At 57.8% G+C, this 53,751-nt stretch carries 63 protein-coding genes and 2 tRNA genes (2 of these 65 running past the window's edge); 32 read left to right on the forward strand and 33 right to left on the reverse strand.

What is annotated here, in order from left to right:
• On the reverse strand, nucleotides 1-262 hold the 5' portion of the coding sequence (locus ACIQUH_RS15770) for a Fic/DOC family protein (protein ID WP_400816686.1). The gene continues 314 nt to the left of window position 1, outside the view; the window shows 262 of its 576 coding nt (coding positions 1-262); its start codon is at nucleotides 260-262; its stop codon lies beyond the left edge, outside the window.
• A 5-nt stretch (nucleotides 263-267) separates the two neighbouring features.
• Nucleotides 268-477 carry a hypothetical protein gene (locus ACIQUH_RS15775; protein ID WP_400816688.1) on the reverse strand — a complete coding sequence of 70 codons (210 nt, stop codon included), beginning with the start codon at nucleotides 475-477 and terminating at the stop codon, nucleotides 268-270.
• Nucleotides 478-672: 195 nt separating this feature from the next.
• Here ACIQUH_RS15775 and ACIQUH_RS15780 point away from each other — a divergent pair, with 195 nt between their 5' ends.
• The 6 genes from ACIQUH_RS15780 (at nucleotide 673) to ACIQUH_RS15805 (ending at nucleotide 3,827) form a co-directional block, all read left to right on the forward strand.
• The gene (locus ACIQUH_RS15780) at nucleotides 673-837 is read left to right on the forward strand and encodes a hypothetical protein (RefSeq protein ID WP_400816690.1); all 165 of its coding nucleotides are present in this window, start codon (nucleotides 673-675) and stop codon (nucleotides 835-837) included.
• A 160-nt stretch (nucleotides 838-997) separates the two neighbouring features.
• The gene (locus ACIQUH_RS15785; protein WP_400816692.1) at nucleotides 998-1,369 is read left to right on the forward strand and encodes a TIR domain-containing protein; all 372 of its coding nucleotides are present in this window, start codon (nucleotides 998-1,000) and stop codon (nucleotides 1,367-1,369) included.
• Nucleotides 1,370-1,376: 7 nt separating this feature from the next.
• Complete coding sequence (locus ACIQUH_RS15790; protein ID WP_400816694.1) at nucleotides 1,377-2,324, forward strand: caspase domain-containing protein; 948 nt, start codon at nucleotides 1,377-1,379, stop codon at nucleotides 2,322-2,324.
• Complete coding sequence (locus ACIQUH_RS15795) at nucleotides 2,321-2,797, forward strand: toll/interleukin-1 receptor domain-containing protein (protein ID WP_400816696.1); 477 nt, start codon at nucleotides 2,321-2,323, stop codon at nucleotides 2,795-2,797. The genes ACIQUH_RS15790 and ACIQUH_RS15795 overlap by 4 nt, the downstream gene beginning before the upstream one ends.
• On the forward strand, nucleotides 2,798-3,283 hold the full coding sequence (locus ACIQUH_RS15800) for a hypothetical protein (RefSeq protein WP_400816698.1): 486 nt from the start codon (nucleotides 2,798-2,800) through the stop codon (nucleotides 3,281-3,283).
• A gap of 127 nt (nucleotides 3,284-3,410) precedes the next feature.
• Complete coding sequence (locus ACIQUH_RS15805) at nucleotides 3,411-3,827, forward strand: helix-turn-helix domain-containing protein (RefSeq protein ID WP_400816700.1); 417 nt, start codon at nucleotides 3,411-3,413, stop codon at nucleotides 3,825-3,827.
• Here the strand turns inward: ACIQUH_RS15805 and ACIQUH_RS15810 are convergent.
• A complete protein-coding gene (locus ACIQUH_RS15810) occupies nucleotides 3,824-4,393 on the reverse strand; it encodes a recombinase family protein (protein ID WP_400816702.1) in 570 nt (189 codons plus the stop codon). The two genes, ACIQUH_RS15805 and ACIQUH_RS15810, sit on opposite strands and share 4 nt — an antisense overlap.
• Nucleotides 4,394-4,892: 499 nt before the next feature.
• On the opposite strand from ACIQUH_RS15810, the gene ACIQUH_RS15815 reads away from it, so the two are divergent.
• The 4 genes from ACIQUH_RS15815 (at nucleotide 4,893) to ACIQUH_RS15830 (ending at nucleotide 6,618) form a co-directional block, all read left to right on the forward strand.
• Nucleotides 4,893-5,264 carry a hypothetical protein gene (locus ACIQUH_RS15815; protein WP_400816704.1) on the forward strand — a complete coding sequence of 124 codons (372 nt, stop codon included), beginning with the start codon at nucleotides 4,893-4,895 and terminating at the stop codon, nucleotides 5,262-5,264.
• A gap of 44 nt (nucleotides 5,265-5,308) precedes the next feature.
• A complete protein-coding gene (locus tag ACIQUH_RS15820; protein WP_400816706.1) occupies nucleotides 5,309-5,569 on the forward strand; it encodes a hypothetical protein in 261 nt (86 codons plus the stop codon).
• Between the two features lie 39 nt (nucleotides 5,570-5,608).
• Nucleotides 5,609-5,968 carry a hypothetical protein gene (locus tag ACIQUH_RS15825; protein ID WP_400816708.1) on the forward strand — a complete coding sequence of 120 codons (360 nt, stop codon included), beginning with the start codon at nucleotides 5,609-5,611 and terminating at the stop codon, nucleotides 5,966-5,968.
• Nucleotides 5,969-6,348: 380 nt separating this feature from the next.
• The gene (locus ACIQUH_RS15830) at nucleotides 6,349-6,618 is read left to right on the forward strand and encodes an acyl carrier protein (RefSeq protein WP_400816710.1); all 270 of its coding nucleotides are present in this window, start codon (nucleotides 6,349-6,351) and stop codon (nucleotides 6,616-6,618) included.
• Nucleotides 6,619-6,765: 147 nt separating this feature from the next.
• On the opposite strand, the gene ACIQUH_RS15835 is transcribed toward ACIQUH_RS15830, so the two are convergent.
• From ACIQUH_RS15835 to ACIQUH_RS15855, 5 genes are all read right to left on the reverse strand, one after another.
• Nucleotides 6,766-7,017, reverse strand: coding sequence for a hypothetical protein (locus ACIQUH_RS15835; protein WP_400816712.1), 252 nt, complete (start codon nucleotides 7,015-7,017; stop codon nucleotides 6,766-6,768).
• A 129-nt stretch (nucleotides 7,018-7,146) separates the two neighbouring features.
• Nucleotides 7,147-8,067 (reverse strand): LD-carboxypeptidase, encoded by a 921-nt coding sequence (locus ACIQUH_RS15840; RefSeq protein ID WP_400816714.1) that lies wholly within the window; start codon nucleotides 8,065-8,067, stop codon nucleotides 7,147-7,149.
• A complete protein-coding gene (locus ACIQUH_RS15845) occupies nucleotides 8,060-8,875 on the reverse strand; it encodes a carbon-nitrogen hydrolase family protein (protein ID WP_400816716.1) in 816 nt (271 codons plus the stop codon). The genes ACIQUH_RS15840 and ACIQUH_RS15845 overlap by 8 nt, the downstream gene beginning before the upstream one ends.
• A gap of 62 nt (nucleotides 8,876-8,937) precedes the next feature.
• Nucleotides 8,938-9,333 (reverse strand): hypothetical protein, encoded by a 396-nt coding sequence (locus tag ACIQUH_RS15850; protein WP_400816718.1) that lies wholly within the window; start codon nucleotides 9,331-9,333, stop codon nucleotides 8,938-8,940.
• Nucleotides 9,334-9,410: 77 nt separating this feature from the next.
• Nucleotides 9,411-10,784, reverse strand: coding sequence for an integrase (locus tag ACIQUH_RS15855; RefSeq protein WP_400816720.1), 1,374 nt, complete (start codon nucleotides 10,782-10,784; stop codon nucleotides 9,411-9,413).
• A gap of 392 nt (nucleotides 10,785-11,176) precedes the next feature.
• Between ACIQUH_RS15855 and ACIQUH_RS15860 the strand changes: the two genes are divergently transcribed.
• The 3 genes from ACIQUH_RS15860 to ACIQUH_RS15870 all read left to right on the forward strand — a co-directional run bounded on the left by ACIQUH_RS15860 (nucleotide 11,177) and on the right by ACIQUH_RS15870 (nucleotide 13,127).
• The gene (locus tag ACIQUH_RS15860; protein WP_400816722.1) at nucleotides 11,177-11,938 is read left to right on the forward strand and encodes a hypothetical protein; all 762 of its coding nucleotides are present in this window, start codon (nucleotides 11,177-11,179) and stop codon (nucleotides 11,936-11,938) included.
• A 36-nt stretch (nucleotides 11,939-11,974) separates the two neighbouring features.
• The gene (locus ACIQUH_RS15865; protein WP_400816724.1) at nucleotides 11,975-12,466 is read left to right on the forward strand and encodes a hypothetical protein; all 492 of its coding nucleotides are present in this window, start codon (nucleotides 11,975-11,977) and stop codon (nucleotides 12,464-12,466) included.
• Between the two features lie 328 nt (nucleotides 12,467-12,794).
• Nucleotides 12,795-13,127 (forward strand): DUF3768 domain-containing protein, encoded by a 333-nt coding sequence (locus ACIQUH_RS15870; protein WP_400816726.1) that lies wholly within the window; start codon nucleotides 12,795-12,797, stop codon nucleotides 13,125-13,127.
• Nucleotides 13,128-13,322: 195 nt separating this feature from the next.
• Here the strand turns inward: ACIQUH_RS15870 and ACIQUH_RS15875 are convergent, their stop codons facing one another.
• The gene (locus ACIQUH_RS15875; protein ID WP_400816728.1) at nucleotides 13,323-13,901 is read right to left on the reverse strand and encodes a thermonuclease family protein; all 579 of its coding nucleotides are present in this window, start codon (nucleotides 13,899-13,901) and stop codon (nucleotides 13,323-13,325) included.
• A 337-nt stretch (nucleotides 13,902-14,238) separates the two neighbouring features.
• On the reverse strand, nucleotides 14,239-14,862 hold the full coding sequence (locus ACIQUH_RS15880) for a histidine phosphatase family protein (protein ID WP_400816730.1): 624 nt from the start codon (nucleotides 14,860-14,862) through the stop codon (nucleotides 14,239-14,241).
• A 497-nt stretch (nucleotides 14,863-15,359) separates the two neighbouring features.
• Here ACIQUH_RS15880 and ACIQUH_RS15885 point away from each other — a divergent pair, with 497 nt between their 5' ends.
• Nucleotides 15,360-17,312: a ParB/RepB/Spo0J family partition protein gene (locus ACIQUH_RS15885; RefSeq protein ID WP_400816732.1), complete on the forward strand. Its 1,953-nt coding sequence runs from the start codon at nucleotides 15,360-15,362 to the stop codon at nucleotides 17,310-17,312.
• Nucleotides 17,313-17,834: 522 nt separating this feature from the next.
• Here the strand turns inward: ACIQUH_RS15885 and ACIQUH_RS15890 are convergent.
• From ACIQUH_RS15890 to ACIQUH_RS15910, 5 genes are all read right to left on the reverse strand, one after another.
• Nucleotides 17,835-18,620 (reverse strand): sugar phosphate isomerase/epimerase family protein, encoded by a 786-nt coding sequence (locus tag ACIQUH_RS15890; RefSeq protein WP_400816734.1) that lies wholly within the window; start codon nucleotides 18,618-18,620, stop codon nucleotides 17,835-17,837.
• 44 nt (nucleotides 18,621-18,664) lie between these two features.
• On the reverse strand, nucleotides 18,665-19,741 hold the full coding sequence (locus tag ACIQUH_RS15895) for a Gfo/Idh/MocA family protein (protein ID WP_400816736.1): 1,077 nt from the start codon (nucleotides 19,739-19,741) through the stop codon (nucleotides 18,665-18,667).
• A 135-nt stretch (nucleotides 19,742-19,876) separates the two neighbouring features.
• Nucleotides 19,877-20,671 (reverse strand): carbohydrate ABC transporter permease, encoded by a 795-nt coding sequence (locus ACIQUH_RS15900; RefSeq protein WP_400816738.1) that lies wholly within the window; start codon nucleotides 20,669-20,671, stop codon nucleotides 19,877-19,879.
• Nucleotides 20,672-20,753: 82 nt separating this feature from the next.
• The gene (locus ACIQUH_RS15905; RefSeq protein ID WP_400816740.1) at nucleotides 20,754-21,677 is read right to left on the reverse strand and encodes a carbohydrate ABC transporter permease; all 924 of its coding nucleotides are present in this window, start codon (nucleotides 21,675-21,677) and stop codon (nucleotides 20,754-20,756) included.
• 83 nt (nucleotides 21,678-21,760) lie between these two features.
• Nucleotides 21,761-22,993 carry an ABC transporter substrate-binding protein gene (locus ACIQUH_RS15910; RefSeq protein ID WP_400816742.1) on the reverse strand — a complete coding sequence of 411 codons (1,233 nt, stop codon included), beginning with the start codon at nucleotides 22,991-22,993 and terminating at the stop codon, nucleotides 21,761-21,763.
• A gap of 410 nt (nucleotides 22,994-23,403) precedes the next feature.
• Here ACIQUH_RS15910 and ACIQUH_RS15915 point away from each other — a divergent pair, with 410 nt between their 5' ends.
• On the forward strand, nucleotides 23,404-24,150 hold the full coding sequence (locus ACIQUH_RS15915) for an SDR family NAD(P)-dependent oxidoreductase (protein WP_400816744.1): 747 nt from the start codon (nucleotides 23,404-23,406) through the stop codon (nucleotides 24,148-24,150).
• 96 nt (nucleotides 24,151-24,246) lie between these two features.
• On the forward strand, nucleotides 24,247-24,576 hold the full coding sequence (locus tag ACIQUH_RS15920; protein WP_400816943.1) for an L-rhamnose mutarotase: 330 nt from the start codon (nucleotides 24,247-24,249) through the stop codon (nucleotides 24,574-24,576).
• Nucleotides 24,577-24,610: 34 nt separating this feature from the next.
• Here the strand turns inward: ACIQUH_RS15920 and ACIQUH_RS15925 are convergent, their stop codons facing one another.
• From ACIQUH_RS15925 to ACIQUH_RS15935, 3 genes are all read right to left on the reverse strand, one after another.
• Complete coding sequence (locus ACIQUH_RS15925; protein WP_400816746.1) at nucleotides 24,611-25,360, reverse strand: GntR family transcriptional regulator; 750 nt, start codon at nucleotides 25,358-25,360, stop codon at nucleotides 24,611-24,613.
• 80 nt (nucleotides 25,361-25,440) lie between these two features.
• Complete coding sequence (locus ACIQUH_RS15930) at nucleotides 25,441-26,490, reverse strand: ABC transporter ATP-binding protein (protein ID WP_400816748.1); 1,050 nt, start codon at nucleotides 26,488-26,490, stop codon at nucleotides 25,441-25,443.
• A gap of 40 nt (nucleotides 26,491-26,530) precedes the next feature.
• Nucleotides 26,531-27,580 (reverse strand): aldo/keto reductase, encoded by a 1,050-nt coding sequence (locus ACIQUH_RS15935; RefSeq protein WP_400816945.1) that lies wholly within the window; start codon nucleotides 27,578-27,580, stop codon nucleotides 26,531-26,533.
• A gap of 67 nt (nucleotides 27,581-27,647) precedes the next feature.
• Here ACIQUH_RS15935 and ACIQUH_RS15940 point away from each other — a divergent pair, with 67 nt between their 5' ends.
• From ACIQUH_RS15940 to ACIQUH_RS15965, 6 genes are all read left to right on the forward strand, one after another.
• Entirely contained in the window at nucleotides 27,648-28,790 is a 1,143-nt protein-coding gene (locus ACIQUH_RS15940) for a Gfo/Idh/MocA family protein (RefSeq protein WP_400816750.1), read from the forward strand.
• Nucleotides 28,791-29,060: 270 nt separating this feature from the next.
• Nucleotides 29,061-30,572, forward strand: coding sequence for a UxaA family hydrolase (locus ACIQUH_RS15945; protein ID WP_400816752.1), 1,512 nt, complete (start codon nucleotides 29,061-29,063; stop codon nucleotides 30,570-30,572).
• A gap of 131 nt (nucleotides 30,573-30,703) precedes the next feature.
• A complete protein-coding gene (locus tag ACIQUH_RS15950) occupies nucleotides 30,704-32,203 on the forward strand; it encodes a sugar ABC transporter ATP-binding protein (protein ID WP_400816754.1) in 1,500 nt (499 codons plus the stop codon).
• 5 nt (nucleotides 32,204-32,208) lie between these two features.
• Entirely contained in the window at nucleotides 32,209-33,198 is a 990-nt protein-coding gene (locus tag ACIQUH_RS15955; RefSeq protein WP_400816947.1) for an ABC transporter permease, read from the forward strand.
• A complete protein-coding gene (locus tag ACIQUH_RS15960; RefSeq protein ID WP_400816756.1) occupies nucleotides 33,195-34,160 on the forward strand; it encodes an ABC transporter permease in 966 nt (321 codons plus the stop codon). Before ACIQUH_RS15955 ends, ACIQUH_RS15960 begins: the two co-directional genes overlap by 4 nt.
• Before the next feature lie 33 nt (nucleotides 34,161-34,193).
• Nucleotides 34,194-35,123 carry a sugar ABC transporter substrate-binding protein gene (locus ACIQUH_RS15965; RefSeq protein ID WP_400816758.1) on the forward strand — a complete coding sequence of 310 codons (930 nt, stop codon included), beginning with the start codon at nucleotides 34,194-34,196 and terminating at the stop codon, nucleotides 35,121-35,123.
• A 233-nt stretch (nucleotides 35,124-35,356) separates the two neighbouring features.
• On the opposite strand, the gene ACIQUH_RS15970 is transcribed toward ACIQUH_RS15965, so the two are convergent.
• Entirely contained in the window at nucleotides 35,357-36,619 is a 1,263-nt protein-coding gene (locus ACIQUH_RS15970) for a D-Ala-D-Ala carboxypeptidase family metallohydrolase (RefSeq protein ID WP_400816760.1), read from the reverse strand.
• Nucleotides 36,620-36,775: 156 nt separating this feature from the next.
• On the reverse strand, nucleotides 36,776-37,216 hold the full coding sequence (locus ACIQUH_RS15975; protein WP_400816762.1) for a VOC family protein: 441 nt from the start codon (nucleotides 37,214-37,216) through the stop codon (nucleotides 36,776-36,778).
• A gap of 192 nt (nucleotides 37,217-37,408) precedes the next feature.
• Here ACIQUH_RS15975 and ACIQUH_RS15980 point away from each other — a divergent pair, with 192 nt between their 5' ends.
• Both ACIQUH_RS15980 and ACIQUH_RS15985 read left to right on the forward strand, forming a co-directional pair.
• Nucleotides 37,409-37,987: a cold-shock protein gene (locus tag ACIQUH_RS15980; RefSeq protein WP_059760312.1), complete on the forward strand. Its 579-nt coding sequence runs from the start codon at nucleotides 37,409-37,411 to the stop codon at nucleotides 37,985-37,987.
• The gene (locus ACIQUH_RS15985) at nucleotides 37,987-38,469 is read left to right on the forward strand and encodes a DUF192 domain-containing protein (RefSeq protein ID WP_400816765.1); all 483 of its coding nucleotides are present in this window, start codon (nucleotides 37,987-37,989) and stop codon (nucleotides 38,467-38,469) included. Before ACIQUH_RS15980 ends, ACIQUH_RS15985 begins: the two co-directional genes overlap by 1 nt.
• Before the next feature lie 60 nt (nucleotides 38,470-38,529).
• Here the strand turns inward: ACIQUH_RS15985 and ACIQUH_RS15990 are convergent, their stop codons facing one another.
• Nucleotides 38,530-38,778, reverse strand: a complete 249-nt coding sequence (locus ACIQUH_RS15990; protein WP_003522642.1) for a BON domain-containing protein — start codon at nucleotides 38,776-38,778, stop codon at nucleotides 38,530-38,532.
• A gap of 213 nt (nucleotides 38,779-38,991) precedes the next feature.
• On the opposite strand from ACIQUH_RS15990, the gene ACIQUH_RS15995 reads away from it, so the two are divergent.
• Complete coding sequence (locus ACIQUH_RS15995) at nucleotides 38,992-39,261, forward strand: DUF982 domain-containing protein (RefSeq protein WP_003522644.1); 270 nt, start codon at nucleotides 38,992-38,994, stop codon at nucleotides 39,259-39,261.
• A 212-nt stretch (nucleotides 39,262-39,473) separates the two neighbouring features.
• Nucleotides 39,474-40,616 (forward strand): ceramide glucosyltransferase, encoded by a 1,143-nt coding sequence (locus tag ACIQUH_RS16000; protein ID WP_400816949.1) that lies wholly within the window; start codon nucleotides 39,474-39,476, stop codon nucleotides 40,614-40,616.
• 52 nt (nucleotides 40,617-40,668) lie between these two features.
• Here the strand turns inward: ACIQUH_RS16000 and ACIQUH_RS16005 are convergent.
• Nucleotides 40,669-40,745: transfer RNA gene (locus ACIQUH_RS16005), tRNA-Pro, on the reverse strand.
• A 266-nt stretch (nucleotides 40,746-41,011) separates the two neighbouring features.
• Between ACIQUH_RS16005 and ACIQUH_RS16010 the strand changes: the two genes are divergently transcribed.
• Together ACIQUH_RS16010 and ACIQUH_RS16015 are read left to right on the forward strand one after the other, a co-directional pair.
• Nucleotides 41,012-41,317 (forward strand): ETC complex I subunit, encoded by a 306-nt coding sequence (locus ACIQUH_RS16010; protein WP_400816768.1) that lies wholly within the window; start codon nucleotides 41,012-41,014, stop codon nucleotides 41,315-41,317.
• A 48-nt stretch (nucleotides 41,318-41,365) separates the two neighbouring features.
• Nucleotides 41,366-41,442: transfer RNA gene (locus ACIQUH_RS16015), tRNA-Arg, on the forward strand.
• A gap of 41 nt (nucleotides 41,443-41,483) precedes the next feature.
• On the opposite strand, the gene ACIQUH_RS16020 is transcribed toward ACIQUH_RS16015, so the two are convergent.
• The 3 genes from ACIQUH_RS16020 to ACIQUH_RS16030 all read right to left on the reverse strand — a co-directional run bounded on the left by ACIQUH_RS16020 (nucleotide 41,484) and on the right by ACIQUH_RS16030 (nucleotide 43,342).
• Nucleotides 41,484-42,458, reverse strand: a complete 975-nt coding sequence (locus ACIQUH_RS16020) for an adenylate/guanylate cyclase domain-containing protein (RefSeq protein ID WP_400816770.1) — start codon at nucleotides 42,456-42,458, stop codon at nucleotides 41,484-41,486.
• Complete coding sequence (locus ACIQUH_RS16025; protein WP_400816772.1) at nucleotides 42,459-43,025, reverse strand: Pycsar system effector family protein; 567 nt, start codon at nucleotides 43,023-43,025, stop codon at nucleotides 42,459-42,461. It lies immediately after the preceding gene.
• A gap of 161 nt (nucleotides 43,026-43,186) precedes the next feature.
• On the reverse strand, nucleotides 43,187-43,342 hold the full coding sequence (locus ACIQUH_RS16030; protein ID WP_400816774.1) for a hypothetical protein: 156 nt from the start codon (nucleotides 43,340-43,342) through the stop codon (nucleotides 43,187-43,189).
• Between the two features lie 237 nt (nucleotides 43,343-43,579).
• On the opposite strand from ACIQUH_RS16030, the gene ACIQUH_RS16035 reads away from it, so the two are divergent.
• The 3 genes from ACIQUH_RS16035 to ACIQUH_RS16045 are packed head-to-tail and all read left to right on the forward strand — an operon-like array spanning nucleotide 43,580 to nucleotide 46,810.
• Entirely contained in the window at nucleotides 43,580-44,878 is a 1,299-nt protein-coding gene (locus ACIQUH_RS16035; RefSeq protein WP_400816776.1) for an efflux RND transporter periplasmic adaptor subunit, read from the forward strand.
• A 14-nt stretch (nucleotides 44,879-44,892) separates the two neighbouring features.
• Nucleotides 44,893-45,612: an ABC transporter ATP-binding protein gene (locus ACIQUH_RS16040; protein WP_400816778.1), complete on the forward strand. Its 720-nt coding sequence runs from the start codon at nucleotides 44,893-44,895 to the stop codon at nucleotides 45,610-45,612.
• Nucleotides 45,602-46,810, forward strand: a complete 1,209-nt coding sequence (locus tag ACIQUH_RS16045) for an ABC transporter permease (RefSeq protein ID WP_400816780.1) — start codon at nucleotides 45,602-45,604, stop codon at nucleotides 46,808-46,810. The genes ACIQUH_RS16040 and ACIQUH_RS16045 overlap by 11 nt, the downstream gene beginning before the upstream one ends.
• Before the next feature lie 94 nt (nucleotides 46,811-46,904).
• Here the strand turns inward: ACIQUH_RS16045 and ACIQUH_RS16050 are convergent, their stop codons facing one another.
• Together ACIQUH_RS16050 and ACIQUH_RS16055 are read right to left on the reverse strand one after the other, a co-directional pair.
• Entirely contained in the window at nucleotides 46,905-47,354 is a 450-nt protein-coding gene (locus ACIQUH_RS16050) for a DUF6714 family protein (RefSeq protein WP_400816782.1), read from the reverse strand.
• Between the two features lie 34 nt (nucleotides 47,355-47,388).
• Nucleotides 47,389-47,622 carry a hypothetical protein gene (locus tag ACIQUH_RS16055; protein ID WP_400816784.1) on the reverse strand — a complete coding sequence of 78 codons (234 nt, stop codon included), beginning with the start codon at nucleotides 47,620-47,622 and terminating at the stop codon, nucleotides 47,389-47,391.
• A 176-nt stretch (nucleotides 47,623-47,798) separates the two neighbouring features.
• On the opposite strand from ACIQUH_RS16055, the gene ACIQUH_RS16060 reads away from it, so the two are divergent.
• Nucleotides 47,799-48,089 carry a hypothetical protein gene (locus ACIQUH_RS16060; protein WP_400816786.1) on the forward strand — a complete coding sequence of 97 codons (291 nt, stop codon included), beginning with the start codon at nucleotides 47,799-47,801 and terminating at the stop codon, nucleotides 48,087-48,089.
• Nucleotides 48,090-48,242: 153 nt separating this feature from the next.
• On the opposite strand, the gene sufA is transcribed toward ACIQUH_RS16060, so the two are convergent.
• The 6 genes from sufA to sufB all read right to left on the reverse strand — a co-directional run.
• Complete coding sequence (sufA, locus tag ACIQUH_RS16065) at nucleotides 48,243-48,632, reverse strand: Fe-S cluster assembly scaffold SufA (protein WP_400816788.1); 390 nt, start codon at nucleotides 48,630-48,632, stop codon at nucleotides 48,243-48,245.
• A 106-nt stretch (nucleotides 48,633-48,738) separates the two neighbouring features.
• On the reverse strand, nucleotides 48,739-49,122 hold the full coding sequence (locus ACIQUH_RS16070) for an SUF system Fe-S cluster assembly protein (RefSeq protein WP_003507963.1): 384 nt from the start codon (nucleotides 49,120-49,122) through the stop codon (nucleotides 48,739-48,741).
• 38 nt (nucleotides 49,123-49,160) lie between these two features.
• Nucleotides 49,161-50,402 carry a cysteine desulfurase gene (locus ACIQUH_RS16075; RefSeq protein WP_400816791.1) on the reverse strand — a complete coding sequence of 414 codons (1,242 nt, stop codon included), beginning with the start codon at nucleotides 50,400-50,402 and terminating at the stop codon, nucleotides 49,161-49,163.
• Nucleotides 50,403-50,568: 166 nt separating this feature from the next.
• The gene (gene sufD, locus ACIQUH_RS16080; RefSeq protein WP_400816793.1) at nucleotides 50,569-51,840 is read right to left on the reverse strand and encodes a Fe-S cluster assembly protein SufD; all 1,272 of its coding nucleotides are present in this window, start codon (nucleotides 51,838-51,840) and stop codon (nucleotides 50,569-50,571) included.
• 22 nt (nucleotides 51,841-51,862) lie between these two features.
• Nucleotides 51,863-52,618, reverse strand: coding sequence for a Fe-S cluster assembly ATPase SufC (gene sufC / locus ACIQUH_RS16085; RefSeq protein ID WP_003522658.1), 756 nt, complete (start codon nucleotides 52,616-52,618; stop codon nucleotides 51,863-51,865).
• A gap of 238 nt (nucleotides 52,619-52,856) precedes the next feature.
• Nucleotides 52,857-53,751 carry the 3' portion of a Fe-S cluster assembly protein SufB gene (gene sufB / locus ACIQUH_RS16090; protein WP_046798251.1) on the reverse strand. 575 nt of this gene lie beyond the right edge of the window, so 895 of the gene's 1,470 nt are visible here — the last part of the coding sequence; its start codon lies off the right edge, out of view; its stop codon occupies nucleotides 52,857-52,859.

The raw sequence follows: 53,751 nt of genomic DNA on the forward strand, positions 1-53,751 counted from the left end.
AACAGAACCAGTTCTCGCCCTTGCCCGTACGGATGGCCCTGGGCTCGCCGGCCCATTCATAAACATCCTGAAAGAAATGACGGTGAAGCGAACAATAGTGTGCGAAATCGAGGTTTCCGCCGGGAAGCTCTTCTTCCGCGCGGGAATCGAACATCAGTTGCTCGAATTCATCAAGTTCAGCTTGGTCTTCGATATCCGCTTTGTTACGCAACACGTGGGTGCCGGGATAGCACAGTGGATCATCAACGGCATTATATCGCATCGCCGTCAGGCCTTTTTAAAGGCTTTCGCGATTTCCTTGCGGTACGCATCACCCTTCAACCCGCTGGAGACCGCGCGTTGAGATAACGCGCTCGCAGCAAGGCTCTTTTTCATGCCTTCGACTTCGGCAAACTTCGTCGCCTTTTTGACGCCAATAGGCTGCGTCAACATCTGCCCTGAGGACCCGCTGCGGATTATCTTTATATCTTTTGCCATACGTTACCTTATCACTGCTGACGGACCTCACCTACACCCTTATAGCACGTCGCCCAAACGTTCGTCACGAGCGCAATCAGGATGCGACCAAAGTATAACAAATAACCCGTGTATTTTCATAAAATCCAATTGAAAGTAGAAATCGCGATTTCTAAATTAGCGGCACCCAATCACGGGTAGCACGAGGAGGTGCGAATGGCGAGTAAGCATTGGTCGGGGCAAATTTGCCCTGAAACGGGTAACTACGGTCAGTATCGCGATACGGACAACAGCTATGCCGGAGCATCCTATGACAAGAGGGTGGACAAGGGTGAGCGTTTTCCACCTTCGCTAAACAATCATCACTTCGAGAAAAAGTAAGTCTAGAAAAGGCCGCAGGCTACTGCGGCCTTTTCCACCCTATGGAGCATTTCAACAGGGTTATGGCGAGAATACGAGCAACGTATTTGCACTATTTTCGAGATTTGTTGCCCATAAACTCTCGCAGCCTTATAATGCGAATATAAAATTGGAGAATATTTTGGCAGATAGAAAGGTTATTTTCGTAGCGTTCGCCATAGAGGATGAGCGATGCCGCGACTTCTTGAAAGGGCAATCTCTTTCTACAAGATCACCGTTTGAATACATAGATATGTCGGTGAAAGAGGCTTATGAAAGCGATTGGAAGGAGAAGGTCAGGACACGCATCCGTCGTTCTCACGGCCTGATTGTGCTAGTGAGTAAAAACTCCCTTCAGTCGTCCGGACAAAAATGGGAAATCCAGTGCGCCAAAGAAGAAGAAAAACCCATTCTGGCTATATGGGCGTACAGCGATGACCGAACTGCGCTGACCACGGTCAATACAGTGACATGGACGTGGGACAACATCAAAAATTTCATCGACAGGCTGTGAGGTTTTTATGCGTAAGGCACTTGTTGTTGGAATTGATGCTTACGATCACATTTCTGGATTGCACGGATGCGTTAACGATGCCCATGCCATCAAGGCTATGCTTGACCGAAACGCCGATGGGTCGGTGAATTTCGGCGTCAAACTGTTGACCAGCGCCAGTGACCAGGTCAACCGTTCGACGCTTCGGGACGCCTTCCGAGAGCTTTTTGAGGGGGATGATCAAGTCGCCCTTCTCTACTTCGCTGGCCACGGCTACATCGAGTCAACCGGTGGCTATTTATGCGCTACTGACACGAAGACCGGCGACGACGGTATCGCACTGTCGGATATTATGACGTTCGCCAATAAATCCAAAGTCCGAAACAAGATCATCATCTTGGACAGTTGCCACGGCGGGGGTATCGCTCAGGATCCTGGGCAGACAGCCCTATCCGAACTGTCCGACGGAATGACCATCCTAACTGCGTCAACCGCGGACCAGTATGCTTCGGAAGAGAACGGCTCAGGCGTTTTCACGAGCCTCCTGGTTGATGCCTTGGGCGGTGCGGCGGCTAATCTGGTCGGGGAAGTCACTCCCGGCGGCGTGTATGCGCATGTGGACCAATCGCTGGGTCCTTGGGCGCAACGACCTGTTTTCAAAACCAACGTGAAAACGTTTGTCTCGCTGCGATCGGTGAAACCTCCGCTGGAATTGAGTGATTTGCGCCAGATCAGCGAGTTCTTTCCGACAGCAGGATATGAATTCCCCCTTAGCCCCGACTATGAACCTGAAAGCGAGACACCAGACTCCGAGAAAACTGCTGTCTTCGCAATCCTGCAAAAGTTTAACCGCGTCAATCTCCTCGTTCCGGTTGGAGCACCGCACATGTATCACGCTGCAATGGAAAGTCGCTCCGTACGATTGACCGCGCTTGGTGAACACTATCGTCAACTCGTACATCGGGGCCTCATTTGATTAAAGTTTTTCTATCCCACCAGTCGGCCGACTCCTCTTTGGCCCTCCAGATATCTCAACGCCTGAAAATCCACCACGGCATCGATAGCTATCTGGATATTATCGACCCCAGCGTTCGTAGAGGCGAAGATTTAGCAAAGCACATTCAAACCGAGTTGGGGAAATGTACCCAGCTACTTGCGGTCGTTTCGGAGCGAACTCAATTGTCGTGGTGGGTGCCGTGGGAAATCGGCGTGGCAACCGAGAAAGACTATCCCCTTGCTACATATTCCGGTGGAAACACCTCGCCACCGGAATATCTCAAAAAATGGCCTTACTTGCGCAGCCTCACTGACGTCGATCACTACGCTCATGCATCAAAGACCGGTGTACGCTCTTTTGGGGAAAAGCGCGCGACGCTCAACGAAAGCACGGCACGGATGGCATCCAACCAAGACTTTTACTCAACCCTTCGCAAGAGCCTGGGCCAGTAAATGAAGATCGGAGTCAGCGGCCACCAGAAACGCGCCGGCATCGACTGGGGTTGGGTCCGAACCTCCATTCGACACATTCTCATCGAAAAGAACGCGTCAACCGCGTTCTCATCGTTAGCGGTTGGCTCCGATCAAGTTTTCGCAACAGAAGCAATTGCGCTCGATGTTCCGTTAGTGGCTGTTCTTCCCTTTTCCGACTACGAGCGGTGCTTTTCAGCATCCGACTTGCAAGACTACAGGGAACTGCTCGCAAAGGCTTCCCATCGCACTCACATTAATAAACAAGGCGATGATGAGACCCTATTCTTTGAGGCCGGAAAGAAGATTTGCGAGCTCAGTGAATTGATGGTTTTTATTTGGGATGGAAAACCTTCTGTCGGGAAAGGGGGGACTGCCGACATTGTCGATGTGGCTGACAATCTCGATAAAGATATTATATGGTTGAATCCTATCCTTCGCGAACGCCGTGACAGCTTTCCCTCTTAAGGTCACCACAAAATTCTCTATACTGATCGTTGCTGATACGATCATGCGGAAAGCCGCTGTCTTGCAGATCGCCAAGGCTTGATCCATACCCGTACAAATTTGACTTGCACAGAAAGGAACGGGACTGATGTCAACGACCGATAGAAACCGTCCCAATCCTATTGATATCCATGTCGGGAGTCGCATCAGGTTACGCCGGACCCTCATCGGGATGAGCCAGGAGCGACTCGGTAAGAATCTCGGCATCACCTTCCAGCAAATCCAAAAATACGAACGTGGCACCAATCGTGTTGGTGCCAGTCGTCTCCAGAACATTGCCGCTATTTTGGATGTGCACGTTTCGTTTTTCTTTGAAGGTGCGCCAGACAACGATACCAGCCGCACTTCATCACCCAACGACTTTCAAACCTTTTTGTCGTCTCCTGAAGGATTTCAGCTTAACCGTGAATTCGTAAAAATTGCCGATCCGAAAGTACGCCAGCGCATCATCCAAATGGTGAAGGCCGCAGCTACCGATGGTGATGAGCGCCAACATGACTCCTAAACAGCCCGGTGTATGGTGCTCTCACTCACACCAAAAGCTCGCGCAATACGTCCAAACGTCTCGCCATTAGCCCGCCGCTCTGCAATAATTTTGCGCTCCAGTGGCCCCAGCTTGCACGGCCTGCCGAACTTCACGCCGCGTTGCCGTGCCGCCTCCCTGCCCTGCGTGGTATTTTCCAGTATCCGCCGCCGCTGCCAGCGGGCGGCCCATCCTACCAAAAACGCGATTAAATCCGCCATTTCAGACGTGGTGTCGATAAATGGCTCATCCAGCAGCCGCAGCCCCGCGCCCGCGTCCTTCACCGTTTTGAGGATGGTGACGAGATCAAGCGGATCACGCGCCACCCTGTCGGTTGCGGTCGCCAGCATCACGTCACCCGGCTGAAGGCTGGCGAGCAACCGCGCCAGTTCCGGCCTGTTGTCCCGGTTCTTTCCGCTCCGCTTTTCATGGAAAATCTCGGTGCACCCCGCCTTCGTCAGTCGGTCGATCTGGTAAGCAAGGTCTTGGGCTTCAGTGCTGACACGAGCGTAGCCAATAAAACGCAAGGGCGGATGAATCTGGGTCATAGTGAGGTCTCCGGATTAAATCCCTTGAAGACCATGGACATTCAAAAGGTTGCTTAAGGGATGCTTGATATTTACTACCCGTCAAAAGTCACGACTTTTGCAAGTAGGCGTTATTCACAATTTGTGGCGCAATTTAAACTTAATCAATACTGAATATATTTCGATTTTCGTTGTCACTCCACGCAGTTAATACTGGGGCATTTAAGGGGCGAGCCTCCGTCTAAAATCGTGATTTTTGATACACAGATTCGGTAGTGCCCAATCTGGTAGGGCATAGGGGATCCTCGTATGAAACCAGTTTTTCCAGTGCTTGCTCCCGCCATCATTGGCGGCAACCTCCTGCGCGTTATCACCAGCTCCGCCCCCTACACGCATGAGGTCTACCCATCCTCATCACGCGCGGCTTGGGGCTGATCGTCGGGTGCCTTGTGGTACTCGCCATCACCGTTCTTCGCAAATCCCGCAAATCTGTCTGACCCACCCTCTCTTGGAGACTGCTATGCCGATTCTGTTTCGCCGCCCTGCTGTGGCGGCCGCCGCAATGGCGATCGTTTCCCTGACCTCTGCCACCGCCGCTGAATTGCCCGAAGGCTTTGACGCCTTCATGGATGATCTGGATTTTGCGGCGGCAAATTGCACCCTGCGTACCACGCCAGGCATGTATCGCTTCCAATTCAATGAGGAAGCGTTGTGGAACGTCACTCGCCGCCTTCACCAGTTGAGAACGCAGGCCAACGGCGGCTTTCCTCCGCTGATACGGATACCCAATCCGGTTGAAAAGGGAAGCATTTCGGAACGCTGCAACTCCGTGCGGGACACCCTCGGACGCTACGCCGAGAACGTTTTGGGTGTGCCGGGACTTATCCGCTGACCTTGCCCCCCCGTTACCTCTCCAACATTTAAAGAAGATCTTCGATGAGAACCAACCTCTACACCATTGGGCTTGCCCTTATGGCGAGCGCCACCCTTGCCCACGCTGCCGATGAACGACCGATGCGGGCGGATGTGGAATCCGCTGCGGGCCTACGCAACATCTACTCGCTGGATTGCTCGCAAACGCGGGACGGCAAGCCGGGCTACCTGTGCTGGTATCGTGACGACAACACCAACGCGCTCGGCGCGTTCGTGCGTGTTGAAAAGGGTTGGTTCGGCTGGAAGAAGATCGGCACGGACTAATCGACCGTTTCAAACCACGTTTTTTGAGGGGACCTCGTAATGAAGTTTTATTTTGCAATGGCGCTGGCCACGCTCGCACTGACTGGCTGCTCCGAGAAGGGCAGTGAACTCGCCGGATCATGGAAAGCCAAGCCCCCTGCCACCAACACGGAAATAAGCGTGACTTTCGAATCCGGGGGCAAGCTGACGTTCACAGGAGCGAACCGTCCGCCTTTGGTGGGAAAGTGGCGGATTATGCCTGATGCGCCGCCAGAAGGGTTTAAAGGCATTGTGGAATTTGGACCGGCTGACGGGGATACCCAGCATGGAACAGCGTGGAGTTGCGGCTACAAGGTTTCCGGCGACGTGCTGACCTTTAAGGATTGCGATTTCGCAGACGTCAGCTTCAAGAAAGTGTGACGCACGGCCCCTCTATATCTAGGGGAATTATGGGAGATCCCCTCGCGCTGTTCGGGTTCATCGGCATGGTCGTGACCCTATAAGGCAGTACACCGCACGCGGGTAAATCTCTCTGAACTGCAAGCCGCTGTCGAGCTGCACAAGTCCGGCGACCTGTCGGCCGCGAAACTGGCAGAGGTCAAAACCAAGGACATACATCACGCGTCCCCTGAAACACGATGCGTGATGGAGAGTGCCGGGGCGAAATTACGCGCTCCGGCGCTCTCGTTTTTAGCGTTTCGCAAAGCAGCGGTGATATTTGAGCACGCAGACGCTGGCACAGTATTGACGCTCAAGCTGTAAGGGTGTTTCTAGCGGCATAACTTTATTGCGGGGGCAATATGACACTTTTAGACGATCATGACGGTGCAGTTGCGCCGATCGTTCACGCATATCTCGTGCAACGATTTCCAGCGGCAGGTCCGATCACCGACGAAACGCCTCTGCTTGAAGGCGGCATCATCGACTCGCTTGGCTTCCTTGAACTGATGACCTTCCTGAGCGAGCGGTTCGACATCGCGCTGGATGATACGCACTTCGAACCGGACAACATTAGCACCCCGGCGGCGCTGGTGCGTTTTGTCGAAGCCCATGCTGCTGATGTGAGGTAACGGACACCCGGTGTGCCGCCACACGACCGGATGTCCGGATCGCCCGACCATGCAGGAAACGGGTGATCTAAGCCCCTTTTAACAAGCATGACCGCCGCCCACAATGAGTGGTGTGATTGTCGGGGGCCTCGACTACATTCAGGTTGCTTAATGCACCGTGCTGACTTCACATTCCACGTAGCGTCCGAGAGAACGCAAATAGGTTGCGATCTCCCGTCGCAAATGGTCACGCTCACCGTAGGCCGTGCAGATTTCGTGAACCTCAGCCGACACGCGGTCGATATCTTCAGGCGGAAGGTCAATTTCCGCGAACACATAAAGCTCGTGTCCCACGGCACATATCGGGCACCCTGTTGCAATAACGGCATCCACGAATTCCGCCACCTGATCTTCGGTCATGGCTGTTTCCTTCTTCCAACAAGCAGAAGAATATAAATTTGACACAGACAGGTAACCGTCAAATTTGACAGTGTCAGTACGCCACCTCAACCGCATCTTTTTATCGGTATCGAGAGAACCGCGACTATCTCAAACGGCGCTAATGGTAAGAGTCTGGTTGTCTGCGTCCAAGAACGCCTCTGTCCCCACAGGTATGGCAACCGGATTTCGACCATGCCCGATCGGCAAGCCGCCCAGTATCGGTACACCTAGAGGAGCTAATCGATCTCGTAGTACATCAACAACAGTCACCCCTTTTGACGGCGTGAAACCTGTAAATTGGCCGACAGCAATACCTTTAATGCCGTTCAGGCACCCTGACTTAACGAGACGCGTGAGATTACGGTCTATATGGCCGAGGCCTTTTTCAACGTCCTCAATCAGCACAATCGCTCCATCCAAGGAGGGTAGCGTCCAGCCAGCAGCGGTCGCAATCATGTCGAGGTTGCCGCCAAGCAAGGTTCCTCTGCATTGTTCGGTTGTCGTCAAGGCGGATGTCAGCTCACTCTCGTTCGAATGAAGCACAACCGGCTCGCTGCCGAAAAGTACGTTTTGAAAAGACTGGGAGGATGCCGGATTGGCTGGATCGGGGAGCCAGGCCGCGCCATGCACCCCCGGAATTGCGCATTGTTGCCATATGGCGAGATGGAGAATCGTAATCTCGCTAAATCCAATCAGGAGCTTCGGATCGTCTCGCAGACTGGCGAAATCCAGTTGATCAGCAATCCGATATGCGCCCTTTCCACCCCGCGTTGCTATGATGGCGCGAATTTCAGGATTACGAATAGCCTCGTTGATATCGGCAAGACGATCTTCATCCCGCCCCGCCAGATAACCGTATTTGTCGAGGGCATTGCGACCCACGACGACCTGCAATCCCAAGCTCTCAAGGAAGCCTTTGCACGCTTCCACACTGGTTTTCTCCGGCGTGCTTGCAGGCGATACGAGGCAAACCGTGTCGCCCGCCTTGAGCTTTTGCAACGTCTGTTTTACGCGTGCGGTATCATCCATGGCGAGTCAATCGAGCTTGGTGGACAGGCATATCGTAAATCAAAAGACCCAGTTGTTCGAGCGGAAGCTGTGCAACGACTTGCCCGGCCGGATTAAGAACAGCCGTTGGTCCCCAGCCAACGCAATCATCTCGTTCCCCTGTTACGTCAGAAGACATGAGCCAGAGGCCGCTTTCCCTGCATCGTTCCCCTCTGGCAGAGTTATGGACATCTTTGTACTCCATGGCTCTTGATCTCGGCAGCATATTGTTGGCAGGGCACACAATGAGCGAACCGCCAAGGTCCGCAATTTTTTGGGCTGCGGTAGGGTAGCGGGTGTCACAACAGATGTTCACACCAAATCGGAAACAGTTGACTGACACAACGGTCGCCTCCGTTCCCGCTTCAAAGAAGCTCTCTTTTCGGAGAAGGTGTGCTTTGCGGTATCGGCCAATGACCGACCTGTTTTGAACAACGATTGCGGAGTTATACAGTGCCCCGGCGTGACGCTCGATCATGCCCATGACGATAATCGTGTCTGATTGAGGAAATTGATTCAAAACGGCTGCGAAATCTGCGGATGACAGATCGAGCGCCACAGTACGTGCCATCTCTTCATCCAATAAATATCCTTGCAAATAGCATTCGGGGAAGCACAGGAGCTGTACGCCGGCTTGCACAGCTTGGGCCAAAACGTCCGCAGCATAAGACATGGCAGCTTCGATATTACCCAGGAATTCCGGGGACTGTACTGCGGCAATACGGACGGTTCTTTCCATCCGCGAAAGGTCGTGTCTCGCCACGTTTTTGTCAATTGAAAGCAGGTGCATTGCACAACTCCCGCCGTTTATGGACAGCAAGGGTAAATCCTGCGGCTTGGAGAAGATGGTGATCAACGTCGGTGGTAGTAAGAATCCCACGCCAGCCGGATATCCGCGAACGACCATTCACGGCGGCGGCCATAGGCAGGGCTGGGGCGAGTGTAGCAGCCGGCAAGGCCTGTTTGCCGCTGGAATGTCATGAACCATGCGGACGACTTCGGCTTGCCGCGTGGCGTCAGTTCGATCTGACGAATAATCCCGCTGTGCGCCCAGCAATTGTCGGGGTTCGGGATCGATGACGGATCGTGGAGGAAGGTTCGCAGTCGCTGCAAGGTGACATCGTCCGGCGACTGATGAATCTCCTTGCGCAGGTCCGCGACGGCGAGGGCTGCGCCCTGACGTGCGGCTTCTCTCAGCATATCGTCCAGTTGTGTGGCGGTCAGCACCAGCGCCTGCATCGGTTCCATGGGCACACTCCTTTCCTTTGCTCGCACAGTGGTGCCGATTGTCAGCGCAGTCGAGTACAGCGCGCGTGAAAATGACCCTAGATGCCGGCCAGTTCACCCAGCCGTTGGGTGACCGGCCGCAGCGGATCGACCAGCCCGAGATCGTAGATCATGGTGGTCTCAAGGTTGCCTTTATGATCGACGTAGTGGGACACCGCTTCGCGGGACACTCCCTGCCCTGTCAGCATCAGCGAGATCGCGATGCGCTTGAGATCGTAGAGCTGGAAATGGTCCGGCACACCCGGCAGCGTTTTGAACCGCGCCAGTCCCTTGCGGAAGTTGTCGCGGGGTTGCGACGGATCGGTATGGGAAGGAAACACGAGGCGGCTGTCGGGCCAGCGATCCCGCTGGGCTTGTACCATGGCCGCCACCTTGCTGTGGATCGGTACGGTACGGTAGGCGTACTCGTAGAGCGAACGCGACAGCTTGATGCCCTTGGTGTTGTGCTTGTTCCAGACCAGCGTCTCCAGATTAAAATGGCTGAACTCGGCGTGGGCAAGATCGCTGGGCCGCGCCATCGTCAGAAACAGAATGCCCATGTAGTTGCACAGTTCGGCCAATTGATCGTTGGCGGTCAACGTGTGAGCCTTCGCCAGCGCGGCGTTGCGTTTGGCGAAGCCGTCCAGATTCTCGATCTCCGGTACCGCCTCGAAAACCGGATAGAAGATATGCGCGGCAATCTGGCTGATTTGCTCCATGGAATAATCGCGACGACGACGGATGATCTTTTTCTTGCGGATCGGATCGCAAGGATTGCGCATATCCACCAACTGCATGCGGATCGCCCAGTTGAATAAGGCTAGAACGCAAGCAAGCCCACCATTATAGCTGTGTGCAGTCAGGAATTGACGCTGATACCGTTCAATATCCAAAGGCCGGATGGAGGAAAGAGGACGATCACTGAACATCTTTCCGAAATCCGAATAAGGCGCGGTCTTATTACGACCACGGTGTGTCGGAGCCTTTGGTTTTTTCTGTAGCCATCGCGCTAAGAACCGAACGTAAGGATATTGGGACGCAGGCGATAGGCTCGCAACATGGCTTTCCCAATACCGGTCAATGGCCTCGCGAACAGTCATAAGGTGTATCCGACGCGGATCATTTTCATCTAGGTCAGGGTTTTCGCCTGCATCAACTTGGCGTTGACGATTACCGACAGCCAATCGTGCAGACTTGACGTTCAAAACGACGGTTGAACCGAGCGCTTTGCGATACCGCTTATGATTAAACACGTACGCGTGAACGAACGTCTTGTTTCCAAGGGCAGTTACCCGTAAACCTAAACCCGTCACGGATCCGTTATGGATGGAGCCATCCTCTGCAACGGGGTAATCCCAGTAAATTTCCTGATCTTTTCCGGGAGGGCACCGCGCTTCGAAAACAAAGGAATCGGTAAGATAAATTTTTGGCATTTCATGTAACTTCCATGTAGCGGGTTTATAGCAAATGTTACATGAGAAGTGAAGTAATGATGAAATAATAAATAAAAAAATGATTAAATTACATTAGCTTATGACAATTACGATATTACGGAATTATTGATAGACCACTTTGTAAACCGAAGGTCGGGAGTTCAATCCTCTCTGCCGGCACCATATTTTTCAATATATTATACCACGCTCTCGCTTCCCCACGTATTCCATGTAACTTTCATGTAACGGTAAGCTTTCCCTCCCGCGTCAAATATAATACCCAAAATATTTTGTAGGCATGAATATCTCGGATGCAAAGCTGAGTAAAAATTATGTAGACTGAGAGTTGTATGAGCGACCGTCTGACGTAACAAATCTTATGCAAGGGGCCTATGGAAAAGACTAAAGATCAGACCAAAAATTGTAAGCAATGCTGCTTACCCATTCCAGAAAAAGCGAAGATATGCACCCATTGCCAATCGCATCAAGATTGGCGCGGTTTCTTTTCAATCTCGAATACCGTGCTCGCTCTTCTGACCGCATTGGTGTCTGTCTTGGCCATCGCGATACCGAGCCTTTATAGTCTATTGCACACGCCAAAATCTGACATGGCCGATCCGATGATAACGCTTGATGGAACAACAGTGCGCGTTCTGATCAACAATCGTGGAGATGCTTCAGGAGTTTTTGTTCGGGCAGATGTGCGCAGCGATTATCTTGCAGGGGCAACGAAAGTCCGCCTTCGTGATGATCAGCAGGCTGTTATTACACCCGGCGCGAACCTTTTGATGTTTGATATCATTCCCCTGCTTACCCAAGATGAATCTTACCAAAATTCGGTCGACATGATTGAGTTGATCATTCAGAAAAAAGATGCGCCTAACACCGATATCGTCTTTCAGTTCGGTGATTCAGATGGTGCCTTGATGGTCACGCGACTCTCGCTGGATGCTGATAAACTGTTCGAATTGATGCGCGCTAACTCCGATCGATGCTCAGCGATAAAAGTGCCAGATTTCTACAACGGATGCATTGGCGCAGGTGCAGCGCCGGATAGCGCTGCTCTATTGGAGATGATGAACGGGAAACCGGACGAGAAGAATAATCAGAATAAACAAGTCCCGGATCAGCAAACCACGCCGCATCAGCCATAGTCCCAACATCAATACAATAAAATAGAGGTAGAAATATTGGAATATTTAGGCTTCGCTTCCGCCTTTCTTACCGTTGTGGCCGCACTTTTTGGCTTAATTCCCCCTATACTTTCAAAAGGCCAAAACGGAACAAAATCGGATGAATCCGTATCTAGTTTTGTCCGCGCACTAACGCCAATCTTTGTTATATGCGGCCTTTTAATAACCTATTTTATATTCATATACGGGATGACTGCGCTGCCGCGTTTTATGTCCAGCAGACCGTCAAAAGAGGTAGTGGAGATTAGAAACCTTCACGACGCTGATTGGAATCTAGTCCACAGCGCCGAACTTATTTCATACTCCTCCAGTCGCAATGCCGCACTCGTGCAAATTGTTGACCACGGCCTAAACCAAGCCAACTACCCCTTGGCGTTGTTGGCGGCATCCAAAATCACCTTCAGCGCTCAACGCGATACCGAACTCGCTAAAATTCAAAAGGCAATGATGAAGAGTGCGGAGCTGAATGCCCAAAAGGCCACCCCTTAGATGGACAACCATTGCAAGCATCCATAGATACCGACTTTCGGCGGAAACTTGCAATCGAACTCGGCTAGAAGCCACATCTCTAATTTATCGCAAGCCAAGTAATTCGCCTCGCACTTCGAGCTGCTTCTCTTTTTGATGGGAGCCGAGGTGCTTCGCCCCTTCTCTCCCCCAAACAGGTCTTCCGCCCAGCTTCCTCCACTGCGTTCCGTGCAGCCGGTTCCCCGCGAATCCCTGTTGTCCCCTTCCAGCCCCACCGCTCACGCGGCCCCGGGAAGCAGGACGGGGTCCTATTTCCCTGTCCATTTCAATCAAGACAAGGGACAAAACCATGACAACCACCAAGACCATTCGTATCCGTGAACTGAATGACGTATTCCGAACCACGTGGCTCACAGGCACGGTGCTTTTTACCTCCGGCATCCAGAATCTGCCGAACATCACCCAATCCCGCATCGTGGAGGCCGTCCGAGGCTTCGACGCCTTCACGCCGGACAATGATCCCCACGGAGAGCATGATTTCGGCTCCGTGACGGTTGAGGGCTATAAGGTATTCTGGAAAATCGACTACTACGACATGACCCTGCAATACGGTTCGGAAGACCCGGCCAATCCCACTGTCACCAAGCGGGTACTTACCATTATGCTGGCCAGCGAATATTAGGCCACCACGCAACGCGCGTAAAGGAAGGCGTTAAATTGACGCCTTCCGCCATACCAACCTGTCCCATCCCGCCGTGGACACGGTGGGATGGGAGGGGACGAGAGGCACCCTGAACCCTGCCCCTCGCGCTCCCTCCCCACCCCTGCACGCGGCGCTGGAGCGCCCACCGTTCGAATAGAAGCCTCTAGATTCCTGTCAGCACCACGGCTTTCGTCGTCCCGTCCACGTCCGCGCCAGCCCTTCCGACACAAGAATGTCTCCAAGCGACCGGCCATCCCGGATGAGTACCCTGAGCTTACGCCCGTACTTGTCTTCGTCACGCCCCGGCCACAACTGCATTTCGAAGGGACCGGCATTGACCAGTTCCATAAGCCGTCTCGTCGCCCGATCCCCCAGCGCCTTTTCGGACGCGCAACGCGGTGTGCCGATTTCCGGCGCGTCAATATCGACGATGCGGATTTTGACGCCATTGCTCCAGAACGTGTCGCCATCCACGACACAGTCAACGCGGACTTTTCCCGCGCAATATGTGTAGGTGACGGTCGGTGTCGTCCGCGACAAGGAGGTGTGCTCGGCCTTTAACTGGTCTCCCCGAAAAACAGACGCGCCACGCTCTTTCGGCGCGGAAGCAAGATCGACATCCTTTATAAAATAAGACGCACTTGCGCCGACGATAAAGCTCACCAGCATGCCGAGCACAACCAATCTGGCAAACGAGCCCGTTGAAGCCGGCTGCGTCTTACGTCGAGATTCCAACCGAACTACCTTGGACATGAAAGCTCTCCCCCCGTGCCATACCGCATACAGGCTTGCCATGTAGGTTCAGCTAACCGAACCGCTGCAATTTTAGGGAATGCAGATTGTGTAGTTCACGCACTACGCGGCCTACCCTTCATACGGAACGCACGGGCGGTTGCAGTCGGTCCCGCCTGTCCTTCGGACCATGCCGTTAAGGCTCCTGCGGCTGGACCAACATCCGCCTTAGCGTGACGAGAATGCCCGAAATCCCGCGCAATCGGGGCGCTTCTCTAATCGGCGGGTCCGGTCAAGCTCTTTCGCGCTTTGCATGGCGAAACGAGTTCCAGCAAAGTCCTGTGTCGGCCTATTGTAGTCATCGGACCAAGTGAGAAGTGTCCGCAAAACGGATCATTGCCCTGCTGCGGAAGAAGTCGTCTTGCCGGAGGTGGGTGATGCTTCCGCTGGGTGCGGCATAGGAGATAAATCCACAAGCATCTATGGGCACCTTCATCCAGGCCGCGATCACCAAACTCAACGTGAAGCCGTGAGTGACGACAACTTGAGTTTCGCATTCTCGACCGAGTATTGCGTCGATATAGGGATAAACCCGTATCGCCACATCACGACGTGACTCCGCTCCTTCGATATTACCTCGATGATCGAGTCTATTGGTATCGGGTGCGGGTATGTAACGCGCGTCAAGCCATTCCTGCGACTTGCCTTCAGCCACACCGTAACTGATCTCGCGCAGCGACTTTGTCTGTATCACAGGTAGCCCAAAGCGCTTTCCAATGTATTTCGCTGTCTGGGAGGCCCGTTTTAGATCAGATGAAAATATCTCGATCTCATTATGACCAATAGACGTGCAAAGAGTTTCGGCCACCGCGCGCGCATCCTCCTGCCCCTGTTCTGTAAGCCCGATGTCGTACCAGCCTCCAACCTTTCCCTCTGTGTGGTGGATAGACTGAGTATGCGTTACAACAAACAAATTCCTCATCTAAAGCCCTCAGAAACCATCGATTTCGCGTGTAGTCTAAATTGTCGGAGATAACAGCATTTCTCCTATTAGCGCTTTGCAGCCGAACGTGTCCGGCCGGCACTTGTGTCCTCTGTAGTCTCACCTGAGCCTTTCTGGCACCCCAAGTTAACCTTCTCTGAAATGGCCACGCATGGCCATGGCATGTGAGCGGCCGGGAGGGTGAGCGTAGCGCTCCCAACTCGGAGCGATCCGGCCCAGTCCGAGACATGCCAAGAAGTACCGTTTTCTAAGGCACAACGTGCCTTTTGTGGGGGCCGAGTGGCATTGCCCCTTCTCTCCCCCAAACAGGTTTTCCGCCCAGCTTCCTTCATTCCGCTGCGCTGCATTGCGTGCAGCCGGTTCCCCGCGAATCCCTGTTGTCCCCTTCCAACCCCACCGCTCACGCGGCCCCGGGAAGCAGGACGGGGTCCTATTTCCCTGTCCTATCAAAGAAACCAAGACAAAGGACAAAGACCATGAACATGACCGTTCAGCCGCAAGACACCACCACCATCCTCACCGTGCCGGAACCCACCGTCAGCATTCAGTATGAAGTTCAGGGCATCAGCCTCAACCGACTGGTGCCAAGTCCGGCCAATGTCCGGCGCGTCAATTCCACCGCAGGGGTATCGGAACTGGCCGACAGCATCGAAGCGCATGGGCTTATCCATAACCTGACCGTGCGCAAGGCCAAGAAGGGTAAATACGAGGTCGTGGCAGGTTCGCGCCGTCTTGCCGCGTTGCGCCTGCTGGCGAAGGAAGGCCGTTTGGCGGAAAATGCCGACATTCCTTGCAACGTCCGCGACGCCGAGAACGATACCGAGCTTTCGCTGGCTGAAAACGTACAGCGTGAGGCGATGCACATCGTTGATGAAATCCTCTCCTACCGTCAGCTTGCTGAAAACGGCATGGCACCGGAGACCATTGCGGCGCGGTTCGGTCAGTCTGTTATTACCGTACGCCAGCGGTTGAAGCTGGCAAACCTCTCCCCGAAAGTGTTGGACGTGATGCGCGAAGATGGGATGACCGTCGAGCAGGCGCGTGCGCTGGCCATCAGCGACAGCCACGAGGAACAGGAGCGGGCATGGTTCGATAGTCCCTCCTACAACCATGAGCCACGCACTCTCCGCGCGATGTTGACCAGCGAGCATGTGCGCAGCACTGACCGATTAGCCCGTTTCGTGGGGTTGGATGCCTACGAAGCCGCAGGCGGAACCATTCTGCGTGACCTGTTCAACACCGACAGCGGCACGTTCCTGACCGACCAGCCTTTGCTTATCCAACTAGCGATGAGCACCTTGGAACAGGCTGCGGTTCCACTCAAGGCTGAGGGATGGAAGTGGGTAGAAACCTCGCTTGATACTTCCAACCTGTATGGGACCGGTTACGGGCGGATTTATCCGCAGACCCGCAACTTGACGGAGGACGAGCAGGCCGAACTTTCCGCACTGGGAGAAAGCTTCGATGAGGTGCAGGCACAGATTGAAGCCTATGCCGAAGGCGACGCCGCCATTGAGGCCGATGAGTCACGGCTGGCCGATATCGAGCAGCGCATCACGGCCATTCAGAATGCCACCAAGGCTTATGATCCGGTGTACATGGCGCTTGCCGGATGCGTGGTCTACGTGGACCAGTATGGCGTGATGCAGCTTGGCCGAGGCTATGTGAAGCCCGAGGACAAGGCGGCATTGGACCAGCTTCACCGTGGGGAGCCGGACGAACGCGAGGACGCAGACCAAAACGATGAAGCCCCGTTAACGCCGGCACCGGAAGCGGGGTATTCTGCTGCACTGGTAGAGGAACTGACCGCCATCCGGACCGCTGCCATGCGGGTGGAACTCGCCAACCGGCCCGCGATTGCCCTTGCCGTATTGCTGTATCCGCTGGTGGGCCGCATTTTCCATACCGGCTACATGCACTTTGAAGCGGCGGTAGAGGTAAGCGGCCAGCGCCGAGAGCTTGCGCCCTCCATCAAGGAACCAGAAGAAGTCCGCGCCCTTGGGGCATGGCTGGCGATAAAGGAGGCATGGGGCGACACCCTCCCCGGCCAACCTGCCGACCTCTGGACATGGTTACTTGACCAGTCCACCGACAAGCTGCTGGAGCTTCTGGCCTTCGTGACCGCCGCCAACCTGAACGCGGTGAACGCCAAACATGATCACAGCAAACAGCGTCTGGCGAATGCGGACCAGATTGCCGAGGCGGTGGGTCTCGACATGAGCAATCACTGGACGGCGGATGCAACGTTCCTCAGCCGCTTGAGCAAGGCGGGAATTGCCGAAGTGCTGGACGAAGCCGGATGCGCCCCGCAGCTTGTTCGGGTGATTGAAAAGGCTCCGAAAGCCGAGGCGGTGGAGGAAGCCGAAAAGCAGCTTGCGGGCAAGGGATGGTTGCCCCCTGTACTGCGTGGTTGGACCCGCGCCGAGTAACCCACTACCGACAATCAACCAAGAAAGCCCGGGCCATGTGTGCGGGCTTTTGCATTGAATAGCGGCGGCGGGCAACGTCATCAGCACCGCGTATAAGTCCTCATTCTGATTATCCCAGCCCGCGAATACCGATCACGTTTACGTGAAGTAAGCCTCGCAGTACCGTGCTCCCTCGCACACTCACACGCACATTTTTACGCACACTCAAAACATAATTTAAAATAACAAATTAAAAACAGTAAGTTACAATTATACTATACTGACTTTTAATCAGTAGGTCCAGGGTTCGAATCCCTGCGCTCTCACCAACGGAAACAAGCACTTATCGTTGAAATCAGCCTAAAGCCGGTAGAACTGTCCCCGCATATATCTCGCCATTGCTCAGGCAAGTGAGAGGTGGTGGCGACAGGCGTTATCCGACAGGCCGCGTCGGGCGTTGTCGGCATCAATCCCAAGGCCCCCACAGTCCCGCAATCGCAGAAACTGGACCCGTCCGCTCGTTTCTGGCGCAACCCGTCGAAATTATATCGCTATGCCCAGCGATCTGCCGGTATTCCTGAGATGATCGCGCGCCTCGGGATAATCGGCATCGGCAAGGTGCTCCAGCATGATGGGGATGCCGGTTCCGTCGAGCAGGCTGAGATAGGTCCGGTAATCCAGATTGCCGCGGCCGGGAATCACCTCGCTCAAATGCAGCGACAGCTTGTCGCCCAGAACGATGTCCTTGCCGTGAGAGCTGATGATATGGGGACCGACGAGTTCGAAACAGCGTTTGATGAGGCTGGCATTGTCGTAATAAAGGCGAGGCGAGACGATCAGATTGACCGGATCGAGATGGGCGGCGAAGGCCGGCCGGTCGATGGCTTTGATGAGCGCCAGCAGGATTTCCGGACTGTCCGGCAGCTCCCATTGCATCATTTCGAGGCAGAATTTAGCGCGTTTCGGTTTGACGTCATCGATGATCTCGCGGGCGCATTCGACGAACTCGTCGAAACCCTTTTGCGTGAGATTGTCGGGATGCGGCTCGTAATTGCCACCCGGCTGCATGGAGCCGATATAGGTGATCGCGCAGCGCGCCCCCACCTCGTCGGCGACGGCCAGCCGCTCCTTGACATAGGTTCTGTTGGCCTTGCGCACCTCCGGCTCCGGCGGCACCACGTTGCGCCAGGCCGCGACCTCGGCGATTTCGACATCGTTTGCCGCGAAAGCATCGCGGATCGCCGCGATGCGATCCCCGTCGCCAATGTCCACCGCCGGGCAATAGGCCGCGCTATAGCCGAAATCGACATGCGCGCGTGCGATTTCCATGGGGTCTTCCGATGTGACCGGAACCCCGTATCCACCCAATCTGATCATTGTCCAACATACTCGTCGCTAGAGGGAAGTTTCTGTCCGAGACGTTCGATCAGCGAACCGTCGGGGATTTCCTTGAGCGGCAGATCGACCCTGCGATGGCCGATGGCCGAGAGATAGAGCGCCATCACCGCCTCGAAGCCGTGATAGCTGATCTCGCCGTCACAGGGATGAACGGCAATCGTGCCATCCAGCCAGTCGGCAAGGTCGCGAATATAGAGCGGCTGCTCGTAGGACGGATTGAAAAAACCGTCGCCGCTCAAGATTTCGCCCATGCTCGATTTCGTCACCGCCTGCCAGCCGTTACCGGTCGTGACGCGCGCATAACCATGGGTGCCGTGGATGGTGAGGGCGCTGTCGGTCCAGAATTTGATGTGGCCGACAGGATTGTCGCCCGGCACGAAATGCGGCGCATGCGCGCCGCATTCGATGACGCCGCGCACGCCGTTTTCAAACTCCATGCTGCCGATGACGTAATCGGCGGAAGGGTGCGTGTCGATGAGCTTGCCCGTGCCGATCGCCTGGCCGACCACCCATTTCACGCGCGAGCGATTGTTGAACCACAGCATATAATCCATGATGTGGGTGCCGAGCTGGCTGAGCCATGCCCGCGCGGTCGCGTGAATCTTGGTGATCTCGCCGATCTCGCCGGCGTCGATCAGTTCCTTCACCTTCTGCCAGGCAGCGCCATATTTCTGCTGATGGGAAACGATGAGCCGGATACCGGCCTCGCGGCAGCGGTCGAAGATTTCCCTCGCCTCCGGCAATTCCGTCGCGACGGGCTTTTCGAAGGCGATGACCTTGACCCCGTGCTTGATCCCGAGCTCGATGAGCGACAGGCGAATGGCGGGAAGCGTCGCGAAGCAGAATATATCCGGCTTCTCGGCGGCCAGCATCGTGTCCACGTCGGCATAAATCGTCTTGACGTTGAAACGTTCGGCCAGGGCGTTGGCGCGCCCGGCGTCGAGATCGCAGACGGCTTTCAGATCGAAGCGGTCCGCATTGGCCGTGAAGCCTTCGGCATGGTAAGCGCCGCGCGGCCCGCAGCCGGCCAGAACCACGGAATATCTGGACATTATTTACTTCCTCCCATTGGATATGGCGGCGCATGGCGCAGCCGGATGTGAATAACCGACCTCCGGACCGGAACGCCCGACAGGGTTTCCGGACCATCTGATGAACGGATGAAAAGCTGGCGCGGCGGCGCCCGCTTATTTGACGCTGCCGGAGGTGACCCCCGCCACGAAAAACCGCTGCAGCGACAGGAACAGGCAGAGCGGCACGAAAACGGCGATGGCGGCTCCCGCCATGACAAGATGCGGGCTTGAGGCGCTGATGCCGATCATCTGGGCCAGCATGACCGGCAAAGTGTGGTTTTCAGGCCCGCCCGCCACCAGCAGGGGCCACAGAAGGCTGTTCCAGTAATACACGAAACAGAGCGCGCCGAGCGTGGCGAGACCCGCCGGCGCCAGCGGCAGATAGACCCGCCACCAGATGCGGAAATAGGACGCCCCGTCGACCCGCGCCGCTTCGAAGATTTCCCGGGGGATGCCGAGGAAATACTGCGTCAGCAGGAAGGTTCCGAAAGCGGTGAAGGCGAAGGGTATGATCATGCCCCACAGCGACCCCACCAGCCCGAGATATTGCACCACCTGAAACATGGGAACCAGCACCACCGCCACCGGCAGCATGGATTGGGTGAGCAGCATCACGAAGGTGATGCGGCTGCTGCGGAAGCGTAAAGTCGCGAAGGCGAAACCCGCCATGGAAGCGGTGACGAGCTGAATCAGCGTGACCGCCACCGCCACGAACAGGCTGTTCAGCGCCGCCGGAATGATCGGGTAGTTGCTGACCATCTTCGTGTAGTTGTCCCAGCGGATTCGGCCGGGAATGAGTTCGGGCGGCAGGCGGAAATAGTCGCCTATGCCCTTGATCGATTGCGACGCCATCCACACGAAGGGCACGAGAAACAGCGCCGCCAGCACGATCACGAAAGCATAACGCATCAACTCGACGGATCTGCTTCCGGCTCTTTTTTTCGCCGAATTTCCGGACGGAAAACCGGGTACGACCTTTCCTGGAAATGCTCTAGACATCCTGCATCCTCCTCTGCGCCCGCAACTGGATGACGGTGACGATCAGCATCAGCACGAACAGCGCCATCGAGGCGCTCGCGCCGCTGCCCACCTCGAAGCGCCGGAAAGTCGACTTGTAGATATACATGCCGATCGTCGTGGTCGAAGTGCCGGGGCCGCCATCCGTCAGCACATAGACCGCCTCGAAGGTCTGCAGCGCGCTGACCGTCTGGGTGATCGCCAGAAACAGCGTCGAGCGGGCGAGAAGCGGCCGCACGACATAAAGGAAGAGCTGCCACCGGCTGGCGCCGTCCAGCCGGGCGGCCTCGATGAGCGACTGATCGATCTGCTGCAGCCCGGCAAGATAGATCAGCATGCACAGGCCCGACATCGACCAGATCATCATGATCGAGACGGCGAATATCGCCTGTGTCGGATAGGTCAGCCAGGCCACGGGCGGCAGGCCCGCAAGGCCGATGACATAGTTGATGAGACCGGTTTCGGTGGCGAACATATTGCCGAAGACAAAGGAAATCGCCACCATCGAGGTTACGATGGGCATGAAGAAAATCGACCGGAACAGGAGTTTGCCGAAGGGAATCCGGTCGAGCGCAAACGCAAGCGCCAGTCCGGTCGCCATCGAGGCCGGGACGCTTATGGCGCATAAAAGCAGGGTCACAAGGACACTCCTCCCCGCAGCGCCGCCGGAAAACAGGTCTATCCAGTTGTCCAACCCGACGAATTGCGGCGTGGAGATGAAGTCCCAGCGATAAAAACTGAGCACGAATGTCGCAAAGGCCGGTATCAGCGTAAAGATCAGGAAAGGAACGACCGAGGGCAACAGGAAGAGCCAGGCTGACAGCTCCTCCCTGACCGAGCGTTTCAATCCGGATGACGCCACCGGAGACACGGTATCGACTGCGGTAATCACTGCCATTGTCCCCACCTCTTCATGGAGGACGCCCGCAAGGGCGACAACGATGGAAAAGACGCCGCCACCAGGGCGGCGTCCGCATCACCCTATTTTGCGGCCGCCTTGGCGAGAGCGGCATCCGCCTCCGTGGCGATCTGGGCGAGGCCTGCGGGAACGTCCTTGCTGCCGTTCCACACCTCGCTCAGCACGCGCTTCTGGATGTCCATCACCTGGAACGAGCCCTTGACCGCGTTGAAGGGTTCGAAACCCTGCACCTTGCCGGCGAACTCGGTCATCCGGTCCGAGAGCTTGCCCCAGGCCGAGGTGCGGGCCGGCACGCCCGTCGTCACCACCTTGGCGAGAACCGGACCGCTGGTTATATAGGCGAGGAACTTGTAGGCGGCATCAGGATAGCGCGTGTCGGCGCTGATGACATAGGCGCCGCCAAGACCGGTTCCGACCTGTCCTGCCGGTCCGACCGGCAGGCGGGCGATGCCAAAATCGACACCCGCATCCGAGAAGATGTAGGTGGCATGTCCGACCCCCAGCGCCATGGCCGCCGTGCCGCCGATGAAGAGCGACTGCGCCTGGGCGTTTGGATCCTTCTGGTCGGGGATCGGCATGACGCCGTCCTTGATCATGTCCATGAAGAACGAGATCGTCTGCGCGCCTCCCTCGTTGTTGGCGCCGTATTTGCCGTCATCGGTGATCATGCGGGAGTTAAAGCCGCGAAACCACCCTTCGAACACCCATTCGGCGCTGGCGCCGGCAAAACCCCAGACCTTGCGGCCGTTGCCGTTGAGTTTCTTGCTGATCGTGCGCGCCGCCGTCGCCAGATCGTCCGTCGTCCAGCCGTCCTTCGGATAGGCAACGCCGGCCTCATCGAACAGTTTGGGATTGTAATAGACCACCTGTCCGTTGAAGTCGTAACCGATGCCATAAAGCTTGCCGTTCAGCGTCATGTATTTCAGCATGGTCTGGTTGGCGTCGGGCAGGTTGATGGTCGGATCGGCGTCGGTATATTTGTTGAGTGGCAGCAACTTGTTGCCATAGAGCCATTCGGCGCCGAAACCGGGAACGAACAGCCAGACATCCGGCAATTTGCCCGAGGCCGTATCGACGCGACGCTGCTGCCAATATTCCACCCATGGGGTGTTTATCATCTTCACCTTGATATCAGGATTGGCCGCGTTGAATTCATCGACGGCGCGCTGATACGGCTCCACCTGCGGCAGAGACAGGGCATTGGCGAAAGTGAGTTCGACGGGCTGCGCCCGGGATGTTCCCGCTCCCAGACAGAGCGTCGTAAATGCAACGGCAATAAACTGCTTCAGTTTCATTTTTGCCTCCCGTTGTGCAGGCTGCGCCCCTCCTCCAGGACCGTCGGCCCACCATCCGCGCATTCTCTGGCGCGTGGACCCATGCTTATATTATACTAGTGTAACAATCAATCCGAACTTGATGCTTCATCCGACAAGTTCCCGGCGCGGCCGCTTCGGCCAACATCGGAAAATAAATCGAAACCCAAATTATCACATTGTTTTAAAACATCTTTTTCGAAAATTCGCAGACAGAAAAAACAGCGGAAAGTTTTTGAACATAACCATAAAGGCAATCACCGCGTCAGAGGCGGCGATGTATCTCTCCCTCACCCCAAGGCATGAACATGATTTCGGCGCAGGCATGATTTCCTCTTTCTAAATTCAAAATACTAGTATAATGAATGCTCAAATTCAGCTGGGAGGATGGCATGAACAGGATTGATCTCGACGGACAAGTGGCAGTGGTAACCGGCGGCGCACAGGGAATTGGCCTTGCGATTGCCAGGCGGCTTATCGAATCAGGCGCGAAGGTCAGCCTTTGGGATATGAGCAAGACAGCGATCGATGCGGCCTGCGGCCTGCTTGGCGACGCCGCCGGCGGCAAGGTCGTCGACGTCACCGATTTTGCCGGCCTCGCCCGCACGCACGCCGAAGTCGAGGCGGAAACCGGCCCCGTCTCGATCCTCGTCAATTCCGCCGGAATTGCCGGCGGCAATGCGCCGCTTGAAGATTACGACATCGAGGAATGGCGGCGCGTCGTCGAGGTTAATCTCAACGGCACCTTTTACGTCAACAAGGCCGTGATCCCGTCCATGAAGGCCAGAAACTACGGCAGGATCGTCAATATTTCCTCGGTTGCCGGTAAAGAGGGCAATCCCAAGCTTTCGGCCTATTCCGCCGCCAAGGCCGGGGTGATCGGCCTGACCAAATCGCTTGGCAAGGAACTGGCAGGACACGATATCGCCGTCAACGCGATCACGCCCGCCACCGCCCGCACCCGTATTCTCGAAACACTGACGCCGGAATTCATCGACTACATGCTGACGCGTATTCCGCGTGGCCGCTTTCTGGAAGTCGAAGAGGCAGCGGCAATGGTCGCATGGCTGGTGAGCCGCGAAAACAGCTTCACCACCGCCTCGGTTTTCGACCTTTCCGGCGGCCGGACGACCTATTAGAGGCAGCGGGAAAACCCGGACTTCGATAGATCAGCGAAAAAATGAAACGGGCTTGGTCCGGTCAGAATGAACGGGACGCCGGCGATGGAGCAGCCGATGACGCGCATGGGATTTTGCCTGAACCTCAAGCCCGGAACGGTCGAGGAATATAAACGGCTCCACGCCGATGTGTGGCCGGAGGTGCTCGACGCCATCAGCCGGGCCAATATCACCAATTATTCGATTTACCTGAAAGAGCCGGAAAACCTGCTCTTCGGCTATTGGGAATATGCCGGCGAAGATTTCGCCGCCGATATGGCGGAGATGGCGAAGAACAGGCGAATGCGGGAATGGTGGGCGATCTGCGAACCCCTGCAATCGCCCTTCCCGACACGCCGGCCGCAGGAATGGTGGGCGCAGATGCTCGAGGTCTTCCACATCGATTGACGGCGCCGATCGGCTTACGTCCGGGTGAGGCGTTTCAAGCGCCGGCCAGACCGTCGGTGCCGATGTTGCTGAGCAGCGTCAGCGTATTGCTCAGCGACGTTTCCAGATGCTCCCGGATCGCCCTTTCGGCCGCTTCCGGATCGTGCGCCTCCAAAGCATCGACAATGGCGCGGTGCTGCTCGATCGTCGTTTCGCCGGCTCCCGGCGAAGGCAGCGACAGAAGGCGGCAGCGGTCCATCTGCGCCTTGGTAATGTCCACCACGCGCCACAACATGGAATAGCCGTTGACCTCGGCAATGACCCTGTGAAAGGCGTCATCGTGATCGATCGCATCCTCGAAGCGGCTTCTTTTGACCGAAAGCGCATGAAGATCGATGATGTCGCGCAGGCGTTGCACCGCCTCGGCGCTGATGGTTTCGGCCGCACGGCGAACGCTTTCCCGCTCCAGCGCGATGCGAATGATATAGGCTTCCTGCACCTGCCGGCGGCTGATGGGCGTCACGAAGGTTCCGGCCTGGGCGCGGACATCGATCAACCCCTCGTCCTCCACGCGTTTGACGGCCTCGCGCACCGGCGTGCGGGAGGTGCCCAGGCGCTCGGCGATCTCGATCTCGTTGACCGGCGAGCCGGGCGCAAGCCTGCCGGTGACGATGGCGCGGCGAATGAGCTGGTAGATCTGGTCGCGAAGCGGCATGTTCCGCGTGATCGTCACGCCCTTGAGAAATCCGGTCAAATCGGATTTGTCCGGCAAGGAATGGCCGAGATTCGCCTCTTCTTTTGACACGTCCGTATTCTCCCATCAAAACCGGACTCACCGGCACAAATTTCTTTAGCCGGTTTCTTGTCCGTAACCAACCTCCGTGATCATTTCGGTGCAAGCCGCTCGCCGGATGCGCCGAACAGATGAACCTTGCCCGTTTCCGGTTGCAGATGGATGGTCGAGCCCGGCCCCAGATCCAGCCGCTCATGGAAGACGCAATGGACCTGCTGGCTGCCGATTTTCGCCACGACCATCGTTTCGGAGCCTGTCGGTTCGGTCACCACCACCTCGGCGGGAATGCCGTTCGGATCGATCCGCAGATGCTCCGGCCGAACGCCATAGTGAACGGCGAGACGGCTCGACTGCAAAGGCAGGGGCAGCATATTGCCGCCGGCAAGCATGAAGCCGTCCTCCACCGCTGTTCCAGACAGAAAGTTCATGGCCGGTGACCCGATGAACCCAGCCACGAACATGTTGGCGGGATGATCGTAAATCTCGAGCGGCGAGCCGATCTGCTCGATATGTCCGTCGCGCATGACGACGATCCGATCCGCCATCGTCATGGCCTCGACCTGGTCATGCGTCACATAAACGGTGGTCGTTCCGAGCCGCTGGTGCAACTCCTTGATTTCGGAGCGCATCTGCACCCTGAGCTTGGCGTCGAGATTGGAGAGCGGCTCATCGAACAGAAAGACCTGGGGATCGCGCACGATCGCGCGGCCCATCGCCACGCGCTGCCGCTGGCCGCCGGAAAGCTGTTTCGGATAACGGCTCACCAGTTGCTCGAGGCCGAGAATCTGCGCCGCCCGCTGCACCTTGTCGGTGATTTCGGCCGCGGATGCGCCTTTAAGCTTCAGCGAGAAGGCCATGTTGTCGCGCACCGTCATATGCGGGTAGAGCGCATAGGACTGGAACACCATGGCGATATCCCGCTCCTTCGGCTCCAGTTCGTTGACGATACGGCTGCCGATGGCGATCGTGCCGTCCGAAATATCCTCGAGGCCGGCGATCATCCGCAGCAAGGTGGATTTGCCGCATCCCGAAGGGCCGACCAGAACGACGAACTCTCCGTCGGCGATTGAAAAAGAAATATCCCTGAGCGCTTCATACGCACCGTAACGCTTGACGATGCTCTCTATGTTCACACTGGCCAAATCCGTCTCCTCCGCATTTTGCCCCGGCTTCAATGATCCTTCATATCTCCGGCAAAGCCGCCGCCGCCAACAGGCCGTTTTCCTGCAAGGCCTGCCACAGCTCCCCCGGTATCTCCTCTTCGAACCAGCCGACCGATTGCCGCAGCTTGTCCGGATGTTTGGCCCCGACCAGCACCGAGACCACGGCGGGATGGAACAGCGGGAACTGCACCGCCGCCGCCCCCAGTGGCACATCGAAACCGGCGCAGATCCGCGCCAGTTCTTCCGTGCGCCTGACGATGTCGGCGGGCGCGTCGCTGTAGTTGAACTTGCCGCCGGCCGCCGTGCCCGTGGCGAGAATGCCGGAATTGAAGACCCCGCCGATAACGATGGCCGTGCCCTGCCGGTGGGCGCGGTCGAGCAGCGGCAGGGCATCCTGTTCCAGCAGGCTGTGCCGGCCGGCCAGCAGGCAGCAATCGAGATGCACCTCGTCCATGGCGGCGGCGATCGCCTCCGCCTCGTTGACGCCCAGCCCGAAGCCGCCAATCAAACCGGCCTCGCGCAATTCGACCAGCGCCCTGAAACCGCCGGATGTCAATTGCCGCCAGAGCGCGGCGTTTCTTTCGCCATGGGTCAGGACGCCGATATCGTGGATGAAGAGAATGTCCAGACGGTCGGTGCCCATGCGCTGCTGGCTGTCGTCGAAGCTGCGCATGATGCCGTCATAGCTGTAATCGAAGCTCTCGCGAAACGGCAGCCCGTTCTGCCAGCCCGGATCCAGCGGATTTTTCGGCGGCTCCGGCGGCAGGCGGCGGCCCGGCCGGTCATTGGCGAAAAGACGGCCGACCTTGGTGCTGACAATCGCTTCATGGTGCTGCGGCGTTTCACGCAGAAACTGCCCGAGCAGATGCTCCGCCCGGGTCAGCCCATACATCGGCGCAACATCGAAATAACGGATGCCACACTCCCAGGCGGCCTCAAGCGTCGCCAGCGCGTCAGTGGCGCTCACCGGCGCATATAGCCCGCCGAGCGAGGCGCAGCCCATGCTGAGCGCCGTCACCGAAAGCTTCGTGGTTCCGAGACGTCGTTTATCCCCTGCCCGCATCGTAATCTCCTTTGCATTTCTCGATCATTACACTAATATAACGAGCAATCAAGGTTCTTCCGGAGGCAAGCGCATGGGCAAGATACGTATCGGTCTGGTCGGCACCGGATTCATGGGCCGCACACATAGCAACGCGTTCCGGCAGGCGCCGGTATTTTTCCCGGGCGAGACATCCGTCGAACTCGCCGCGGTCTGCGCTCGCAACGAGGACAACACCGCGAAATTCGCGGCGCTCTGGGGATATGGCGGTTACGAAACCGATTGGCGGCGCCTGGTGGAGCGCGACGACATCGACCTGATCGACATCGCCACGCCCAATCACCTTCATGCCGAGATCGCGCTGGCCGCAGCCGCCAGCGGCAAGATGGTCTCATGTGAAAAACCGCTGGGCATATCGCTCCAGCAATCGCGGCAGATGGCGGATGCCGTCGCAGCGGCGGGTGTGAACAGCATGGTCTGGTATAATTACCGGCGTATCCCAGCCGTAACCTTTGCCAAACGCATGATAGAAGACGGCAGGCTTGGGCGCATATTCCACTATCGCTCGAAATTCCTGCAGGACTGGACCATCTCCGCCGATCTGCAGCAGGGCGGTGCTGGCACATGGCGGCTGGATGAGGCGGCGGCGGGCAGCGGCGTCACGGGCGACCTGCTCGCCCATTGCATCGACACGGCGATGTGGCTGAACGGCCCCATCGCCGAAGTGTGCGGCATGACCGAAACCTTCATAAAGGAGCGCATCCATGCCGCGACCGGCACACGCCGCCCCGTGACCATTGACGATGCCAGCGCCTTTCTCGCCCGTTTTTCGAACGGATCGCTCGCCACCTTCGAAGCGACACGCTACGCGCGCGGCCACAAGGCGCAATTCACCTTCGAGATCAATGGCGAACATGGCTCGCTCACCTGGGATCTGCACGATCTTCACCGCCTGAGCTATTTCGACCATGGTGGAGACGGCGCTACGCGCGGCTGGCGGACGATCCACGTCACGGATGGCGACCATCCCTATATGGAGGCCTGGTGGGTGCCCGGCCTGCAGATCGGCTACGAGCACAGTTTCATCCATCAATTCGCGGATTTTCTCAAAGGCCTCGAAACCGGGCAGCCGCTGGTTCCCGATTTTCAGGCCGCGACGCGGACCGACGCCGTCACCGATGCGGTGATCGCATCCGCCCGCTCCGGCAACTGGCAGACGATAGACCGCCCGGATTGAACTTTTGCCGCGCCGGCGCGATTCCAGCCTCAGCTGAAGATGACCGGTAGGAATTGCCCCGCGCGAAAAATCATCGCGTCTCGTGCTCGCGGCGCAAACGCTGCATCTCCTTGTTTTTACATGTTTTCAAAGGAAAAAACAGACTGCCTTTCATGCCGGAAATGCAAGCATCACCCCTCCCCACCCCCTTGACCACGATGCATTATACTAGTATTCAAATATACAGCAGAGAATGAATTTCCGGCCCCGGCCGTTTCACGCAGATAAATCATGGCCCGCTACATCAAACTGACTGAAACCGATAATATCATCGTCGCCGTGGAGCCGATCGCGCCCGGCGAAACCGTGGCGGAGATCGCCGCCCGCGAGCGCATCCCCCGCGGTCACAAAATGGCGTTGCAGGCGATTGCAAGCCACGCGCCCATCGTCAAATATGGCCAGATCATCGGCTTTGCGGCGCGCGACATCGAGCCGGGGCAATGGGTTCACGAACATAATGTGACGATGCAGAGCTTCGAGCGCGGTTATGCGAGTGGCGGGGAAGCCAGGCCGACGCGTTATGTCGAGCCGGAAAAACGGCGCAGTTTCAACGGCTTCCGGCGCGCCAGCGGGCGTTTCGGCACCCGCAACTACATCGCCGTCCTCACCTCGGTGAACTGTTCCGCCACCGCCTCGCGCTTCATCGCCGACGAGGTCAACCGCTCGGGCATTCTCGGCCAGTTCCCGAATGTCGACGGGGTCATATCGCTCGTCCACGGCACCGGATGCGGGCTGGATATTCACGGCGAGGCCTATGAATTGCTGAAACGCACCCAATGGGGCGTGGCGCAGAACCCGAATATTGGCGGCGTGCTGATGGTGGGGCTGGGTTGCGAGGCGTTTCAGATCCCGCGCTGGATGGATGCTTACGGCGTCAAAGAAAACGAGACCTTCCGCACGCTCACCATTCAGGAGGTCGGAGGAACACGCAAGACGGTGGAGGCCGGCGTCGCCGCCATCCGCGAGATGCTGCCGGTGGTCAATCTTGCCGGGCGCGTTCCCGCCCCCGCGTCGGAACTGATGCTGGCGCTGCAATGCGGCGGTTCGGACGGCTATTCCGGCATCACGGCCAATCCGGCGCTCGGCATTGCCGCCGATATATTGGTCGCCGAAGGCGGCACGGCCATCCTCTCGGAAACCCCGGAGATTTACGGCGCGGAACATCTGTTGATCCGCCGGGCCGAGCGACCGGAGGTCGGCGAGAAGCTGGCCGAACGCATCCGCTGGTGGGAGAATTACACGCGGCGGCACGATATGGAGATGAACAACAATCCCTCCCCGGGCAACAAGGCGGGCGGCTTGACGACCATTCTCGAAAAATCGCTGGGAGCGGCGATGAAGGGCGGCTCGACCAATCTGACAGCCGTGTTCAACTACGCCGAACCGGTCGACGCCAAGGGACTGGTCTTCATGGATACGCCCGGTTACGACCCTGTTTCAGCCACCGGCCAGGTGGCGGGCGGCGCCAATATCCTGTGTTTCACCACAGGGCGGGGCTCGGCCTTCGGCTGCAAACCCACCCCTTCGATCAAGCTCGCCTCCAATTCCTACATCTTCGACAAGATGGCGGAGGATATGGACATCAATTGCGGCGACGTGCTGGACGGCACGACCTTGCAGCAGAAGGGCGAGGAAATTTTCGCCCGCATCCTGGCCGTCGCCTCCGGCGAGCGCACCAAATCGGAGCTTCTCGGCTATGGCGACAGCGAATTCGTTCCCTGGTCCATTGGCGCGACGATGTGAGCGGCTGGGTACGCAAATGCGGCGCGTCCGCGCCGATGTTCAAGGAATAGGTACATCGACGGCGTCGGGCGTTAGTTTATCGCAAATATTATATTAATGTAATAAAATTTTGAGTGCTCTGGGAGGAGAACATGGCGGCAACGGCGAGTGCGCTGCGCATGCGGGGGATCAGCAAGATCTTCCCCGGCGTGAAGGCGCTGTCCAACGTCAATTTCACGGTGGAATATGGTCGCATCCATGCCGTCGTCGGCGAAAACGGCGCGGGTAAATCGACGCTGATGAAAATCCTGAGCGGCAGCTATCTGCCGACAACAGGCACGACGGAAATCGCCGGTGTGGAGGTGCATATGCGCCGGCCTGCCGATGCGCAGAAACTCGGCATTCGCATGGTGCATCAGGAACTGAACCTCGTTCCGGACCTCACCGTTGCGGAAAACATCTATCTCGGCCGCATGCCGCGCCGCCGTTTTCTGGTCGACAGGCAGGCCATGCTGCGCAATGCGGCCACGGTTCTGAAGGAACTGGAGGCGGCGATCGACCCGAAGGCGCGGCTCGGCGACCTGACGATCAGCCAGCAGCAGCTCGTCGAGATCGCCAAATCCTATTGCGCCGATCCGCGCATCATCGTCCTCGACGAGCCGACATCGAGCCTCAGCGAACACGAGACCGCGGCGCTGTTTTCCATCCTGCGCAAGATGAAAAGCCAGGGCATCGCCATCATCTATATCAGCCACCGGCTGAAGGAGGTGCTTGATATCGCCGACGACGTGACCATTCTGCGCGACGGCAGCATGATCGAGACCCGTCCGGCCGCCGGCATCACCGCCGCTGAAATGATCCGCCTCATGGTCGGGCGCGAAGTCGCCAATGTCTTTCCCAAGACGCCATCGAAGATCGGCCCGGTGGCCTTCAGGGTCACGGGACTGAGCGACGGCGAAAAATTCCACGATGTCGGTTTCGATGTGCGCGCCGGAGAAATCCTTGGGCTGACCGGCCTGGTGGGGGCCGGCCGCACCGAGGTCGCCCAGGCGATCTTCGGTCTGGCGCCGCTGACGGCGGGCCGCATCGAGATAGACGGCAAGGCCGTTACCGTCGGCTCGCCGGCGGCGGCCGTCAAGGCCGGCATCGCCTATGTTCCCGAAGATCGAAAAGCCGATGGCATCGTGCCGTCCATGAGCGTGCGCGAAAACATCAGCCTGCCGGTACTGCGGCGTTTGAGCCGCCTCGGACGCATCGGCATGGGCGGGGATCGCGGGCTGGCGGCGAAATATACGCGCGATTTTTCCATCGTCCCGCCCGATCCGGAGCGGCGTATCAATCTGCTTTCGGGCGGCAACCAGCAGAAGGCGATCATTTCACGCTGGCTGGCGGCCGGGCCGAAGGTGCTGATCCTCGATGAACCGACACGCGGCGTCGATGTCGGCGCGAAGGCGGAAATCCACCGCATCATCGGCGAACTCGTGGCCGGCGGCATGGCCGTGGTGATGATCTCCTCGGAACTGCCCGAAGTGATGGGGGTCTGCGACCGGGTGGTGGTCATGCGCGATGGACGCGCCTCCGCCCCCATCGCGCGCGGAGACGTGACGGAAGAGCGCATCATGGCGCTTGCAACAGGAGAAGAACCAGCGTGACCGAAATGACCGCGATCACCGAAAAACAAAACGTCGCCCCGCGCTTTCATCGCGGCGGGCGGCTGGCTGGCCTGTTCGCCAAAGGCGGCCTCCTGCTGGCCATTCTTCTCGTGACCCTCTACGGCTCGCTCTCAAGCCCCGTCTTCTTCACCACGGGCAATTTCATCAACATACTGACATCCATGGCCATCGTCGGCATCGTGGTCGTCGGCATGACCTTCGTTCTCGTCACCGGCGGGCTTGCGGATCTATCCGTGCCTGCGACCATCGCCTGCGGTGCGATCCTTTCCCTGGCGTTGCAGCCGGAGATCGGCGCCATTCCCGCCTTCCTGGTCGCGGTCGCACTCGCCGGCGCCTGCGGTCTCATCAACGGATTGCTGATCGGTTATATCGGCGTCAATCCGATCATCGCGACCCTCGGCCTCGGCACCATCATTCTTGGCATCGTGCAGGCAGCTGTCGGCGGCGTGATCGTTTATGGAGCGGACCCGGCCATCGCCGCCTTCGTCAAAAGCCGCATCCTCGGCGTTCCGCTTGTCGTGCTGGTGTTTCTCGCTGTCGCAGCAGCCGGCCATTTCGTCCTCTCCAGCACCGTCTGGGGCCGGTGGACGCTGGCAACCGGCGGCAATTACCGGGCGGCGCGGGCAAGTACCGTGCCGGTCAGGGCGGTCAAGGCCGGGGCTTTCGTCATCACCGGGCTGGCGTCCGGCCTCAGCGGCGGCCTGCTCGGCCTTACCCTGCAAAGCGCGCGTCCACTGGTGGGAACGGGATATGAATTCAGCGCCATTACGGCCGTCGTGGTCGGCGGCATCTCCATCATGGGCGGTTTCGGCTCCGTGCCGCGCGCCATAGCCGGCCTCGTCCTCGTCCAGCTCTTGACCAATGTCATGGTGCTGCAGGGCGTTCCGACCCCCATCCAGGGTTTTGTCCTCGGGTTGCTCATCGCTTTCGCGGTCGCTCTCGACGTCGCGCTTCGCCGGAGGGCCGTGGCATGAACGAATTATTGTCTGCACTGTCCCGTTATCGCGTAACGATCATATTGGGCGCGACGCTGGTCATTGCCGCCCTCACCGTACCCGGCTTCGTCAGCCTCACCACCGCAAGCCTCGGCCTCGATCGCGGCGCGTCGATCGGCATCGTCGCGATTGGCCTGACGGTGCTGCTCATTGCCGGCCAGATCGATCTTTCCGTCGGCGCGGTCTTTGCGCTCTCCGGCATCGTGGCGATTTCGCTGCAGGCTGAGCTCGGCATATGGCCGGCGGCCGCGCTCGGGGTACTGACCGGTATCGCCGCGGGTGTCTTCAACGGCATTCTCACAGTCGGCCTGAAGATCAACGCGCTGGTCGCGACGCTGGCCAGCATGCTGATTTTCCGTTCGCTGGCCCATTGGATCACCGGCAGCCAGCCGGTTTCAGGCACCGATATCATCTTTGCCGTTACGCTTTCGCAGGTCTACGCGGAATTCTTCACGGCCCGCAGCGCCCTGTTTCTGGCCGGCATCGTGCTGCTTGATTTCTGGCTGAGGCGCACCGTTTCGGGCCGCAACCTTTTCGCGGTCGGATCGAACCCCGCCGCCGCCGAGGCAAGCGGCATATCATCCGGCAGGACGCTGTTCCTGAGCTTCGTTTTCGCGGGCGCGCTGGCCGGTCTGGCAGGCGTTTTCGAAAGCCTGACGACCAATACGGGTTCGCCGGTCTTCGGCGCGGAAATCACCGTCGTCATCATTGCCGCCGTGGTGGTGGGAGGCACCCGGCTGGAAGGCGGACGCGGCTCGGCACTCGGCACGCTCGGCGGGGTTCTGACGATTGCGGCGCTGACCACGGCGATGGAGTTCCAATCCGTACCCGCCTATGTGCAGCAGATCGTCAACGGGCTGATCCTGATCCTGCTGGTCGTGCTCGACCGCACCGTGCGCGCAAGGCCGCGTCCGGCAATGCCGATACTGAAATCCCTTTAACCAGACATGTCACTTAAGGAGGAGTTTGTGATCATGAATAAAAAGACCCTGTTTGCCGGTATGGCGACGCTTATTGTCTCGGCCGGCTTCGCCGAGGCCAAGACGGTGTGTTACGTCACGGCCGCCGATTCCCATGCCTATGTCACGCCGGCCAACAAGGCCATTGATACGCGGGCCAAGGAACTCGGTGTTGAGGTTCTCAGCCTCAGCCAGAATTTCGACGTCCAGACCGGTGTGCAGCAGATCAATACCTGCATTGCCCGCAAGGCGGCCGGCATCATTTTATGGCCGCTCGATCCGCAGGCCTATATTCCCGGCCTCGCAAAGGCCAAGGCGGCCGGCATTCCCGTCAATCTCATCAACTCGCCAATGAACGACGCAGCCAAGCCCTTCATCACCTCCTTCACCGGCCCGGATGTCTATTCGGAAGGTGAAATGGCGGCCGAGGCGCTCCAGAAGGCGCTGGACGGCAAGGGTTCGATCGTCATCATCGCCGGTCAGGCCGGCAACGGCACCACCATCGGCCGCGTCGACGGCTTCAAGGCCAAGCTGAAGGCGCTCGGCAGCAAGATCGAGGTTCTCGATACCGTCAATGCGGATTTCGACCAGCAAAAGGCGCTCGTCGCCAGCCGCGACCTGATCACCCGTTTCGGCGACAAGATCGCCGGCGTCTACGCCAATGACGACACCATGGCGCGTGGCTTCATCGATGCCTGGAAAGAAGCCAGCCCCGGCAAGGCCACACCGCCGATCGTCGGCATCAATGGGCAGAAAGACGCCTTCGAGTCGATCAGGAACGGCGAAATGTACGCCACCATCGTCCAGTCGCCGATCGAGGATGGTCTGCTGGCGATCAACGCCATGGCAGATATCCTGAACGGCAAGAAAATCGACGCCCGGCTGCCTATCCCGCTGACGGTTGTAACGAAGGCGAATGTGGAGAAGGAAAAGCCCGCCTTCTGAAGAAGCGGCCCATAGAGGCGGATATCTTCGTAGCCAAATAGAGAAAATGCCGCGCAATTATTTTCGATTGCGCGGCATTTTATCGTCATCGGCGGAAATCTCTCTGCCGAAGCGCGTTGAGGTCAAACGCCGCCGCCCAAAACTCCCGCCAGCCATCCTTTGCCCGGTCTTCAGGCCGCCAGTTTCAGCCCCGGAAAGCGTCGGGTTGATATTCCGGCAAAGCCGGCCAGAGATCATTTGCGCGCAGCGGTGCGGCGGCAGCGCCAGTTCCAGTCTCTTGGCTCACCCGTGTCCATATGGACGGATTCGGTGTGGCAATAGGTGCCGACGCCACCGCGTTCCGGCAGGGAACGCAGATAGGTCGCAAGCTCCCATTTGGAAACGCCCTTGATCTGGATGTCGGCGGCATCACAGGTATAGTGCTTGGAGCCCTGCCTTATGCCCTTCGGCGGGCGATAGCCCGAGGTGACGATTGCCGGGCTGTTGTAGTGGCGCTCCACATCCTTGATCATCCGCACCAGTTCCGGCTTGAAACAGCCGACTTCGACACGGTCCGTCTGCAGGAAAAGCCCGTTCGGGGCGACGCGGGTGAGACCGGAGAGTGAAGCGAGCTTCATCAGGCCGGTCGGCTGGTCATCCTCTTCATCGAGATGGGCATCGTCGAATTCGTCGGACATCATCGAACGGCCGGAAAGCGCGATACCCATCGTCCCATCCGCGGCTCCGGGCAATGCGGCGACCTGCATATTGCCCGCCGTACCACTTTCAATCATCTTCGGCAGGCGTTTCTTGGCCGCTCCGGCGAAAAATGCCGCAAGCGTCACGCCCTTACCCTCGCCTTCCTTGCCCCCATCCACGGCTGGCTGCGGAGCAACAGCCGCGAACTGTTCCGAGGCCGACTGTGGCACGGGCACCGGAACCGGCTGACGATTTTCGCTATGCTGTTCCGCCGGCACCTGCCCGGCTGCCGGGACCGGAACCGGCGCTGTCACCGGTTGAGGTTGCGCCGCCTGCACCGGCGCCGAATAGACGCTGCTGACGGCGGGAGTGATTCTCTGGGAAGTGCCCGCAGCAGCGGCTGTGCCCGGCGTCGCTGCAGCACCGGCCGGCGCTGCGGCAGATGCGGTGGAATAAATGCTTGTTGTCCCCGCGGAGATCGCCGTTGGCTGCGTCGTCAATCCGTCGATGTCAGGGGCGGCGCCATAGGCCTGCGCCGGACCGCCCGATGTCTGCGGCTGGGCGGGCGCGGCCGCGCCGGCTGCCGATGCCACGGCGGGATCCACATAATGCCCCGGTTGCGCGCCGGCCGCAGCGGTGGCAGCGGCAGACGTGGCGGCTTGCGGCTTATGTTGTGCGGCGATTTCCGGTTTTTTGGTCGCGGCGGCCATCTCGTCGTCGGTCACCGCCGAAACGCATCCGGAAAGCCCGAGCAGCGAAACCGCGATGACGAGACGCTGACGGACCAGGCGTCCTTTCGCGCTCTCGACAGTTTTCATGGGTGGCCTCCGTATCTTGCATTTCCAACAGCAGCACGGGAACGGGCGCGTGTGCTTCCCCAAAACGGGACTGGCCGTTTCGATTCGCGGACTATGCCTCATCCCCTCGGGACAAGGCAAGAGCACCCGAAAATGCCGCTACTCACCGGAAAATCCTCACCAGGAACCGGTATTCTGCATAGATATCCACGGTTCGGCTGGTGCGAGGCTTTCGCCCTTCTGCAGAATTTCAAAGGAAATACCATCCGGCGAGCGCACGAAGGCCATATGCCCGTCACGCGGCGGCCGGTTGATGACGATGCCATTCTGCTGCAGGCGGGCGCAGAAGTCGTAGATATTGTCGACTTCATAGGCCAGATGGCCGAAGTTGCGGCCGCCGGTATAATCCTCGGTGTCCCAGTTATAGGTGAGTTCGAGGCACGGCGCCTTGTTTTCCTTCGCCGCAGCAATGTCGTCGCGCGCCGCAAGAAACACCAGCGTGAATCGGCCTTTTTCATTCTCGATTCGGCGTATTTCCGTAAGACCCAAGAGGTCGCCATAGAATTTCAGTGATTCGCCAAGGTCTTTGACGCGAACCATCGTGTGCAGATACCGCATTTTATTCCTCTCCATTACACGGGTCCGAAGCCGATAAACGCGCAATGGCAAGCCCCGGACAAGGACGGCGACATAAAAGCAGGTGCGTAAATCAAAAACTAGGGCTTGCGTGAAACCGTTACCAAGATGTTAATCTGGCGCACAGGAATCAGTTGACCGGTGTATGGCGCGTAATCGAGGGGTTGGCAGGATATGGCTGATAGGATGTCATCGAAAACGATAGTCGATGTCGAGGACCTTTCGGGCGATGCCGTGGACCTGACCGAAATCACCGGCGTCGTGAAGTGGTTCGATGTCGCCAAGGGTTTCGGCTTTATCGTACCCGACAACGGCACGCAGGATGTGCTGCTGCACGTCTCCTGCCTGCGCCGCGACGGTTATCAGACCATTCTCGAAGGCACGCGCATCGTCGCCCTCATCCAGCGGCGCGACCGCGGTTTCCAGGCGTTCCGCATCCTGTCCATGGACCAGTCGACCGCCGTTCACCCCTCGCAGCTGCCGCCGGTGCGCACCCATGTGCAGGTGACGCCTTCGAGCGGGCTTGAGCGCGCCATCGTCAAGTGGTTCAACCGCACCAAGGGTTTTGGCTTCCTGACGCGCGGCGAAGGAACGGAAGATATCTTCGTGCATATGGAAACGCTGCGCCGTTTCGGCCTGACGGAGCTTCGCCCCGGCCAGGTGGTGCTGGTGCGTTACGGCGATGGCGACAAGGGCCTGATGGCGGCGGAAATCCACCCCGACAACCCGGTTTCCGTCGGGATGTCGCATTGATGCCCGCTCTGCCCCATATGGTGAAAAGCGCCATTATGGCGCTTCTTTTTTTCACGCTCGCCGGAGCCGTCCAGGCCCAGCAACAGCAGACATTCACCTCCGAACCGCTGCAGATTGAAACCGCCGGGGGAAAGAGCCACGATTTCACTGCCGAACTGGCGCTGAACAACGCCCAGCGTGAACAGGGCCTGATGTTCCGCAAGAGCATGCCGCTTGAAAACGGCATGTTGTTCGACTTCGGTGAGCCGCGTGACGTCGCCATGTGGATGCGGAACACGCTCATCCCGCTCGACATGCTGTTCATTGCCCGTGACGGCCGCATTACCCATATTCACGAAAACGCGGTTCCGCATTCGGAAGCGATCATCAGCTCCCGCGGGCCGGTAAAATTTGTGCTTGAACTGAATGGCGGCACTGCGAAACGCTATGGCATCAAGCCGGGCGATATGGTCCGCAGCGCACAAATCGGCAACCGGAAATGACATTGCCGCGTTATTGCGTCTGAAGGAGCCGGACGAGGTTTCGCCCGGCTGGCGCAATGTTCAGTAAACCGGCTCGATATGGCTCAGAATCCGGCAATTGGAAATGGAAGCGGCAAGATTGATGGCGATGTCGATCGCCTCGACCGAATCGGCCGTGCCTTCCAGATAGATCACATCATTTTCGACAGTCGCCGAAATACGCGACTTCTCGAGACCCGATTCGAAGGCCAGTGCAGAGGTAATCGCCTGGCATACGCCGGCCATGCGGTCTCCGAAGAAGCTTTCCTGAATGCCTGACAAATTGAACATATGCGTTCTCCTTCTTATGGACATAACAACGCCCTGAGGGCGGTTTTGTTCATCTCCGGTTCATCTATTTGTTCATCTTCCATTCATCTTGGAAAATTGGAACCCCCCGACCGATCACATTTTAGGTGATCGGGAACCATTTCGTGAGGCGGGCATTTCGCGCATGGGAGTAAAAACCGCCATGAAGGCGTGTGAAACAGGGAGGAGAATGACATGCTGATTAACAGAACGGAGCCGTGTCACCATGCCTCGTGGATGAAGCCGGTAGCGATCCACCTGCCGCTTTGTGTTGCCGTGGAAATTTACAGCCCGCTGGTGGCGCTCGACATGCTGATGTACCGCTGGCCCGAGGAACATGGGCCGGAATATGAGGAGGCGCGCAGGAACTGCCTCGATGCCATCGCCGGCAGGTGCGACATCGAGAAAGCACGGGAATCGTTTCTCATTGCAAGCAGTCATGCCCATATCCTGAACGTCCACTAAAATTCACTGACCGTCATGACGATTGGGCCCTTCTCCACGGAGGGCTTTTCTTTGCGGGGCGCTGCCGCGACGCCCTGATGCACGGCGCGGCCCTCCTCGCCTGTTGATCATGACATGTAACTGTCACGCAAACGTTATAATCGGCAGGGATGAATTCCATGGAATCGATTGGCGGGAGAACCGCCGAAAGCTTGGGAGTGGAACTGGCCAGCATGGAAACTGTCTTTGCCCTTTGCGCAATTCTGCTCCTCGGCTTCAATCTTCTCGGGGTCATTCTGGCCGGCTGGCGACTGACGAGGCGGGATGCGGAAAACGATCTTGTCCGGCAAAAACCGCCTGTCTCGCTTGTGGTACCGCTGCGCGGGGTGGAAAACTTCACGCCGCTGACGCTGTCACGCGCCTTTGAGCTCAACTGGCCGGATTACGAGTTGCTGTTTTGCGTCGCCGATGAATTCGATCCCGTGATCGAGGAAGTGCGCAAAGCCCAGTTGGCCTTCCCCACGGTTTCCACGCAATTGCTCATCGGTGACGACCGCATCAGCGCCAATCCGAAACTGAACAATTGCGTCAAGGGCTGGCGCGCCGCCCGGCATGAGTGGGTGATTCTGGCCGATTCGAACGTGCTGATGCCGAAATCCTATATAGCCACCATGATGTCGGCGTGGCGGCCCGATAGCGGGCTGGTCTGCTCGCCGCCGCTCGGCTCCCGGCCGGCGGGTTTCTGGGCGCATGTCGAATGCGCCTTCCTCAACGGCTCTCAGGGCCGCTGGCAATATGCGGCTGAGGCAATCGGCATGGGTTTCGCGCAGGGCAAATCGATGTTGTGGAACAAGCCGTTCCTGGAGGACAATGGCGGCATTCGCGCGCTTGCCGCCGAAATTGCCGAGGACGCCGCCTCGACGAAGCTGGTCCGCAGCGCCGGCCGCAAGGTGCATCTGGTCTCCGCCCCGTTCGAGCAACCGCTTGGCCAGCGCCATGCCGGCGAAATCTGGTCGCGCCAGACCCGCTGGGCGCGGTTGAGACGCGTGACCTTCCCGCAATATTTCGCACCGGAAATCCTGACCGGCGCGCTTCCCCCACTTCTTTTCGCGCTCGCCGCCGCTGCCATGATGGATGTGAACCTCATCGCAACGGCCTTTGCCGTGCTCGCCCTCATGTATGTGCCGGAACTGGCGCTTGCCGCCCTCAATCGCTGGCCGGTATCGCTCCATACGCTGCCGGCGATGATCGCCCGGGACATGATCATGCCCGTCGTCTGGGCGCGCAGCTGGATCGGCAGCGCGGTGGCATGGCGCGGCAACGTCATGACCATCGGCACGGCCGAAAGCACGCTGGCTGGCCCGTCAACGGAATAACAGGCATATTTTTAAGGGGGTTACGCCGGAAAGCTGATATTTTGCTTTAAAATGGTCGGAGTGGAGAGATTCGAACTCCCGACCCTCTGGTCCCAAACCAGATGCGCTACCAGACTGCGCTACACTCCGCCGAGGCGATGGCTGGGGAATACACGGTTCACCCGAAGTCCGCAACAGGGAAATTCATCTTTGTTCAGCGACGGCCCTGATCGGCGAAACGTGACCGCGAAGCGGCGGGGCGCGATCGGACAGCAAAGGGATAATCGTCTTGACTCTCACCTGAAGTCAGTCCATTTCAAATTCAACGTTCCTGACACGATTTGGTTATTCTATTCAGGTACGTGATGAATAATTCGGGGCGTTTCGCCCCGCTGTCCAACCGGAGCAGTTTCGACATGTCTGCGAAGATTTACCGCCCTGCAAAAACCGCCATGCAATCCGGCAAGGCGAAGACCAATGTCTGGGTTCTGGAATTCGACGCCGAGGTTCCGCGCAAGATCGATCCGATCATGGGCTACACCTCCAGCTCCGACATGAAGCAGCAGCTGAAGCTGAATTTCGAGACGCAGGAACAGGCCGAAGCCTATGCCCAGCGCAAGGGCATCGAATACCGCGTCATCCAGCCGAAGGAAGCGACCCGCAAGGTGGTTTCCTACACCGACAATTTCCGTTTCAACCGCACCCAGCCCTGGACGCACTGAAACACGACGATCAAAGTTTTTGCCGGAGTATCGATTGCCCGGCATGACGGCCCCTTAGCTCAACTGGATAGAGCAACTGCCTTCTAAGCAGTAGGTCGCAGGTTCGAGTCCTGCAGGGGTCGCCACTCTTTTTCAAAGCTTCGTATATATGTGGTAACCTTGCAGACTATGCTTTAAGGGCCGGAAATATTACGTTTCCACCGTACACTTTGCCGGTGAAACCGGGGACTTTCAACGTTACAGTTGTGAACCAATTATTGACTACTGACGCGTCAGTCGGCTTGGCAGCCTTAAAGCCATTCCAAACTGTTTCCGTCATCAAAATCGGCTGCGTCGCCTCTCGAACGACTATGCTACTTTCGGTTACCAGCATGTGTTGAAAACTCGGATCAGAATGTAAAATACGGTTTCCGAGCAACTCGGACGACAGTTGGCGAACGAACTCACTCGGATAGAACGTTTTCCAATTTCCACTGTTGCTGAGCCCCCCCAAAATGCCGAGTGGCGATTTGAAATTGGCGGAGACCATAGGAATTGGAACCGTCTCTCGTGGCTTATTTGCTAAATCTGTTAATTTGCTCGCAACGTTCGCTGGCCGTCCTAGCCAAACGAGGTTTCTATAGGACGACTGTTCTACACCGCGACGGCGGACACCTGTTTTGGTGGCTAGCATCTTGCCAGCGTCGATGCCGATTCCACATTCAACTTCACCTCGTTGAAAATGCCGGTTTATGACGTGCTGCGAAACGGTGTTCATCGCAATGGCGCATTCTACGGAGTTAACATAGGCACCTTCGGTATCGAATATCACCATTACCCGGTCGCCAATGATACCTCTGACGTGCCCCTTATGGTAACGAGCGCATCGTGTCATTGCTCTAACAAAAGCGGAGTAGAGCTTGGCAACGGTCTTTGGTTTATGGGTAATGTTTAGCTGGGTTGATCGGCGAATATCAATATATAAAACACAGGTATCAATCAGCTTCGTGCCTTGCCGTTTTGCATCTAGGTTGGGGAAAGTAATTGCGGCATCAGAAGAATGAGGAACATTTTTTGTTTCTGTAACGTCGATATGAAAATCCGCAGCCAAAATGATACTGACTTCTTCTAATATTTCATCGCGCAAATCTTTTATCGTCATTTAAAGTCTACCTACAAGTGATGATAAAAGCCGCCATAAATTTAATATGCCGGGCGTACCAACAATCAATATCGCTAAAAAAATGATCAAAGCACCAATGTTGAAAATGACCAGCTTACGCTTGGTAATCTGGCTGTTAACTGCAATTTGGATAGCTAGATCATCCAGGTAATTCTGAGTGACGGATTCGTTCTCGGGCGGATAATATCGTTCCCATACCCTTTGCTTGTACGCCGCAGGAGCGAAGGTCGCGGCATCGCCGAAATAAAGAAGCGCCTTTGATTGATCTGGGTCTTTGTGGAAGTGATTCAGTAGTGTCTTTGGCAAAAAAGAATAGAGCGCAATCAGCGCAGCTAGTACGAACAACGGCAACGCAAACGTGAAGGCAATTTTCCAATCATCTGCAAGCGCAATGTTGTTGAGATTGCTTACCGAGGCAACGATGGAGGCCGACGCAAACGTCAACAAAGCAGCATTTTTGGTCTCGGCAAATTTTAGGAATTCAACAACCCGGCTCAGGGACAGTGTTAGCGCTCGTTCAAAGGCTTCTTGTTGATCATTTTTCATTGGCTACCCCCAATAGATCGATATTGACCCACACTGGGACACCGTCGCAACGAAAAATTACTTGATTGAGGGAATTCCCCAAGAAAAATAGCAAGATTCTACTTACACCTGCAAAGCGTGTCCCAAGCAGTGTTGATCATAACAAGCGGCGCAGCCACGCCCTACCCCTGCCCCATCAGCGTGAAATACCCCCACGCCGCCACAAAAAACGCGATGACAGCCACAACCGTCAAAGCCTTCTTCGCTTTCGGCCCGAGTGGTTCGCGTGGCTTCTTCGGCGGCACCGGCTTGCGGAACTTCACCACATTGTCGTTCATTTCATCATCGTCCTGACTGTCGCTGCTGAACCCTCTGCCGTCTCCGTGGCATCGGCCTTTTCAATGCTTATCTCTATCAGACCAGAACTATCATAAATATTACCAAGTTTTCACTTCACCCTTGGGGCAAGCTATGTCACTTCCCACAATCAGAGGAATACACAGCCATAGACGGATGGACAAACCGCAGAGCGGAAACAACCCTCTGTGGTATTTTGAATTTTGCGGGTGACGAGAATGAATGACGCCAATACGAGTGGCCGCGACACGAAAAACAGCCAGCCCGATCTGCGCGAGATTCTGGGAACGAACAGGAACGGCAGAAAGAAAAAATCGCGCCGCTATCTCTATATCGCGGCAGCCATTGTGCTGCTCGGCGGTGGCGTCGGTTATTATTATCAGTCGCGCGCGGCTGGCATTGCCTATAACTACACCACCGAAGCGGCCCGCCAGGGTGATCTCTCCGTCATCGTCACCTCCACCGGCTCGGTTCAGCCGACGGATCAGGTCGACATATCGAGCGAATTGTCCGGCACGGTGCGCAAGGTCAATGTCACCTATAACAGCCCGGTCAAGGCCGGAGACGTTCTGGCGGAGCTGGATACCAACAAGCTCGAAGCCGACGTGCAGAGCGCCCGCGCCAAGCTTGCCTCCGCCAAGGCCAATGTGCTGAAGGCGCGCGCCGATCTCGGCTCGGCAAAGACATCCATGGAGCGCCTGCGATCGCTGGTGCAGAACCGGGTCTCCAGCCAGCAGGATCTGGATGCCGCACAATTCACCCACGATGCCGCCGCTGCCACGCTGGAGGTGAACGAAGCGACCGTGCTTTCCGCGGAAGCGGACCTCAGGCTCGCCGAGGTCAATCTCGGCAAGGCCAAGATCGTCTCGCCCATCGATGGCGTCATCCTCACCCGCAGCGTCGATCCCGGCGCCACCGTCGCCTCCTCGCTCAATGCCCCGGTTCTCTTCACCATCGCCGGCGATCTGCGCCACATGGAATTGCAGGTCTCGGTGGATGAGGCCGATGTCGGCAAGGTCGAAACCGGGCAAAAGGCCACGTTTAATGTCGATGCCTATCCCGACCGCAGTTTCCCGGCCGAAATCGAAACGGTTCGTTTCGCCTCCGAAACCGTGTCCAATGTCGTGACCTACAAGGGCATATTGACTGTCGACAATGCGGAACTGCTGCTGCGCCCCGGCATGACGGCGACTGCGAATATCGTCGTCGAAGAAATCAAGGATACGCTGCTGGTGCCGAATTCGGCGCTTCGTTATACGCCGCCGCGCGAATCCGCTTCCCGTGGCGGTGGGTTGATGAGCCTGTTCCGTCCGCCGCGCATGGGCCGTTCGCAGAACCGCGATGCAGGCCAGGCGGCGGCGGGCAAGAGAACGGTCTGGGTGCTGCGCAACAACAATCCGGTCTCCGTCGCCATCGAAACCGGCTCCACCGACGGCCAGCATACCGTGGTAAAATCGGGCGAATTAAAAGCCGATGACCAGGTGATAACCGACGCAACGGCCCGCAACGCCGGCTGACGGAGGAAAACTTGATGCAACAGCCGCCGCTCATCGAATTCCGCGATGTCGTCAAGCAATATGGCCGCGGCGAAGCGACGATCCGCGCGCTCGACGGCGTCAGCCTGTCGATCCGCGAAAAGGAATTCGTCGCCATCATGGGTCCGTCCGGTTCCGGCAAATCCACCTCGATGAACATCATCGGCTGTCTGGATGTACCGACATCGGGCGAATATCTGTTTCAGGGGGTGCCGACCAGCGGCTTCGACAATGAGCATCTGACGCTGCTGCGTCGCCATATGCTGGGTTTCGTGTTTCAGGGCTTCAATCTTCTCTCCCGCACCTCTGCGGTGGAAAATGTCGAGCTGCCATTGGTCTATCGCGGCATGAAGGCGTCTGAACGGCGCGCCCGCGCCATGGAGGCGCTGGCGCAGGTGGGGCTGAAGGGCCGCGAGGATCACACCACGCAGGAGCTTTCCGGCGGCCAGCAGCAGCGTGTGGCCATTGCACGGGCCATTGTCACCCGCCCTGCCCTGTTGCTGGCCGACGAGCCGACCGGCAACCTCGATACGAAAACCAGCAACGAGATCATGGAACTGATCACCGCGCTCAACCGTGACAGGGGCATCACGGTCGTCATGGTCACGCATGAAGAGGATATCGCCGCCCACGCCGGACGCCTCCTGCGTTTCGTCGATGGCCACCTCGCCTCCGACAGTGCCGCGGACAACAAGGAGACATCGGATGTTCTTTGAAACGTCGCGTCTTGCGTTGCGCGCCATCAGCCGCAACCTGCTGCGCTCCTTCCTCACCGTGCTCGGTGTCGTCATCGGCGTGGCCGCCGTCATCGCCATGGTCACCATCGGCAATGGCACGACCGAGCAGGTGAAATCGGAGCTTTCGCGGCTCGGAACCAACATGCTGTTCGTCCGCCCCGGCCAGTTCGGCCCCGGAAGGGCAAGCACCGAAGCCAAGCGCTTCGATGATCGCGATGTCGAGGCCATCCGCAACCAGATATCGGGCATCCGCGCTGTTGCCCCGCAAAACCGCAGCTCCGCCGCGACCGTCATTTTCGGCGGCAAGAACCATCAGACGAGCGTCATCGGCACCACCAATGATTATCTGATCGCGCAGGACTGGACCATCGCACTCGGCCGTGACTTCCAGCCCGCCGAAGATCGCGGCGGCCAGATCGGCTGCATCATCGGGGAAACGGTACGGCAGGAACTCTTCGGCGCGGAAAACCCGGTGGGGCAGACAGTTCGTGTCAGCAACATCTCCTGCCCCGTCATCGGAGTGCTGGCCAGAAAAGGCCAGTCCGGCCTCGGCGACGATCAGGACGACACGATCATCATGCCGCTGAAAATCCACCAGCGGCGCATTGGCGGCACCACCACCATCTCCTCGATCATGGTCTCCGCGCAGGATGGCGTCTCCACCGCCAAGGTGCAGAGCGACCTGCAGAACCTGCTGCGCGAGCGCCGCCGCATCGGCATCGGCCGTGAGGACGACTTCACCGTCAACGACATGACGCAGATCGCGTCCGCCATGACCGGCACGACGACGCTGCTGACCGGGCTTCTCGGCGCGGTCGCCGCCGTCAGCCTGCTGGTCGGCGGCATCGGCATCATGAACATCATGCTGGTGTCGGTGACGGAACGTACCCGCGAAATCGGCATTCGCCTCGCCATCGGCGCTCTGGAAAAACAGGTGCTGACGCAGTTTCTGGTGGAAGCCGTCATGCTGTCGGCCTTCGGCGGCCTCGTCGGCATCCTCACCGGTCTCGGCCTTGCTTATGCCGTCGTCGGTTATCTCAACGTGCCCTTCGTCACCAGCCCGTCGATCATCTTCCTCGCTTTTGCCTTTTCGGCGGCCATCGGGGTGATTTTCGGCTATTTCCCGGCGCGGAGGGCGGCAAGCCTCAGCCCCATCGAAGCGCTCAGGCATGAATGAAAGCTGGATTTCAAACCGCAACCGGCTTTTGGGACAATAGACGGAAACCTCTGGTTCTTCCGGGGGGATTAAACGAACCGCTTTAATCGCCTCGCTAAGGAGCGCGCAAACCAACCCACTCTTCAAGTGCGCACTCTATGTCATCCTGATAGGATGGCACATTTTCCCTCTCACTGATGGCGCGGAGATACACTTCCACGGCAGTCCGTTGCAAAGGGGTCAGCAAAGAGAACTTCTCCTGGCACCCGCATAAATAGGGTGCGAATTCATGTCTGTAGTCGCCATCAAGATCAGCGATCATATAGACAGGCAAATGAAATCGCATTCCTTCAGCATCAAGGAAGGCGGGGCTGCCGGAATGTCTGTTGAGGTCCCTTGGCGGGATCGCCGCCCAATCATTCTTCTCATCGCCAGCGCGGCATGTCGCGCGAACTTCATCATTCGCATAGTCGTCAAGCGCCTGCGCCTCGGAGAGACCGATGCCTCCACCCAAAGTGACACCCGCAAATGCCGCCCGCACAGCGGCTTTGGCATTCGCAATCATATCGGGTTCCGGCCTCATCAAATAGTCTGCCTGTTCAATGATGCGCTCCCCCACTCCCGTCGCCGTGCGCTGTCGGCCAGTCTCCACCCTCAGTCCGTTCGAGCGGGGGGCTATTCAACGCATCACCCTTGGATGCCGCAGATCCCTTTGTCTCCTCCCAGTAAAATGCAAGGCAAACAATACCAACGATCAGCGTCAGGCCAGCCACGACGCTGGCGACGATCAGTCCTATCGTCCAGATATCAATCGAGGCGCTACTGATGTCCATCCCGGTTCACTCCCCACGATCAATCCCGCCGGCGGCCGAAACGCCTTCCCAGAGCATGGAAGGCATACGGTTCCGCACCTCCGCCAAACCTCGCAGACTATCCGATATCCTTGCTGATCTTGCCTCAGGGCGTCAATCGGATAGGCTCGCCCTCCAGTTTACCGGATGGAGTTTGGATGTTCAAATCGGTATCGGACAGCGCTGCCGCCGCTGACGGCGGTTCGCTCGCCCTCTTCGTGGAGCGCGTTGACGGCCAGACGGAGCAGTTTGTGATCAATCGCTCCTTCGCGGCGCGCGGGACGCCTGCCTACAACAAAATCGTATCGAGCCTTCGACGGCTCTCGGCAGACGATTGCCGGCAGATCGCGGCAGCACTTGAGCCGCTATTGATAGTGACGGCCACGATTCATCCCCTGGCGGATTTTATCAACACCCTGAAACAGCAGTCATCGTCGATGCACGACTAACGTGGGAAATGAGTTATTGGAAACGCGAGCTTATTTCTTCCGTCATCCTCGGGCTTGACCCGAGGATCCACGAACATCTCGCGTTGTGCAGTCAGTATGGATCCTCGGGTCAAGCCCGAGGATGACGTCGAGAGTGCGGTGACGCCACTCAAATCAAATGCTCGCCTCAGCCTCGCGCTGCTTCGCCAGTGCCGCCAGATCGGCGGGCTTCAGCTCAACCGATTCACCGCAGCCGCAGGCGGATGTCTGGTTCGGATTGTTGAAGGTGAAGCCGGAGCGCATCTTGGTCACTTCGAAATCCATCTGGGTGCCGAGCAGATAAAGCACGGCGGATGGCTGAACCCAGACCTTCGCCCCTTCGAATTCAACGAGATCGTCCTTCGCATCCGGCTCGGTCACGAGGTCGATGGTATATTCCATGCCCGCGCAGCCGCCCTTCTTGATGCCGACGCGCACGCCCCTGGCATCCGGTCCGGAATTTTCGACGATTGCTTTAACGCGCGAGGCCGCAGCCCCGGTCATGGTCATGATCGCAAAGCCCATGGGCTTAATTCTCCTTCGACAATCGAGTTCAAGGCTCGATGTTTATGGATTTCAATCTAATAGCGCCTGAGAGTCTCATCAAGGGATGACGTCAGTCAAAATCACGTCAGTACCAGCCGACGGCGACCTGCGCTTCTTCCGACATGCGGTCCGGTGTCCACGGCGGATCGAAGGTCATTTCGACGGTAACGCCGGAAACACCCTCGACGGCGCCAACGGCATTTTCCACCCAGCCCGGCATTTCACCGGCCACCGGGCAACCCGGCGCGGTCAGCGTCATGACGATCTTGACCATCCGGTCGTCCTCGATATCGATCTTGTAGACGAGACCGAGTTCGAAGATATCGGCCGGAATTTCCGGGTCGTAGACGGTCTTCAGCGCCGCGATCACATCGTCGCTGAGGCGCGCCAGCTCATCCGGCGGAATGGTGGATACCTTTTCCTGAGCTTCGGTCGCATCCTGGGTCTTTGCAGTGGCTTCGGCAGTCATGGTCTTAAACCTCAATCCTGATCTCTTTAATCCCGATATCAGGCGAAAAATTTGCGCGCATAGTCCAGCGCCTCAACAAGAGAGTCTACTTCGGCGCGGGTATTGTAAAGGCCGAACGATGCCCGGCATGTGGAGGTGACGCCGAACCGTTTCAAGAGCGGCATGGCGCAATGGGTGCCGGCCCGCACGGCAACGCCGCGCCGGTCAATCACCATCGAGACATCATGGGCATGGATGCCCGCAAGCTCGAAGGAGAAGATGCCACCCTTGTCAGGCGCATTCCCGATGATGCGCAGCGAATTGATCTCACGCAGGCGCTCAGCGGCATAAGCGGCAAGATCGGCCTCATGTGCAGCAATCGCGGCACGGCCAAGATTGTCCATGTAATCAAGCGCGTAACCGAGGCCGATCGCCTGCACGATGGGTGGCGTGCCGGCTTCGAAACGGTGCGGCGGCTCGTTATAGGTGACATTGTCTTCGGAAACGTCGAGGATCATCTCGCCGCCGCCCTGGAACGGCCGCATCTCGCGCAGGCGATCGGCCTTGCCATAGAGCACGCCGATGCCCGAGGGACCGTAAAGCTTGTGGCCGGTCATCACATACCAGTCGCAATCGATATCGCGCACATCGACCGGCATGTGAACCGCGCCCTGCGAACCATCGATCAATACCGGGATGCCGCGCTCATGGGCGATGCGGCAGATTTCCTTGACCGGCAAAATGGTGCCGAGCGCATTCGACATATGGGTGATGGCAACGAGCTTGGTGCGCTCCGTCAGGCTCTTTTCGAAAGCCTCGATATGAAACGCGCCGTCGTCATCAACAGGTACCCAGACGAGCTTCGCACCCTGCCGCTCGCGGATGAAATGCCACGGCACGATATTGGAATGATGCTCCATGATCGAGATGACGATCTCGTCGCCCTCGCCGATCTTGGGCATGCCGTAACCATAGGCGACCGTATTGATCGCCTCGGTGGAGGATTTGGTAAAGACGATCTCGTCCACCGAACCGGCGTTCAGGAACCGGCGCACCTTTTCGCGCGCCGCCTCATAGGCGTCTGTTGCGGCATTGGAGAGGAAATGCAGGCCGCGATGCACATTGGCGTATTCGTTCGCATAAGCATGCGAAACGGCGTCGATCACCACCTGCGGTTTTTGAGCGGACGCGCCGTTGTCGAGATAGACCAGCGGCTTGCCATAGACCTCGCGCGACAGGATCGGAAAATCCTTGCGCACGGCTTCGATGTCATAAGGGGCCGCCATTGCGGTCTGGTCCATTTCTCAGGCCCTTTCATGGTGCTCCTCTGGAGAGCTCCGGGGTTCGCACAGCGTTACCGCCGCTTTACGTCATCCTCGGGCTTGTCCCGAGGATCTATCCACGTGCACGCTTGTCGAACCGGCGTAAATCCTCGGGACAAGCCCGAGGATGACGACGGAGAAGTTGCTAAGCGTGATGTTCCAGCCAGCCGGAGATGATCATCTCCAGCGCCTCTACCAGATTTTCTTCTTCCAGTTCCTCGACGATCTCGGCGACGAAGGCATTGACGAGCATCGCCCGTGCCTTTGCCCGCGGCACGCCGCGCGCCATCAGGTAATAGAGATGGTTGTCGCTGATATCGGCAACCGTCGCACCATGGCCGCACTGAACGTCATCGGCGAAGATTTCCAGTTCCGGCTTTGCCGAGAACTCACCATCGTCAGACATCAGCAGCGTATTGCACGCCATTTTCGCATCGGTCTTCTGGGCATCGGGCGCCACCCGGATCATGCCCTGGAAAATGCCCTTGGCACGGTCGAACACCACGTTGCGGAACACTTCCGTCGAGGTCGTGTTCGGCACGTTGTGACCAAGAACCATCGTCACGTCGGTATGGGTTTCGCCACCCAAAAGGTTGACGCCACGAACGATGAGATCAGTGCCCTCGCCTTCCACGTCGATGCGCAGTTCCTGCCGCACCAGCTTGCCGCCGGCATTGACAATGAACAGACGGATTTTGGCATCCGCGCCGATTTTCATGCGCAGCTGGGCAAGATGGATATCGGCTGCACCCTGTTGCTGCAGGATGATCCAGGTCACTTCCGCGCCGTCTTCAACGACGATGTCGGTAACGGAGGAAACAAAGGCTGCATCGGACGTCACCGAAAGGTGACGCTCGATGACGGTTGCCTTGGAACCCTTGCCGAAACGAACCGGGAAGCGGCTGTGAACCTGGCCTGCGCCATGGACTGCCTGTAATTCGATCGGCTTTTCGATATCGGCATCGGCCGGAATGTCGAGCACCAGACCATCACGCACGAAGCTGCCGTTGATGCGGCCGATCGCGTCATCCTTGCTGGCTTCCGCAAGACCTGCGGCCGCGGAACCGTCAGCCAGGCTTTCGGCAAAGCGCGATACGCGGATGTCTTCGATCTTGCCGATATCGGCCGTACCGTGCTGCATATAGGCAACCAGAGAGCCGGCAACCGTCGGCGCCTGCTTCTCGATAACCGGCGCGGGCCGGTCTTCCGGAACGGCACGCAGCAGGCTCTTCAGATCGGTATAGTGCCATGCCTCAATGCGACGGGTCGGAAGACCGCCGGTCTTCAGATCATCGAACAGCACGTCGCGTGCGGCAACCACGGCGCCATCGCCGGGCAATTCGCTGAACTTGGCGGTATAGGCGTCGACCAGCGCGGTTTCCGCAGGCGTCAGCCGGTTGGTAGCTTGAATGTTCATGGACATCACCTCCTGGCCCGACTTAGGCCGCTTCACCGATGATGTCGGCGTAACCGTTGTTTTCCAGTTCCAGCGCCAGCGCCTTGTCACCCGAGCGGATGATCTTGCCCTTGTAGAGAACGTGAACGCTGTCAGGCACGATGTAATCGAGCAGGCGCTGATAGTGGGTGATGACGACAGTGGCGCGATCCGGCGACTTCAGCGCGTTGACGCCGTCAGCCACGATCTTCAGGGCGTCGATATCGAGACCGCTATCGGTTTCGTCGAGAACGCAGAGCTTCGGCTCCAACAGCGCCATCTGCAGGATTTCAGCGCGCTTCTTCTCACCACCGGAGAAGCCGACGTTCAGCGGACGCTTCAGCATCTCCATGTCGATCTTCAGATCGCCGGCTGCTTCCTTGACGCGGCGGATGAAGTCCGGCGTCGTCAGCTCGGACTCGCCGCGCGCCTTGCGCTGCTCGTTCATCGCAACCTTGAGGAACTGCATGGTGGCGACACCGGGAATTTCCACCGGATACTGGAAGGCAAGGAAGATGCCCTTGGCCGCACGCTCGGCGGCATCCAGTTCCAGAATGCTTTCGCCGTTGTAAAGAATGTCACCGGAAGTGACTTCATAATCTTCGCGGCCCGACAGGATGTAGGACAGCGTCGACTTGCCGGAACCGTTCGGCCCCATGATGGCGGCAACCTCACCGGCGGCAACCTTCAGATTGAGACCCTTGATGATCTCAGTTTCGGTATCGGCGATCTTTGCGTGCAGGTCGATGATTTCAAGCATGTTCAATTCTCTCGATCTTGTTTTCTCTTTCTCGAAGAGAAACGTTCAAATATCTCTGGTCTAAGTCCTTCGGTCAGCCAAAATATCGCTGCCAACACGAGACCGCTGCCTATCAGAAGAGGCTTGGCGAAAGTCCACCCCGCGAGCAGCCCGCCAACTCCAACAAAAACGCCGCACATCGATACGAACATGCAGACCAGTAGAAGTAGCGCGGGGCCGCCAAGCCGGGATGTCTCCATCAGCCCACGCTTCCTTCCAGCGAAATGCCGATCAGCTTCTGCGCTTCCACGGCAAATTCCATCGGCAGCTCCTGAATGACTTCCTTGACGAAGCCGTTGACGATCAGCGCGATGGCCGCTTCTTCCGGAATGCCGCGCTGCAGGCAATAAAACAGCTGGTCTTCGGAAATCTTCGACGTCGTCGCCTCGTGCTCGAAATGAGCGGAGGAGTTCTTCGCCTCGATATAGGGCACGGTATGCGCGCCGCACTTGTCGCCGATCAGCAGACTGTCGCACTGCGTGAAGTTGCGCGTGTTGGTCGCCTTGCGGTGGGCAGACACCTGGCCGCGATAGACGTTTTCCGAAAAACCGGCGGCAATGCCCTTGGCGATGATGCGGCTCGAGGTGTTCTTGCCGAGATGGATCATCTTGGTGCCACTATCGATCTGCTGGTGGCCGTTGGAGACCGCGATCGAATAGAATTCGCCACGGCTGTCATCGCCGCGCAGAATGCAGGACGGGTATTTCCAGGTAATCGCCGAGCCGGTTTCCACCTGCGTCCATGAAATCTTCGAACGGTCACCACGGCAATCGCCGCGCTTGGTCACGAAGTTGTAGATGCCGCCCTTGCCTTCCTTGTCGCCCGGATACCAGTTCTGGACGGTGGAATATTTGATTTCGGCATCATCAAGCGCCACGAGTTCAACCACGGCGGCGTGAAGCTGGTTCTCGTCGCGCTGGGGAGCGGTGCAGCCTTCCAGATAGGAGACGTAGGCACCCTCTTCGGCGATGATCAGCGTGCGCTCGAACTGGCCGGTGTTCTTTTCGTTGATGCGGAAATAGGTGGAAAGCTCCATCGGGCAGCGAACACCCTTCGGCACGAACACGAAGGAACCGTCGGTAAAGACAGCGGAG

It is taken from the genome of Agrobacterium sp. NPDC090283, from assembly GCF_044769685.1.
Classification (GTDB): domain Bacteria; phylum Pseudomonadota; class Alphaproteobacteria; order Rhizobiales; family Rhizobiaceae; genus Agrobacterium.

Coding starts and splice junctions, on each gene's coding strand:
- ACIQUH_RS15980 (WP_059760312.1), top strand. CDS start 37,409: ATGGCTGATAGGATGTCATCGAAAACGATAGTCGATGTCGAGGACCTT.
- ACIQUH_RS16035 (WP_400816776.1), top strand. CDS start 43,580: ATGAATGACGCCAATACGAGTGGCCGCGACACGAAAAACAGCCAGCCC.
- sufA (WP_400816788.1), bottom strand. CDS start 48,632: ATGGGCTTTGCGATCATGACCATGACCGGGGCTGCGGCCTCGCGCGTT.
- ACIQUH_RS15775 (WP_400816688.1), bottom strand. CDS start 477: ATGGCAAAAGATATAAAGATAATCCGCAGCGGGTCCTCAGGGCAGATG.
- ACIQUH_RS15810 (WP_400816702.1), bottom strand. CDS start 4,393: ATGACCCAGATTCATCCGCCCTTGCGTTTTATTGGCTACGCTCGTGTC.
- ACIQUH_RS16055 (WP_400816784.1), bottom strand. CDS start 47,622: ATGGACATCAGTAGCGCCTCGATTGATATCTGGACGATAGGACTGATC.
- ACIQUH_RS15815 (WP_400816704.1), top strand. CDS start 4,893: ATGCCGATTCTGTTTCGCCGCCCTGCTGTGGCGGCCGCCGCAATGGCG.
- ACIQUH_RS15965 (WP_400816758.1), top strand. CDS start 34,194: ATGAATAAAAAGACCCTGTTTGCCGGTATGGCGACGCTTATTGTCTCG.
- ACIQUH_RS15945 (WP_400816752.1), top strand. CDS start 29,061: ATGGCCCGCTACATCAAACTGACTGAAACCGATAATATCATCGTCGCC.
- ACIQUH_RS16025 (WP_400816772.1), bottom strand. CDS start 43,025: ATGAAAAATGATCAACAAGAAGCCTTTGAACGAGCGCTAACACTGTCC.
- ACIQUH_RS15840 (WP_400816714.1), bottom strand. CDS start 8,067: ATGGATGATACCGCACGCGTAAAACAGACGTTGCAAAAGCTCAAGGCG.
- ACIQUH_RS15950 (WP_400816754.1), top strand. CDS start 30,704: ATGGCGGCAACGGCGAGTGCGCTGCGCATGCGGGGGATCAGCAAGATC.
- ACIQUH_RS15830 (WP_400816710.1), top strand. CDS start 6,349: ATGACACTTTTAGACGATCATGACGGTGCAGTTGCGCCGATCGTTCAC.
- ACIQUH_RS15920 (WP_400816943.1), top strand. CDS start 24,247: ATGACGCGCATGGGATTTTGCCTGAACCTCAAGCCCGGAACGGTCGAG.
- ACIQUH_RS15805 (WP_400816700.1), top strand. CDS start 3,411: ATGTCAACGACCGATAGAAACCGTCCCAATCCTATTGATATCCATGTC.
- ACIQUH_RS16060 (WP_400816786.1), top strand. CDS start 47,799: ATGTTCAAATCGGTATCGGACAGCGCTGCCGCCGCTGACGGCGGTTCG.
- ACIQUH_RS15970 (WP_400816760.1), bottom strand. CDS start 36,619: ATGAAAACTGTCGAGAGCGCGAAAGGACGCCTGGTCCGTCAGCGTCTC.
- ACIQUH_RS16010 (WP_400816768.1), top strand. CDS start 41,012: ATGTCTGCGAAGATTTACCGCCCTGCAAAAACCGCCATGCAATCCGGC.
- ACIQUH_RS15960 (WP_400816756.1), top strand. CDS start 33,195: ATGAACGAATTATTGTCTGCACTGTCCCGTTATCGCGTAACGATCATA.
- ACIQUH_RS16040 (WP_400816778.1), top strand. CDS start 44,893: ATGCAACAGCCGCCGCTCATCGAATTCCGCGATGTCGTCAAGCAATAT.
- sufC (WP_003522658.1), bottom strand. CDS start 52,618: ATGCTTGAAATCATCGACCTGCACGCAAAGATCGCCGATACCGAAACT.
- ACIQUH_RS15885 (WP_400816732.1), top strand. CDS start 15,360: ATGAACATGACCGTTCAGCCGCAAGACACCACCACCATCCTCACCGTG.
- ACIQUH_RS15800 (WP_400816698.1), top strand. CDS start 2,798: ATGAAGATCGGAGTCAGCGGCCACCAGAAACGCGCCGGCATCGACTGG.
- ACIQUH_RS15790 (WP_400816694.1), top strand. CDS start 1,377: ATGCGTAAGGCACTTGTTGTTGGAATTGATGCTTACGATCACATTTCT.
- ACIQUH_RS15955 (WP_400816947.1), top strand. CDS start 32,209: ATGACCGCGATCACCGAAAAACAAAACGTCGCCCCGCGCTTTCATCGC.
- ACIQUH_RS15985 (WP_400816765.1), top strand. CDS start 37,987: ATGCCCGCTCTGCCCCATATGGTGAAAAGCGCCATTATGGCGCTTCTT.
- ACIQUH_RS16075 (WP_400816791.1), bottom strand. CDS start 50,402: ATGGACCAGACCGCAATGGCGGCCCCTTATGACATCGAAGCCGTGCGC.
- ACIQUH_RS15845 (WP_400816716.1), bottom strand. CDS start 8,875: ATGCACCTGCTTTCAATTGACAAAAACGTGGCGAGACACGACCTTTCG.
- ACIQUH_RS15855 (WP_400816720.1), bottom strand. CDS start 10,784: ATGCCAAAAATTTATCTTACCGATTCCTTTGTTTTCGAAGCGCGGTGC.
- ACIQUH_RS15835 (WP_400816712.1), bottom strand. CDS start 7,017: ATGACCGAAGATCAGGTGGCGGAATTCGTGGATGCCGTTATTGCAACA.
- ACIQUH_RS15825 (WP_400816708.1), top strand. CDS start 5,609: ATGAAGTTTTATTTTGCAATGGCGCTGGCCACGCTCGCACTGACTGGC.
- ACIQUH_RS16045 (WP_400816780.1), top strand. CDS start 45,602: ATGTTCTTTGAAACGTCGCGTCTTGCGTTGCGCGCCATCAGCCGCAAC.
- ACIQUH_RS15910 (WP_400816742.1), bottom strand. CDS start 22,993: ATGAAACTGAAGCAGTTTATTGCCGTTGCATTTACGACGCTCTGTCTG.
- ACIQUH_RS15940 (WP_400816750.1), top strand. CDS start 27,648: ATGGGCAAGATACGTATCGGTCTGGTCGGCACCGGATTCATGGGCCGC.
- ACIQUH_RS15880 (WP_400816730.1), bottom strand. CDS start 14,862: ATGAGGAATTTGTTTGTTGTAACGCATACTCAGTCTATCCACCACACA.
- ACIQUH_RS16020 (WP_400816770.1), bottom strand. CDS start 42,458: ATGACGATAAAAGATTTGCGCGATGAAATATTAGAAGAAGTCAGTATC.
- ACIQUH_RS15860 (WP_400816722.1), top strand. CDS start 11,177: ATGGAAAAGACTAAAGATCAGACCAAAAATTGTAAGCAATGCTGCTTA.
- ACIQUH_RS15850 (WP_400816718.1), bottom strand. CDS start 9,333: ATGGAACCGATGCAGGCGCTGGTGCTGACCGCCACACAACTGGACGAT.
- ACIQUH_RS15870 (WP_400816726.1), top strand. CDS start 12,795: ATGACAACCACCAAGACCATTCGTATCCGTGAACTGAATGACGTATTC.
- ACIQUH_RS15780 (WP_400816690.1), top strand. CDS start 673: ATGGCGAGTAAGCATTGGTCGGGGCAAATTTGCCCTGAAACGGGTAAC.
- ACIQUH_RS15905 (WP_400816740.1), bottom strand. CDS start 21,677: ATGGCAGTGATTACCGCAGTCGATACCGTGTCTCCGGTGGCGTCATCC.
- ACIQUH_RS15915 (WP_400816744.1), top strand. CDS start 23,404: ATGAACAGGATTGATCTCGACGGACAAGTGGCAGTGGTAACCGGCGGC.
- ACIQUH_RS15990 (WP_003522642.1), bottom strand. CDS start 38,778: ATGTTCAATTTGTCAGGCATTCAGGAAAGCTTCTTCGGAGACCGCATG.
- ACIQUH_RS16050 (WP_400816782.1), bottom strand. CDS start 47,354: ATGATTGCGAATGCCAAAGCCGCTGTGCGGGCGGCATTTGCGGGTGTC.
- ACIQUH_RS15875 (WP_400816728.1), bottom strand. CDS start 13,901: ATGTCCAAGGTAGTTCGGTTGGAATCTCGACGTAAGACGCAGCCGGCT.
- ACIQUH_RS15820 (WP_400816706.1), top strand. CDS start 5,309: ATGAGAACCAACCTCTACACCATTGGGCTTGCCCTTATGGCGAGCGCC.
- ACIQUH_RS15995 (WP_003522644.1), top strand. CDS start 38,992: ATGCTGATTAACAGAACGGAGCCGTGTCACCATGCCTCGTGGATGAAG.
- ACIQUH_RS16000 (WP_400816949.1), top strand. CDS start 39,474: ATGGAAACTGTCTTTGCCCTTTGCGCAATTCTGCTCCTCGGCTTCAAT.
- ACIQUH_RS16070 (WP_003507963.1), bottom strand. CDS start 49,122: ATGACTGCCGAAGCCACTGCAAAGACCCAGGATGCGACCGAAGCTCAG.
- ACIQUH_RS16030 (WP_400816774.1), bottom strand. CDS start 43,342: ATGAACGACAATGTGGTGAAGTTCCGCAAGCCGGTGCCGCCGAAGAAG.
- sufD (WP_400816793.1), bottom strand. CDS start 51,840: ATGAACATTCAAGCTACCAACCGGCTGACGCCTGCGGAAACCGCGCTG.
- ACIQUH_RS15900 (WP_400816738.1), bottom strand. CDS start 20,671: ATGCGTTATGCTTTCGTGATCGTGCTGGCGGCGCTGTTTCTCGTGCCC.
- ACIQUH_RS15975 (WP_400816762.1), bottom strand. CDS start 37,216: ATGCGGTATCTGCACACGATGGTTCGCGTCAAAGACCTTGGCGAATCA.
- ACIQUH_RS15895 (WP_400816736.1), bottom strand. CDS start 19,741: ATGTCCAGATATTCCGTGGTTCTGGCCGGCTGCGGGCCGCGCGGCGCT.
- ACIQUH_RS15890 (WP_400816734.1), bottom strand. CDS start 18,620: ATGGAAATCGCACGCGCGCATGTCGATTTCGGCTATAGCGCGGCCTAT.